Here is a 57,384-nt window from a genome sequence, read left to right on the forward strand (position 1 = left end):
CGCGTCCAGGCCTCAAATGTGTAAACGATGTCCCCGGTTTCAGATGTAAACGATGTCTACGGTTCTACACCCCGATGAAGTCGCCACGGTATTTCAGGTAAAACTCAGCAGCCGTAGCGCTTGCTCGCCTCGATCGCCAAACCACTGCCGATACTGCCGAAGATATTCCCCTCCACATGCCGGGCATTCGGCAGCATGGCCGAGATGCTGTGGCGCAGCGCCGGGATGCCGCTGGAACCGCCGGTGAAGAACACCGTGTCCACCTGGGCCACCTCCACGGAAGCCTCGGTGAGCAACTGCGTCACGCTGTTGCGCACGCGTTCCAGCAAGCCATCGATGGCCGACTCGAACAGTGCGCGGCTCAGGTCCACGCTCAACCCCGGCTCAACCCGGTCCAGCAGCACGTGGCGGTTGTCTTCGTGGGTGAGCTGGATCTTGGTCTCTTCCACTTCCATGGCCAGCCAGTGCCCGGCGCGCTGTTCGATCAGCTTGAACAGGCGGTCGATGCCGCCGGTGTCTTCGATGTCATAGCGCATGCTGCCCAGGGCCAACTGGGATTTTTGCGAGTACACCGAGTTGATGGTGTGCCAGGTCGCCAGGTTCATGTGGTGGCTGGTGGGCATGTAGGCGCCGCTTTTCATGCGGCTGCCATAGCCGAACAGCGGCATCATGCCGGCCAGGGACAGTTGCTTGTCGAAGTCGGTCCCGCCGATGTGCACGCCGCCGGTGGCGAGGATGTCGTCCTGGCGGTTGTCGTTGTGACGGCGCTCCGGGGACAGGCGCACCAGCGAGAAGTCGGACGTACCCCCGCCGATGTCGACGATCAGTACCAGCTCTTCCTTCTCGATGGTGGACTCGTAGTCGAACGCAGCGGCAATCGGTTCGTACTGGAACGAGATGTCCTTGAAACCGATCTTGCGCGCTACGTCGACCAGGGTGTTTTCGGCTTCCTGGTCGGCCATCGGGTCGTCATCGACGAAAAACACCGGGCGGCCCAGCACCACTTCTTCGAACTCGCGGCCGGCGGTGGTTTCGGCGCGGCTCTTGAGTTGGCCGATAAACAGCGCCAGCAGGTCGGTGAACGGCATCGCCGTGCCCAATACGCTGGTGTCGTGCTTGATCAACTTGGAACCCAGCAGGCTCTTGAGCGAGCGCATCAGCCGGCCTTCGTAGTTCTCCAGGTATTCGTGCAGGGCCAGGCGACCGTAGACCGGGCGGCGCTCCTCGAAGTTGAAGAACACCACCGACGGCAGGGTGATCTTGTCGTCCTCCAGCGCGATAAGCGTTTCCATGCCGGGGCGGATCCAGCCGACGGTGGAGTTGGACGTGCCGAAGTCGATACCGCAGGCACGGGCTGGGGATGGGTTTTTCATGTCTATCGGGTTCCGGTTGAAAAACGGCCGCGCAGTGTATGCCAGTCGAGGGCGGATGCGTAGGCCGACCATCCGTTAAATCGTGCTTGAAAGTTCGGCATTCGCCCCCACATCTGTTGCATACGGCAAGCGCCGATAACACTTTGACGCACCCCCAGGCCACAAGACTCAACAGGTGCAAACCAGCGCACGTTGTGCCCCGGGCTGTGCGATCTCGATTAAGGATGGTGAACCGCCGATGGATTTCAAAGACTACTACAAGATTCTGGGTGTCGAGCCGAGCGCCGATGACAAGGAAATCAAGGCTGCCTATCGCAAGCTCGCGCGCAAATATCACCCGGATGTGAGCAAGGAAAAAGACGCCGAAGCCAAGTTCAAGGACGCGTCCGAAGCCTATGAAGCGCTTAAAAGCGCCGACAAGCGCGCCGAATACGACGAACTGCGCAAATACGGCCAACATGGCCAACCGTTCCAGGGCCCGCCAGGCTGGCAGAGCCGTGGCGGGTTTGGCGGTGGCCAGGGCACCGAGGACTTTTCCGACTTCTTCAGCTCGATCTTTGGCGGGCGTGGCGATGCCTTCGGTGGCGGCCAGCGCCGTCCAACCGGGCGCAAGGGCCAGGACGTGGAGATGCAGCTGTCGGTGTTCCTCGAAGAGACACTGTCCACCGAGTCCAAGCAGATCAGCTTCCAGGTGCCGCAATACGACGCCTCGGGCCGGCATGTCAGCAACACCACCAAGAGCCTGAACGTGAAGATCCCCGCCGGTGTCGCCGACGGTGAGCGTATTCGCCTCAAAGGCCAGGGCGCACCGGGTGTTGGCGGCGGGGCCAACGGTGACCTGTACCTGATCGTCAAGTTTGCGCCGCACCCCAAGTTCGAAGTGGACGGCGAAAACCTGATCATCAACCTGCCGCTGGCACCATGGGAATTGGCGCTGGGCGCGGAAGTGGCCGTGCCGACCCTGACCGGCAAGATCAACCTCAAGGTGCCGGCCGGCAGCCAGAACGGCCAGCGCATGCGCGCCAAGGGCCATGGTTTGCTGAACAAGGCCGGGCAGCGTGGCTTCCTGTACGTGCAGCTCAAGGCGGTGATGCCGCCGGCAGGCACTGACGAGGTGAAAGCGTTGTGGCAGGAGCTGGCGCAGAAAGCCGCGTTCAATCCGCGCGAGCAGTTCTAAGGGGATTTGTGGTGAGGGCACAAGCTCCCTCACCACAGGTTTCAAGTCAGAACAGGAAATACCGCTGCGCCATCGGCAACACATCCGCCGGCTCACACCACAGCAGCACCCCGTCGGCCTTGACCTGATAGGTCTGTGGGTCCACCTCGATGTCCGGCAGGTAATCGTTGTGGATCAGGTCGGTTTTCTGCACATCGCGACACCCTTTCACCACCCCAATCTGTTTCTTCAGGCCCAGGGCTTGCGGCAAGCCTGCGTCCAGGGCTGCCTGGCTGATAAAGGTCAGGCTGGTGGCATGCAATGAGCTGCCGAAACTGGCGAACATCGGGCGATAGTGCACCGGCTGCGGGGTGGGGATCGATGCATTGGCATCGCCCATCAGGCTGGACGCAATCGCGCCGCCCTTGAGGATCAGGGTTGGCTTGATGCCGAAGAACGCCGGGCGCCACAGCACCAGGTCAGCCCACTTGCCCACTTCGATGGAACCGACGATATGGCTGATGCCGTGGGTGATCGCCGGGTTGATGGTGTACTTGGCGATGTAGCGCTTGGCGCGGAAGTTGTCGTTGCCCGGGCCGTCACCGGGCAGGGCGCCGCGCTGTTTCTTCATCTTGTCGGCGGTCTGCCAGGTGCGCGTGATCACTTCACCGACGCGGCCCATGGCCTGGCTGTCGGAGCTGATCATCGAGAACGCGCCGAGGTCGTGCAGGATGTCTTCGGCGGCGATGGTCTCGCGGCGGATGCGGCTTTCGGCGAAGGCCACGTCTTCGGCAATGCTCGGGTCCAGGTGATGGCAGACCATCAACATGTCCAGGTGCTCGTCGATGGTGTTGCGCGTGAACGGCCGCGTCGGGTTGGTGGAGCTGGGCAGCACATTGGGAAAGCCGCAGGCCTTGATGATGTCCGGCGCGTGGCCGCCGCCGGCACCTTCGGTGTGGTAGGTGTGGATGGTGCGGCCCTTGAGCGCGGCCAGGGTGGTTTCGACAAAGCCGGATTCGTTGAGGGTGTCGCTGTGGATCGCCACCTGTACGTCGTACTGGTCGGCGACGCTCAGGCAGTTGTCGATGCTGGCGGGGGTGGTGCCCCAGTCTTCGTGCAGCTTCAAGCCGATGGCGCCGGCCTTGACCTGCTCGATCAACGGCTCGGGCAAGCTGGCGTTGCCCTTGCCGGTCAACCCTATGTTCATCGGGAACGAGTCGCTGGCCTGCAGCATGCGCGCCAGGTGCCAGGGCCCGGAGGTGCAGGTGGTGGCGTTGGTGCCGGTGGCCGGCCCGGTGCCGCCGCCGATCATGGTGGTGACACCGCTGGTCAGCGCCTCTTCGATCTGCTGCGGGCAGATGAAATGCACGTGGGAGTCGATGCCGCCGGCGGTGAGGATCATGCCTTCGCCGGCGATCACTTCGGTGCTGGCGCCGATGGCCATGGTCACGCCGGGCTGGATATCCGGGTTACCGGCCTTGCCGATCGCGTGGATGCGGCCGTTCTTCAAGCCGACGTCGGCCTTGACGATGCCCCAGTGATCGATGATCAGCGCGTTGGTGATCAGGGTGTCGACGACTTCATGGGCGAGCAATTGGCTCTGGCCCTGGCCGTCGCGGATCACTTTGCCGCCGCCGAATTTCACTTCTTCGCCGTAGACGGTGAAGTCCTGCTCGACTTCGACGAACAGCTCGGTGTCGGCCAGGCGGACCTTGTCACCGACGGTGGGGCCGTACATGTCGGCGTAGGCTTGGCGGCTGATTTTCATGTGTGTGCCCTGAAATATTTGTGTTGAATGTGAAATCGCTATCGGGGGCAAGCCCCCTCCCACCTTTGGAATGCGTTCCCCTGTGGGAGGGGGCTTGCCCCCGATGAGGCCCTAAAGGTCGCCCATGATCCGCCCGGCAAACCCGAACACCCGCCGACCGCCGCTCAAATCCACCAGCTCGACCTCACGGCTCTGCCCCGGCTCGAACCGCACCGCCGTGCCCGCCGGTATATTCAGGCGCATGCCGCGGCTCAACGGGCGGTCAAATGTCAGCGCGTCATTGGTCTCGAAAAAATGGTAGTGCGAACCCACCTGGATCGGCCGGTCGCCGCTGTTGGCCACGCTGAGGGTGACGGTGCGTCGGCCGACGTTGAGTTCGATCTCGCCAGGCTGGATCTGATATTCGCCAGGAATCATGCAGGTTGCCCCAGGGTCTTGAAGTAGATGGCGGTCGGGCTGTAGCGCCCGTCCGGGCTTTGGCAGTAGTCGGGCAGTTCACCGATCTTGGTGTAGCGCAGCGACTGGTAGAAGGCTTCGGCAGGCGAGCCGGCTTCGGTGTCCAGGTACAGCAGGCCGCGCTTGTGCTGACGCGCGGCGAGTTCCAGGGTGTTCATCAATTGTTGGCCCAGGCCGTGGCGCCGCGCGTTGCTGTGCACCAGCAGCTTTTGCACTTCGGCGCGGTTCAGGCCGTTGGCTTTCTGGCACAGCGCCAACTGTACGCTGGCGATCACCTGCTCATCGCGCACCACCACCCACAGCAACAGGCTGGCGTCTTCAATGCTCGCCTGTACCCCGTCCAGATAGGCACGGGCCTGGGCCTCATCGAAGTCGGCCATGAAACCCACCGACGCACCGTGCTTGACCGCATCCAGCAACAGCTCGATCAGGCCCCGACGGTAGTGGGCAAAACTTTCAGCATTGACTCGACGCAGTTGCGCGGCGTTCATCGAACTCACTCCTTGGGCGGTTGCGCGCCCGGATTCAATGTCAGTTGCATAAAGGTCAGGTCCAGCCAGCGGCCGAACTTGATGCCCACTTGGGGCATTTGCCCGGTGGTGACGAAACCCAGGCGTTCATGCAGGCGGATCGAGGCCAGGTTGCCGCTTTCGATGGCCGCCACCATTACGTGTTTGCCGCCACTGCGGGCGCGCTCGATCAGGGTTTGCATCAGGCGTGGGCCGAGGCCCTTGCCGCGCTGGTCGTTGCGTACGTACACCGAGTGTTCGACGCTGTAGCGAAAGCCTTCGAACGGGCGCCAGTCGCCGAATGAGGCGTAGCCGGTGACTTCATCGTTCTCCACTGCGACCAGGATCGGATAGCCCTGGGCCTGGCGTGCACTGAACCAGGCCTGGCGGTTGCCGAGGTCCACCGGTTGTTCGTTCCAGATTGCCGTGGTGTTGAGTACCGCGTCGTTGTAGATGTCGCGGATCGCCGGCAGGTCTTGCTCGGTTGCATCACGAATCATGGCCGTGCCTCACGCGATGGGTTGGTGGACGGTCACCAGCTTGGTGCCATCGGGGAAGGTGGCTTCCACCTGGATATCCGGGATCATTTCCGGGATGCCTTCCATCACCTGTTCACGGCTGAGCAGGGTGGTGCCGTAGTGCATCAGGTCGGCCACGGTGCGGCCATCGCGGGCGCCTTCCATCAAGGCGGCGGAGATATAGGCGATGGTTTCCGGGTAGTTGAGCTTCACACCGCGCGCCAGGCGCCGTTCGGCGACTAAGCCGGCGGTGAAGATCAGCAGTTTGTCTTTTTCCCGTGGGGTCAGGTCCATGGTTCAAGGTCCTTCAAAGAATGCATTCTTAAATACAACAGAGATCAAGTGTGGGAGGGGGCTTGCCCCCGATGGGGGGTGTCAGGCAATACATCTTTCACTGACCCACCGCCATCGGGAGCAAGCCCCCTCCCACATTTTGATCTTCATGTGCTCCATATTCGTGGTGAGACTGCTTCCCGTCCTAGCACCGCCGGGCGTAACAGTTTCCATAAATCAATTAACCACCCCCGCGCCAGCAGCGCTTCACTGGCCAGGCAGCGGGCGACCAGCAAACCGGGCAGTTGGGTCAGGTCGCCGCGCACGGCGTGGGGCAGGGCGCGGCAGTGTTCGAGTAATTCGGGCTCGATATCGCCGGTCACCAGCAGCGTGGCGAACACCGGTTGGCCATCCAGGCCGATGGGCGAGTCGAGCAGGCCATCGGCGCCAACAATGCGCTGGCGCTCGTGCCAGAGCAACTGGCCGTCGCGGCGGATATCCAGGTGCGATTGAAAGTGGCCCAGGTCGAAGCGCTCGCCACTGGCCGGACGCCCCAGGGCGATCACGTCCCAGTAGAACAGCCGGGCATCGCCGTGCAGGTCGATGCGGGTGCTGAGTTCGGCCTGGGCGGCGCTGAACACGATGGTTTCCTGGGGCAGCCATTCCAGGGTCGCGCCGGCCTCCACCGTGAGATCAAGTTGCTGATACGCCGGGCCGCTGGCGCGATACCACTTCGCCGCGCCGGGGCTGGTCAATTGCGCCCAGGCACCCTCGGCGACATGGGCGCGGATGTCCAGGCGGTCGCCGCCGGCAATCCCGCCAGGCGGGTGCACGATGATGTGCTGGCACACCTCGGGGCCTTCGGCGTACAGGTGCTTTTGCACCCGCAGCGGGCCAAGGTGACGGCGCATCACCGGGCGCGTGGTGTCGCCGAAACGCGCGTAGCCGAGGTCCAGCTCGGCGTGCCAGCTGGGGGTGAACAGGGCAGGGGAAACGGGCAGGTTCATGGTTTCTTGTGCTTATCGTCAGGACGCTACAGGTTAGATGGTAACCAAACCGCGCACACCCTCAGTCTCCATATTTTCACCACGGCCCTGCTGCACGATTTCACCGCGCGACATCACCAGGTACTGGTCGGCCAGTTCGGCGGCAAAGTCGTAGAACTGCTCCACCAGCAGGATCGCCATATCGCCGCGCGCCGCGAGCTTCTTGATCACGGCGCCGATCTCCTTGATCACCGAGGGCTGGATGCCTTCGGTGGGCTCATCGAGGATCAACAGGCGCGGGCGGCTGGCCAGGGCGCGGCCGATGGCCAACTGTTGCTGCTGGCCGCCGGACAAATCGCCGCCGCGCCGGTGCTTCATTTGCAGCAAAACCGGGAACAGTTCATAGATAAACGCCGGCACTTCCTTGGCTTCGGCACCGGGAAAACGCGACAGCCCCATCAACAGGTTTTCTTCCACCGTCAGCCGCCCGAAAATCTCCCGGCCCTGGGGCACGTAGGCGATGCCGGCGTGCACGCGCTGGTGCGGCTTGAAGCCGGTGATGGCCTTGCCCTCCCAGTTCACCACGCCTTCCTTGGCCGGCAGCAACCCCATCAGGCATTTGAGCAGGGTGGTCTTGCCCACGCCGTTACGGCCGAGCAGGCAGGTGACTTCGCCGATCTTCACGTCGAAGGACAGCCCGCGCAGGATGTGGCTACCGCCGTAGTACTGGTGCAGCTTGTCGACTTGCAGCATGTTCAGTTCTCCTTAGCGACCGAGGTACACCTCGATCACCCGCTCATTTTCCTGCACCTGTTCCAGCGATCCCTCGGCCAGCACGCTGCCCTGGTGCAACACGGTGACGTGGTCGGCAATCGAGCCGACGAAGCCCATGTCGTGTTCCACCACCATCAACGAATGCTTGCCCGCCAGGCGCTTGAACAGTTCGGCGGTGAATTCGGTCTCGGCGTCGGTCATGCCCGCTACCGGTTCGTCCAGCAGCAACAGTTGCGGGTCTTGCATCAGCAGCATGCCGATCTCCAGGAACTGCTTCTGGCCGTGGGAGAGCAAGCCGGCGGGCCGATGCACGGAGGCGGTGAGGCGGATGGTGTCGAGCACTTCGTCGATTCCATCCTTTTGCTCGCCGCTCAGGCGCGCACGCAGGCTGGCCCACACCGACTTGTCGGTCTTCTGCGCCAGCTCCAGGTTTTCGAACACGCTCAGGGCTTCGAACACCGTGGGCTTCTGGAACTTGCGGCCGATGCCGGCCTGGGCGATCTGCACTTCGCTCATGCTGGTCAAGTCGAGGGTTTCGCCAAACCAGGCCTTGCCGTGGCTGGGCCGGGTCTTGCCGGTGATCACGTCCATCAGGGTGGTCTTGCCCGCGCCGTTGGGGCCGATGATGCAGCGCAATTCACCGACGCCGATGTACAGGTTCAAGTCGTTGAGCGCCTTGAACCCATCGAAGCTGACGCTGATATCTTCCAGGGTCAGGATGGTGCCGTGGCGGGTGTTCAGGCCGGTGCCTGCGGCCTGGCCGATGCCGATGGCATCGCGGCCGCTGCCCGCATCGAAAATAGGTTCGAGCATGACGTTCCTCATTTCTTCAACAGCCCGATAACGCCCTTGGGCAGGTACAGGGTGACGATGATGAACAGCGCCCCGAGGAAGAACAGCCAGTACTCCGGGAAGGCCACGGTGAACCAGCTCTTCATGCCGTTGACCACGCCGGCGCCGAGCAACGGCCCGATCAGCGTGCCACGCCCGCCCAGGGCCACCCACACGGCGGCTTCGATGGAGTTGGTCGGCGACATTTCACTCGGGTTGATGATGCCCACCTGCGGCACGTACAACGCGCCTGCCAGGCCGCACAGCACTGCGCTCAGCACCCACACGAACAGCTTGAAGCCACGCGGGTCGTAGCCGCAGAACATCAGGCGGTTCTCGGCATCGCGCAGGGCGGTCAGCACCCGGCCGAACTTGCTCCGGGCCAGGCGCCAGCCGATGTACAGGCTCGCCACCAGCAGCACCACCGTGGCCACGAACAGCACGGCCCGCGTGCCTGGTTCGGTGATGCCGAAACCGAGGATGCTGCGGAAGTTGGTGAAGCCGTTATTGCCGCCGAACCCGGTCTCGTTGCGAAAGAACAACAGCATCCCGGCAAAGGTCAGCGCCTGGGTCATGATCGAGAAATACACGCCCTTGATCCGCGAGCGGAAGGCGAAAAAACCGAACACCAGCGCCAGCACGCCCGGCGCCAGCACCACCAGGCACAGGGCCCACAGGAAGTGCTCGGTGCCGACCCAATACCAGGGCAATTCGGTCCACGACAAAAACGTCATGAACGCCGGCAGCTCACTGCCTGCGGCCTGGCGCATCAGGTACATGCCCATGGCATAACCGCCGAGGGCAAAGAACAGGCCGTGGCCCAGGGACAACATCCCCGCGTAGCCCCACACCAGGTCCAGGGCCAGGGCGACAATGGCGTAGCAAAGGATCTTGCCCACCAAGGTCAGGGTGTAGGCCGATACATGCAGCGGGTTTTCCGGCGACAGCAGCGAGCACAACGGCAGGGCCAGCAGCAGCAACAGCACCACCGCGCCGACTGCAATCGTCACCTGGGGGCCGGCCTTTTGCGTGGCCGTAAGCATCAATGGCTGGTTCATCAGTCGATCACCCGTCCTTTCAGTGCGAAGAGTCCCTGCGGGCGTTTCTGGATAAACAGAATGATCAGCGCGAGGATCAGGATCTTGCCGAGCACGGCACCGATCTGCGGTTCCAGGATCTTGTTGGCGATACCCAGGCCGAACCCTGCCATCACGCTGCCGGCCAACTGGCCGACGCCGCCGAGTACCACCACCAGGAACGAGTCGATGATATAGCTCTGGCCCAGGTCAGGGCCGACGTTGCCGATCTGGCTCAGCGCCACGCCGCCCAAGCCCGCGATACCGGAGCCCAGGCCAAACGCGAGCATGTCCACCCGCCCGGTGGGCACGCCGCAGCAGGCGGCCATGTTGCGGTTCTGGGTGACGGCGCGCACGTTGAGGCCCAGGCGCGTCTTGTTCAGCAGCAGCCAGGTGAGCACGACCACAAACAGCGCGAAGGCGATGATCACGATGCGGTTGTAGGGCAGCACCAGGTTGGGCAGCACCTGGATCCCGCCGGACAGCCACGCAGGGTTGGAGACCTCGACGTTCTGCGCACCGAACACCAGGCGCACCAGTTGGATCAGCATCAGGCTGATGCCCCAGGTGGCGAGCAGGGTTTCCAGCGGGCGTCCATACAGGTGACGAATCACCGTACGCTCCAGGGCCATGCCGATGGCGGCGGTGACGAAGAACGCCACCGGCAGTGCGATCAACGGGTAGAACTCGATGGCCTGGGGCACGTAGCGCTGCATCAGCAGCTGCACCACGTAGGTGGAGTAGGCGCCGAGCATCAGCATCTCGCCGTGGGCCATGTTGATCACGCCGAGCAGGCCGAAGGTGATCGCCAGGCCCAGGGCCGCCAGCAGCAGGATCGAGCCCAGGGACATGCCGCTGAAGGCCTGGCCGAGGATCTCACCCAGCATCAGTTTGCGTTTGACCTGGGCCAGGCTGGTCTCGGCGGCGGTGTGCACGGCGGCGTCGGTTTCCACCCCGGGCTCCAGCAGCGCTTCGAGGCGCGTGCGGGCCAGCGGGTCGCCGGTACTGCCGAGCAGACGCACGGCGGCGAGGCGCACGGCCGGGTCGGTGTCGACCAGTTGCAGGTTGGCCAGGGCCAGGCTGAGGGCGGAGTGCACGTCCTCGTTGGTCTCGGCGGCGACCTGCTGGTCGAGGAATTTGAGTTGCGCCGGTTGCGCGCTTTTTTGCAGGGTGCGTGCCGCGGCCAGGCGCACCTTGGGGTCGGCGGCGAGCAGTTGCTGGCTGGCCTGCACGTTGTCGATCAAGCCGCGCAGGCGGTTGTTCAGGCGTACGGTCCTGGTCTCGCCGTTGAGCGTGAGCTGGCCCTGTTGCAGGGCGTCCACCAACTCGATGCGCGCCGGGTCGGGCTGGGCGGCCCAGTCCTGGAGGAGCTTGGCTTGTTGCGTCGGGTTGGCGGCCAGGAAGTCTTCGGCGTCGCCGGCATGTACCGCCAAAGGCAGCAATAGCAGGGCCGTGAGGATGAAACGGTGCAGGGCAGTGGGCATACAAATTGTCCTGATCGTACGCGGTCAATTGTGGGAGGGGGCTTGCCCCCGATTGCGGTGCATCAGTCAGCACATGCAGTGCCTGACACTCAGCTATCGGGGGCAAGTCGAATCGTCGCACCGCCCCTCCCACATTTTTGATCTTTCGTGAGACTTAGTTGCTCTTCACCGCGTAGTCCGGCTTCTTGTCATTGCCAGGAATGTACGGGCTCCACGGCTGTGCCCGGATCGGCTCCTGGGTCTGCCACACCACCGAGAACTGCCCGTCGGACTGGATCTCGCCGATCATCACCGGCTTGTGCAGGTGGTGGTTGGTCTTGTCCATGGTCAGGGTAAAGCCCGATGGCGCGGCAAAGGTCTGGCCGGCCAGGGCTTCGCGCACTTTGTCGACGTCGGTGGACTTGGCTTTCTCCGCCGCCTGCGCCCACATGTGGATGCCCACGTAGGTGGCTTCCATCGGGTCGTTGGTCACCGCTTTGTCCGCGCCCGGCAGGTTGTGTTTCTTCGCGTAGGCTTTCCAGTCGGCGACAAACTTCTTGTTCACCGGGTTCTCCACTGACTGGAAGTAGTTCCAGGCCGCGAGGTTGCCCACCAGCGGCTTGGTGTCGATGCCGCGCAGTTCTTCCTCACCCACGGAGAAGGCCACCACCGGTACGTCGGTCGCTTTCAAACCCTGGTTGGCCAGCTCCTTGTAGAACGGCACGTTGGAGTCGCCGTTCACGGTGGAAATCACCGCTGTCTTGCCGCCGGCGGAGAACTTCTTGATGTTGGCAACGATGGTCTGGTAATCGGCGTGGCCGAATGGGGTGTAGACCTCTTCGATATCTTTATCCGCTACGCCTTTGGAATGCAGGAACGAACGCAGGATCTTGTTGGTGGTGCGCGGGTACACGTAGTCGGTGCCGAGCAGGAAGAAACGCTTGGCGCTGCCGCCTTCTTCGCTCATCAGGTATTCCACCGCCGGGATCGCCTGCTGGTTCGGCGCCGCACCGGTGTAGAACACGTTCGGCGACATCTCTTCACCCTCGTATTGCACCGGGTAGAACAGCAGGCCGTTGAGCTCTTCGAACACCGGCAATACCGATTTGCGCGACACCGAGGTCCAGCAGCCGAACACCACGGCGACCTTGTCCTGGGTCAGCAGCTGCCGGCCCTTTTCCGCGAACAGCGGCCAGTTCGACGCCGGGTCCACCACCACCGGCTCAAGCATCTTGCCGTTCACCCCGCCCTTGGCGTTGATCTCGTCGATGGTCATCAGCGCCATGTCTTTGAGGGACGTTTCGGAGATGGCCATGGTCCCGGACAACGAGTGCAGGATGCCGACCTTGATGGTCTCGGCGGCCTGCACGGTCCAGGTCAGGCCCATGGCGACAATGGAGGCGGACAGGGTGAAAGCCTTGATCAAGCTGCGACGCTTCATGGTGCGGTCTCCGTAAACGTTTAGTTTTTTTTGATAGGCCGATGTGAACGCTGAAGGGGTACTAGCAAGGGCTGTGCCCGATGGCCAAACGCCCGGTTTTGCGGGGGCTGGAGCCCGGTGCCTGGCGTTGACGCACCAATGCGGAGCGTGCAGGCGTTGGCGGTGCAGGGGATGCGCCTAAAGAGTGCCTGGGGGCCTCGATAACTATGCAGCGCCCTGCTGGCGGTTCAAGCGAGGACGCTTCTGCATGGCAAGCGTTGTGCGAGCCCGGTGCCCATGGGCACCGACGACGAACATGATCAAGGGAGTGTCATGCAAGAGCATTTATCCAGAGAGGAGCGCGCGGCAGCGAGGGGCCTTCGATACACCCTCAGCCCTGGGTTTATCAGTGCCGACGATGCTGCACGCTATGTGCACGAGCGCATTGGCGACAAGCGCGACCGCGAGTACGGCAGTGTCATTCTCCAGCGCCTGGCCGATAGCAAAGTGTTTGCCACCGAGCCGATTCCCGGCAAGGCGGCGACGTTCGACTTTTCGCTGTTGCTGGAGCGCGGGGCGCAGAACGAGTTCCTCGATCCTGCGGGCTACAAACTGGTGGGCGGGGTGCATTCTCACCCTGACCAGTTTGCCCAGATCAAGGCCCTCAACCCCGGTTATCGGGACCGCCAGGTGCGTATCTTCAACAGCTTTTTTTCCACCCGCGATGTGGTCTTCAACCACTACGAAGGGCGTGCGTTCGGCACCGCCTACTTGTCGGGCCCCCAGGGCGTATTGCTCAAGTACCAGCCGGGTTTTTCCGAGGCCGAGCGCAAGTTTGTCGACTGGATCGACGACGTCAGTACAGCCGTGCCCGCCGATGGTCACGATGGCACGCTCGAAGGCTTTATCAAAAAAGTGGCGTCGGTAGGCCGCCTGTCGTTGCTGGTCGCCAGCGATGACTGGGGCGGGGTGCCCGGTGTCATCGATCAGCACTGGCGGCCCTATCTGCCACTGAACAGCGGCCAGCCCACCATCGCCTGCGGGGCGGTGTATCCCGAGGTCACCCAGGCGCTCAACGCCGTGCAGGCGCGCATGCGGCGTATGCCCAATGTCAGCCAGATGGCCCTGCTGCTCAAGCATGAGCTGCGCGATGAGTTCGCCGCCACCCAGCCCTTCGTACTCAGCAGTGCCGAGCAGTTGCCCACCGACAACCACCTGCCTTTGCTGGCGGGCGGACCACCCTTGCCGGAGCGCTTTCACCTGCAGGGTTTCTTCTATCTGTCGCGGCCGGTGCCGGCGCAGTTTCCGACGGTGGAACCGTGGCTGTACCAGCAGTTCTTCAGCCCGCGAGAGCTGGCGGCCTACATCGCCAAGGCCCGCCGCTACATGCATACGGCGCCCTCCGTGCTGGGCATCTCGCTGTACCTGCGCACCAAGGACAATGCCTTGCTGCGCTACCGGTTCAGCGGCTCACCGGCGGAAACGCGATTGTTCACCACCGATGAGCCCGGCCTTCCCCTGGCCCTCGCGGCGAGAACCCTGACCCCGCGCCAGTTTGTGAAACAGGTGGCCGAAGCCGGTGAGTTGAGCGTCGAACAGACCAGCCCGCTGTGGGACGTGGAAGGCGTGGTCGAGAACAACTGGACGCCCTATGCACGCTTCCCCTTCAAGCAAGCCACCCTCGGCCAGGCGTTTTCGTCGGCCGACAAGGCCGCACAGTTTGCCCATGCGCAGGTGGGCGAGCGCCGTGACCGCGCCTATGTGGCGCTGATTCTGAAGCACCCCGACCAGCACTTTGTACTGACGCAATTGCTGCAGGCGGGCACCAACCCTTATGGGTTCCAGGGGTTCTATCCGTGGGACGCTTACAGCAAACAGTTGGCGTTGCCCGGTGGTTATCAACTGCACGCCTGGTTCGGCTCGCACATGGCGTTGTCATGGGGGAACCTCGATGCCGACTTCAAGACGAAGTGGGCCCGCGACGATGCCAGCGTCTACTTCCAGGGCTTTACTGATGTCGAGGCCCACAGGATTCATCAACTGCGCGTGCCGGGCTACCTCTCCGGCGCGGCAGACAGCCTGCTTGTGCTGGAGCCGGAAGGGGCGGACCAGGCCGCATTCACGCGATTGTTCGCGCCGGCGCCGGGCGGCAGCCTGATTGCCCGAGACCTGGCGGACGGTACCTATACGCCTGCCGAAGGCGTGCGCAAGTTGGCTGGGGTCAGTCGCCTGCGGGTGGTCCTGGGCAATGCGCTATGGGGGCCGCCTGGCGTGGTTGACAGGCACTGGCGAGCGTTTGCCGCCGCGTCGTCCCTGCCGAGCGCCGCGACCGCCGTGGTTTCCCTGCCGGCCTTGAGCCCGGCGTTTGTGTCTGCGGATGATGCGGCACTGTGGGCTCACCGGCGTATCGGGACGCGACGCGAGCGTGAGTTCGGTGGAGTCATCCTGAAAAAGCCTGGCGGGCATTTCTTTGCCACCGAGCCGCAAGTCAGCACCGGCGTGCGGTTCGACTTCCTCACCCTCCTGGGCACGGATGATCGCGCCCGGTTCATTGCTCCGCCCTCTTATGAATGCCAGGGCTTCTACCGTTCCTATCCGGCCGAGCCTGGCGAGGTGGAGCGCTACAACCCGGGCTTCAACCCGGACCAGGTTGCGCTGACCGGCAGCTTCTTCTCGAATGCCGATCAGGTGTTTGCCCTGTCCCACCGTGATTTCACCCCGGTGCATTATCTGTCCGGTCCTGACGGCGCATTGCTCAAGTACACGAGCAGCGGTTCCCAGGCCGAACAATCCCTGTTGCGGCAGTTGACGGGGATCGAGCCGGCGCAGCCTCTCACCGCGTTCGAGGGGGCGGTGTGGAACCTGGCGCAGGCCGGGGACTTGCGGGTCGTGGTGGGCAGCAAGGTCTGGGGTGGGGTGCGGGGGCGTGTGCTGCACGGCTGGACCCTGGGCAGCCCTGTCACCTCGGTGCAGGACCTGCCGTTTTTTACCCCGCTGCTGTCGATGGGGCACAGCGCGGTGCTGGTCGCCCTGAGCAGCGTCGACTTGCTGGGGCAGGGGGCGGTGGGCGTGGTGCTGAAACACCGTACCACCTCGAATTACATCGCTACGCTGCCGGCGCCGTTGGGGACGACCCTGGACAGTCTGTTTCCCGTGGGGGACCGCGGTGAGCCAAGGCTGGTGCCGAATTATCGCCTGGTGGGCCTCTACCACGCCCAGCCGGCCCAGGCGCCGGAGCGCCTTCCGCCCAAGGAGGCGTGGCTGTACAAGCGGTTTGCTACGCCGCCGTTGCTGGTGGACGCCATGAGGCAAGCGATCGCCAGCACCGGTATCCAGCTCGCTGAGCTTGGTCTCAAGCTGTATCTGCGCACCGCTGATAACGCTTTGCTGCACTGGCAGGTGCCGAGTGCCTCGTCTGCCAACGAGCTGTTTGTCGTCGACGGCCAAACCGTGACCGACAACGGCAATGAAGCGGCCTTGCTCGACGGCACGTTGTCGCCGCGGGACTTCGTGCGCCGAGTGATTCGCGCGGGCGCGTTGTCGGTGGTCCAGCAAGGCGGCCTGTGGAACACCCTCGGGCCGTTGTATGACAGCGAGCACTTGCCGCTCGGTTCAGGCGCGCTGCCCTTGAGCGGGATGTTCCTGACCGCGGACGACGCCGCGCGGCATGCCCATGAACGCATCGGCGTTCGCCGCGGCAACGCCTATGCCGGGTATGTCCTCAAGCGAGACGATGGGCGATTCGTGTTCACCGAACCCGTGGCCATTTCCGGCGACGGCTTCGCCTCCGACCTGCTGCGCCCTGCCAACGGCAGTGCTTATCTGGTGCCGCCTGCTGGCCATCAGCTCTATGCGCGCTACAGTTCGCATACCGCGTTATCCGTGGCTGACCTGGAGCGTCAACGGCGTCTTGGCTGGACGCTGGCCGATCTGGAAGTCAACGCCACGCTGTTCTCCGATGTGGAGATCCGTTCGGTGATCGAATCGCGGTTGCCGGCCTATCTGAGCGGTTCGCCGAATAACCTGATCAGCTATCGCCCCAGTGGTTCTGCCAATGAGCTGCTGGTACTGAGCAATACACAGCGCGAGCCCGGCCAGCATGGCTATTTCGAACGGTTGGAGAGCGGCCAGCTCAAACCGGTGGACATCGTCGCCCGGCTGGCCGATGCCGGCACCTTGAGCGTGCTGGTGCGCAGCGCGCTGTGGGGGCCGCGCGGCCGGGTCTACAACGACTGGACGCCCAACTTCGACTACGCCGAAGTCGATCTGCAGGCACCAGCGTTCGGTGCGATCTTCGACAGTCTCGATGCCGCGGCACTCAATGCCCATGTGCGCTGGTACGGCAGGAACCTGGATGCGCAACGCTGCACGGCGTACATCCTCAAGCATCCGCAGCGCGATGAGTTTGTGGTCAGTGAACTGCTGGCGATCACCTCCGGCGGGCGTTGGTTGAGTGACTCCTCCAGGGGCGTCGGTTATCTGGCCGGTGGCGAATTCGCCAAGGGGTTCGAGCTGGCCGGCCTGCTGTTTTCGCAGCAATGGGTGCCGGCGGGATTGCCCACCCCCGAGGCCTGGCTGGCACGGTTCTTCATCACCCCCGAGGTGCTGCTGCGCGCCGAACAGGATGCCCGGCATCTGCCGCGCCCGGCAGCCACTGCGATACTGCCGGTGTATGTGTCGACACACGATGGCGCCTTGTTGCGCTACCAACCTCCGGCATCCTCCCTGCTCAAGGAGGCCACCGACGGCACGGGCGTGATCATCGCCGGGATGAACCTGCACAACGGGACGCTGGACGTCCAGCGCTATGTGTCACAGGTCGCCCAGCCTGCGGACCTGCGGGTGCTCTACACCAGCCAGTGCTGGGACCGTCGGGGAGCGGTAGGCCAGGGTGGCGTCGCCTGGCGCCCCTACGCCAACTTCATCCGCCGTCGCCTGGGCCCGGCCTTTCATTCCCAGGACGATGCGGCCCGGCACGCCCGTTCGCTGCTGCAGGGCAATGGTCTGCTGGGCGGGTTGATTCTGCAGCGTCCCGATGGCCTGTTTGTCGCCACCGAACCGCTCAAGGTGCCCCAGGAAGACTTCGACCCCAAGTGGATTTTCCCGGATGAGGTGGTCAGTACCGGTGGCTTCCCGGCGGCCCATACGGTGGTTGCACGTTACCGTTCCAGCCCGGCCCGGGAGTTGCCCTTCGTACTCGAACTGGCGCAGGCCGGCCTCTATCGCAACATGCTGTCCACCCGCGTGATTTCATCGGCCCTCGCAGGCCAGGACGCCCGCCTGAACCGCGAGTACCTGCTGGGTTCCGATGGCTGTGTGGTGAGCTACACACGCAGCCACTCCGCGCTGGAGGAAGCGCTGAGAAAACAGCTTTTGCCCCTCGACGAGACACGACGCGATCGCCTGGAAAACCTGCTCGAACGTCAGATTCGCAACGCCGCGCTGGCGCCTGGCGAATTTGTCACGCGCCTGGCCAATGCGGGTGTCTTGCGGGTGGTGGAGGGCAGCCCAACGTGGGGCACGCCACGCCGGATCCTTGGCGCCTTCATCGTCAATAGCGACCGCCCCGCGCCATTGGCGATCCGGAACGCACTGGCAGACCCGGCGTTCAGCCCGCTGTTCACCCAGGAGCAGGACGCAGTGCGGTATGCCCATCAGCATCGTCGGCATGGCGAACACCTGCAGTTCGGCTACGTGTTCAAATCGCAGAAAAACGGGCACTACATGGTCAGCATGCCGCTGGTGCGCCAGAGTTATCGTGACTTTGCGCAAGTCTTTCCCGACGGTCTTTTCCCCCAGGGCTATGGGCTGGAAGGCTTCTACCTGTGTGCCAGCAGCGACAGCGTCACGCCGGCCACGGATCCGTTGCACCAGGCATTTTTTTCGCCCACGGACATGGACATCGGCATCCGCTTCTCGATTCACGGAATCAGGGGCAAGCAACTCACGTTTTACCTGTCATGCGCGGATGGTGCCCTGCTCAGGTATCAATACCTGGGCACGGATGCGCAGCTGGATTCGTGGGGCTCGCTGCTTGAAACACGGCAGCAGTTGCGCGCAGGCCGGATGACCCTGCTCAGTTACGTCCATCGCCTGCTCGACAAAGGGGTCCTGGATACGCTGGTCCGAGGCGAGGTCTGGACCACGCGCAATCGTGTCGATACGTTCTGGAAACCCGGTGTCGATGAGGTGTTTGTGCCGCCTTGGCGTGCGGCCTGCGGTCCGGTTTTTTCCGATGGGGATGATGCCGCGCGCTATCTCCGGCGCCAGCTTTCGCCGTATCAGGGCAAACAGTACCTCTCGGCGATACTCGCCAATGCGGCGGGCACGTCGTTCCTGGCTACCTTGCCGGTAGCGGCCGGGGCCGACCAGTCGCTGATTCTGCGCCTGTTCTACAGCGGGCCGCTGGGCCCTGTACAACCGGCGGTGCCGCCAGCGCCCCTGCCGGACTTTCCGCAGCCATATGCGGTTGCGGGTGTCCATCTGCTCTACAACAGCATGCCGGCCACCGACAGCCGGGCGCCGAAAGATATCGCCCTGACGCGTCATTTCGTGGCGCCGACCTTTCTGAGTTATTTCATCAGGGTGTTGCGCGGGCTGTCGCGGCCGTCGCCGGGTCTGTATCTGTCGAGCCAGGCCGGGGCGTTGTTGAAGTACCTGCCCAGTTATTCGGCGCAGGAAAGCCGGGTCCTGGTGGGCGGTCCCGACGTGTATCCCACCGTGTTCCTGAAGGGCGTGGCCAGGACCGGCAAGCTGTTCGTGCTGGACAAGGACGACTTCTGGATGAACGAGGGTCTACTGTCCGAGCAGCAAGTGGAGCGCTCCAATGGCCTGGAAGTCGCCGTGCCCGAGGTCGACGAACCGCTGAGCCTGCGCGACCGCGACGAGCTGTAAACGTCAGCGCTTGCGCATCAGGCCGATGAAGAACAGGCCGCCGATCGCCGCCGTGGCCACGCCGATCGGCAGGTCTTCGGGGGCGATCAAGGTGCGCGCCGCCACATCGACCCAGACCAGGAACAGGCTGCCCAGCAATGCACACACTGGCAGCAAGCGACGATGCTCGGCGCCCACCAGGCGCCGGGCGATGTGCGGCACCATCAGCCCGACAAAGCCGATGGAGCCGCTGATGGACACCAGCACGCCGGTCATCAACGAGGCGACCAGGAACACCTTCAGCCGTACATTGCGGGCGTTCAGGCCAAGGGTCACGGCGGTCTGTTCGCCGGCCATCAGCGCGTTCAACGGGCGGGCCATGCCCACCAGCACCAGCAGCCCGAGCACTACGCTGGCGCCCGGAATCGCCAGCAGTTCCCAGCGTGCCAGGCCTAGGCCGCCGAGCATCCAGAACATCACCGCCGAGGCGGCGCGATGGTCGCCCATGAACAGCAGCAGATTGGCCGCCGCCATCATCACGAACGACACTGCCACGCCGCACAGCAACAGGCGATCACTCTCCAGCCGGCCATTGCGACTGGCTACCGCGAGCACCACGATCATGCTCGACAGGGCGCCGATAAAGGCGGCGATGGGCAAGGTCAGCAGGCCGATGATCTCGCCTACATGCAGCACCACGATCACCGCGCCCAGGGTCGCGCCGGAAGTGACACCCAGCAGGTGCGGATCGGCCAGCGGATTACGCGTGACCGCCTGCAACACCGCACCGATCAACGCCAGCCCGGCCCCCACCAACGCCCCCAGCAGCATGCGCGGCACGCGGATCAGCCAGACGATAGGTGCCTGCCCGGCCGACCAACTCACTTCGCCGATGCCGAAGACCTTGTACAGCAGGATGCGCCACACCACGTCCGCCGGTACCCGCGCCGGGCCAAAGCCCAGGGATATCACACAGGACACCAGCAGCAATGCGCCCAGGACGGCAAGCAACAGGGGGTAACGACGGGTGATCATTCGCCGTGGAACCCCTTGGCCAGGGTTTCCACCGCCAGCACGTTATCGATGCCCGGCGTGGCTTGTACATACGGGATCACGATAAAGCGCTGGTTCCTGATCGCGTCCACCCCTTGCAGCGCCGGGTTGTTGAGCAGGAACTGCTGTTTTTGATCGGCGGTGACTTCGCTGTAGTCGACGATCACGATCACCTGTGGATTGCGCTCCACCACCGTCTCCCAGTTGACGCGGGTCCAACTGGCGTCGACGTCATCGAGGATGTTGCGCCCGCCGGCCGCGTCGATCAGCGCCTGGGGCATACCGAGGCGGCCGGAGGTCATGGCGCGGTCTTCACCGCTGTCGTAGAGGAACACGCGCGGCTTGTGGGCGGGCAGGTCTGTCTGCACCTCGGCGACCTGTGCCTGCATCTGCGCGATCAAGGCATTGGCGCGGTCCTGCACGTCGAAGATCCTGCCCAGGTTGCGCAGGTCGTTATAGGTGTCGTCCAGGGTCGCGGCCGGGCGCTTCATCACGAAGGCGCACGACTCGGTCAGCTCGTACACGTTGATCCCCAGGGGCAGCAGGGTGTTCGGCGTCAGGTCGCCGCCCACGCGCATGCCGTAGTCCCAGCCGGCAAAGAAGAAATCCACATTGGCATTGAGCAGGGTTTCCACTGACGGGTACTTGCTCGCCAGTTCCGGCAGGCCATCGAGAGTCCGGGCCATGTCCGGGGTGACCGACTTCCAGCCGGTGATGCCGCTGTAGCCGGCCATCCGCGGTTTGAGGCCCAGGGCGAGCATCATCTGGGTCATGTTGATGTCATGGCTCACCGCATGCTTCGGCGCTTCCTGGAAGGTCACGTCGCGGTTGCAGCTTTTGACGGTGACCGGGTAATGGGTGGCTTCAGCGAAGGCTGGTGAAGCACCGAACAGCAGGGCCACAAGGGCGAAGGCGCGCAGGATCATGGTGGGGTTATCCAGGTGATGCGGGGATGGTCGGCCAGGGGATGAGTGTCGATCAGCGCCTCGACGCCGAACACATCGCGCAGCAGTTCAGTGGTCAGCACCTGGTGAGGCGTGCCGCTGGCGACGATGCGCCCGTGGTCGATCACGTAGAGCCGATCACAAAAAGCGGCGGCCAGGTTGAGGTCGTGGATGCTGGCCAGGGTGCCGATACCCAGGCGCTTGACCAGCCTCAACAGCTCAAGCTGGTAGCGTGGATCGAGGTGGTTGGTCGGTTCGTCGAGGATCAGTAATTGCGGTTGCTGGGCCAGGGCGCGGGCGAGGATGACGCGTTGTTTTTCACCGCCCGAGAGGGTGGCGAAGGCATGCGCTTCAAAGCCCTGCATGCCCACCGATACCAGCGCCTGTTGCACCAGCTGTCGATCCTCCAGGGTGTCGCTGTCGAACAGGCCCTTGTGGGGCGTGCGGCCCATGGCGACCACTTCATCGACTCGCAGGCCAAAGGCATCCGGGAACTCCTGCAACACCACGGCGATACGTTGCGCACACCACTTGGCGCCTTGCTTCCACAGGTTCCGGTGGGCGAGCAATACGTCGCCGCGCTCCGGCTGGGTGAACCGATAGGCGCAGCGCAACAGGCTGGTCTTGCCGCTGCCGTTGGGGCCGATCAGCCCAACGAACTCCCCCGCAGCGACGTGAAGGCCTGCGTCACGCAGTTGGAACGGGTGTTGGCTGTGGTTCGCCGGGGCCCAGTTGATGCGGGTGAGGGTGAGTGAAGTCATCAAGTCTCTCAAGGCCTGCAGGGATCTAACTATGTTTGGGTCAGTTAGAAGGTGTAGTCCGCCGTGACGAAGAACGAGCGCGGTTCACCGAGGATCCATTGCTGGCCGTCGTTGTACTGGCTGACCGCGTAGGTGCGGTCGAACAGGTTGTTCAGTTGCAGGCCCAGGGTGGTGTTGCGCATCGCCTTCCACGACAGCGTGGCATCGACCACGGTGTAGCTCGGCAGCTCGTTCTGGTTGGCCATGTCGGCATACCGTGCATCGACATAGCGCACTCCGGCACCGGCGCGGATGTCGTCGCTCAGGGCCTTGCTCAGCCACAGGTTGGCGGTGCGGCGTGGCACGTCCACCGGGCGATTGCCGTCGCGGGACACTTGTACACCGCCGACATCCTGTTTGAAGTCGTCGTACTGCGCCCGCACGATGGCTGCGTTGGCTTGCAGCGCCCAGGCGTGCGGCAGTTGCAGGTCGAGGCTGGCTTCCAGGCCGCTGGAGGATTGCTGGCCGACTTGCTGCTTGAGGTCCGGATTGCCGGGGACGTCGGTGAGCAGTTTCTTCTTGACGATATGGTAGGCCGCCACTGTCCATTCGCCGCGTTGATCCCAGAAGGCCTGCTTGAGGCCGATCTCGGTTTGCCTGGCGGTGGAGAGGTCGAACTGCTGCTGGCCAGGGCTCAGGGAAATCAGGCCGCCGACCCCGTCGGTGCTGGTGGCGTACTGGCCGTAGACCGAGGTGTCGGGGGTGATTGCGTAGACCAGGCCGGCCTTCCAGTTATTACCGGTGAGGGTCTTGTCGCTTTGGCTGGCGTCACGCAAATCATCGCGCTCGACGTGGGCATAGTCGCGGCGGATGCCGGTGACCAGCGCCAGTTGGTCGGTGAGTTGCAGGCGGTTTTCGGCGAAACCGGCAACGGTTTTGGTGGTGGTGGCGAACAGCGGTTTGAACGGGTTCTGGCTGTCGAACCGAGCGGGCGCCGGATCGTTGATATCCACCGGCTGGCCGCCGGGCAGCACGTCGTTGAACGGTGAGTTGCTGGCCAGGCGGAAACGGATGCGGTTGTATTCCACGCCCGTCACGGTCTGGCTGTCGAGGCCGAACAGGCTGTGCTTGAAGGTGAAGGTCTGGCGATCGCCGACCTGTTCCTGGTTGTGCTTGATGCCGAAGTTGCCGCTGCGGGTCAGTTGCCCGTTGGTGACGTTGTAGTTCTCGGCGTTCTGCCAGCGGCGCTGGTTCTTCAGGTAGAACAGTTCATTGGTGGCACTGACGTTGTCATTGATCTGCCACTCGCTGGTCAGGCGCGTCCACTGGTCGTTGTAGTGCTGGGTGTCGTTGCTGACGTTGTAGTTCTTGTCGCGCAGGCCCTTGTGCAATTGGCCATTGATCAGCGGCGTGCCGAAGTAGTTCTGCGGGCGCTGGTCGCCGTAGTCGCTGGCCAGGGTGAAGCTCAGGTTGTCCGCCGCCTGCCAGCGCAGGGCGCCGCTGACGAAGTCGCTGCTGGAGTCGCCACGGTCGATAAAGCCGTGGCTGCGCAGACGGTTGAGGTTCAGGCGATAGCTCAGGGTGTCGGTCAGCGAGCCGCCGCTGTCCAGGGCTTGTTGCTGGCGATCGTAGGCGCCGTAGCCGAGGCGGAGGTGGTTTTCGATCTCGCCTTCGAAGGGTTTTTTCGGCACGGTATTGATCACCGCACCGGTGGCGCCTTCGCCGTACAGCACCGAGGCCGGGCCGCGCAAAACGTCTACGCGTTCCACCGCCCAGGTGTCCACCGGGAAGGTCGAGGTGCCCATGCCCATGTACATGCGGGTGCCGTCGTACAGTTGCATCACCGAGCCCTGGCCGGTAAAGCCACGGGCCGACAGCGAGGTGCCGCCATCGCCCGGTGTGCCGGTGCGGCTGATGCCGGTGGCACGGGAAATGGCGTCCTGCACGCTGGCGTCGCCACGTGCGCGGATCTGCGTGCCGGTCTGGCTTTCGACACTGCCCGGGGTTTGCAGCGCGCTGAGATTCAGGCGCGAGCCTGCGGTGGTCGGTGTGTTCAGGTCGACGTGTTGGTCATCCACGGCCGCTGCGGTCACCGGGCTGGCGGGCAGGGTCAGGGCCTGGGCGCTGTCATGCAGGGCGAGCAGGCACAGGCCGGACACTAGGTACTTGTTCATTGGGCGGAAAATCGCTTCTTCGAGGCGGTGCTCGCCGCTGGGCGCGGCGAGCTGAGGTATGCAGTGAGTGTTATAAGTTAACACTTCCTGCGTCTTTGGCGAAAGCCCGCGTAAGACTACCTAACGCCTCTATGTAGGGCATCTCGCCTACTTCATAGCGAACCTGAGGTGGATTCACGTTGGCTGAACAACCGCGACAACACCAGGCGATCCAGCGCCCAGACCGCGATCAACGAGGCGCCCACCAGCGGGAACAGGAGCGCCAGCCCGAGCATGATCACCATCGCGGTTTTCCACTTCGGCAGGTCATGACGCAACGGCGGAACTCCCAGGCCGCCCTGGGGCCGGCGCCTCCACCAGATCACCACGCCACTCACCGCGCTGAGCAGGATCATCAGGCAGATCAGCAGCACGATCAGCTGGTTCACCCAGCCGAACATCTTGCCCTCATGCAGCATCACGCCGGTCTCGGTGGCCCGCGCCACGGTGTTGTAGTGCGCCCAGCGCACATCGGCGAGGACCTTGCCGGTGTACTGGTCCACATGCAGGGTGGCGTCGTTGCGCGGGTCGTCGGCGAACACCGCGACGGTGAACACGCCTTCGGCGGTGGTGGGGAAGGTGATGCTGTAGCCGGGCTCGACCTTGCGTGCCGTGGCCAGGTCCACCACCTGTTGCAGGCGCACCGTGGGCGCGGCGGGAGCAGCGTGCATGGCGCCGTGGTTCATGTGTTCGGCATGGTCGCCGGACATCGGCATCGGCGTGTTTTCCATGGCCCAGGGCACGGTCTGTTGCGTTGCGGTATTGAGTACTCGCGCCTGCTGATCGGACTGCGGCACGTTGTTCCACATCGCCGCCGGGAAAGTGTTCCAGAGGTCGGCGTACTGCTTGCCCCAGAAGCCGGTCCAGGTCATGCCGCTGAGCAGCATCACCAGCAGAAACGCCGCGCCCCAGAAGCCGGCGACGGCATGCAGGTCACGCCAGAACACGCGGCCACGACTCGTGAAACGCGGCCATAACACCCCGGCCGACGTTTTGCCGCGCGGCCACCATAGGTACAGGCCGGACACCACCAGCATCACGCCCCAGCCGGCGGCGAGCTCCACCAGGCGATCGCCGACGGTGCCGATCATCAGCTCGCCGTGCAGGGCGCGGGCGATGGCTTGCAGGTTGTTTTTCGCATCCTGCTCACCGAGTACGGTGCCGCGATAGGGGTCGACGAACACCGTCACTTCGCGCCCGCCGTCGTGCATCACGAACTGCGCGCTGCTGGTGGCGTCGACGGGTGGCAGGTATTTGCTGATCTTGCCCTGAGGAAAGGCCGCCTGGGCGCGTTGCAACTGTTCGTCGGCGCTCAAGGCGTGCTCGGCGCTTTGCACCTTGAGCAGGTCGCCGTACATCAGCGGATCGAGCTGGGGTTTGAACAGGTAGATGATGCCGGTCAGGGCCAGCAGCACCATGAAAGGGGCGACGAAAAGGCCGGCGTAGAAGTGCCAGCGCCAGGCCAGGTTGTAGAAAGAAACTTTTTGAGTGGTCATCAGGGATGCTCCGCAAAGCTTGAATTTTTTGTCGTTGGTCAGACTGCTATCGGGGGCAAGCCCCCTCCCACATGTGGAATGCAATCCAACTGTGGGAGGGGCTTGCCCGCGATGCTTTTAGAAGCTCATGTCAACCTTGGTCCACAGGGTGCGCCCCGGCTCCTTGATGGCCTGCGGGTCGTTGGCCGGGTAGCCGAACCCGGCGTTGCCGGCCAGGTTCAGGTGCTCGGCGTAGGCTTTGCCGAACAGGTTGTCGACGCCGGTGCTGACCTTGAAATTCTTGTTGATGCGATACGCGCCATTGACCGAGAACACGCCAAAGCCGCCGCTCTTGTCGTAGTCCTTGCCGACCACATTGCCCTTGTTCTGGTCGATGCGGTTCTGCGCCGCCACTACCCGCCACAACGCGCCGGCACTCCAGTCGTCTTCGCTGTAGGTCAGGCCGAAGCGTGCATCCAACGGTGGCATTTGCGGCAGGGCCTTACCGTCGCTGCTGTTCTTGCCCCAGGCGTAGGCGAGGGTGGCATCGGCTTTCCAGTTCTGCGTCAGTTTGTAGGCCGCGCCGAGTTCACCTCCCATGATGCGCGCGTCCACATTGCGCGCCTGGGAGGTGGTGCCCATCATCCCCGCCCGGTAGTCGAACAGGATGAAGTCACGCACCTGGCCGACGTAGCCCGAAGCCCAGGCTTCGAGGTTGTCGGCTTTGTACTGCGCGCCGACGTCGAGCTGGGTGGTTTTCTCCGGCTTCACGCCGTCGAAGGCGTTGACCGAACCGACTGCGCCAGTGTTGGGCGAGAACAGCTCCCAGTAATCCGGGAAGCGCTCCGAGTGGCCCAGGCCGGCATAGAGGGTGGTCGGGCTGTCGGCCAGGTCGTGCTCATAACGCATAAAACCCGAGGGCAACGTATCGGCGCGGGTGTCGTCGGCGGTCGGGTTGGCGCGTGCACTCATCCCGGAGCCGGTGGTTTGCCGGAAGTCCTTGGCCGAGGCGCGGTCCAGGCGCGCGCCGCTGATCAGGCGGTCACGGTCGGCGGCGTACCAGGTCAGTTCGCCGAACACGCCGTAGTTGTGGAAGTTGGCGTCCTTGACCTTGGGCAAATCCTTGTAGGTGTCGATGCCCATGCTGCTGCGTTGGCGGTGTTCGTTGGTCTGCGCATCCAGGCCGCTGATCAGTTGCACATCGGTCCAGCGCCAGGTGGCCTTGATGCGCGCGCCGAGGGTGCGGCGGTCGACGTTGGAGGCCATGGGGCCGGCCATCATCCCGGTGCCCGAGGGTGTGCGCAGGCTGTAGTTGTCCATCACGTGGTCGGCGTAGTTGTAGTAGACCTGGGCTTCGACCTTATCCAGCACTTCGCCGATATTCGATTTCTCGAAGCGCAGGCCCAGGCTTTCGCGCAGGAACTGCGAACCGTCCATGCCGCGCCCGGCGTAACGCGCTTCGCCGTCGCCACGGCCGGCGGTGAGCTCCAGCAGGGTGTCGGCATCCGGGGTGAAGCCGACGGCGACGTCGCCATTCCATTTGTCGTAGCGCGAGGCGACGGTGTCGTTGTTGCCGTCCTTGTAGTCATCGGCATGGGCCTGGTTGCCGATCACCCGCACATAGCCCAGCGGCCCACCGGCGGCGGCATCGATGACCTTGTCGAAGCGCCCGTTGGAGCCGGCCAGCACACTCGCGTTGAGCCGCGTGCCCAACTCGCCGAACTGCTCCGGTTCGCGCTCGAACAGGATGGTGCCGGCCGACGCGCCCGGGCCCCAGAGTACGGTCTGCGGGCCTTTGATCACGGTGAGCTTGTCGTAGGTTTCCGGCGAAATGTACGAGGTCGGCGCATCCATCCTGCCGGGGCAGGCGCCGAGCATCATGCTGCCGTTGGTGAGGATGTTCAGGCGCGAGCCGAACATGCCGCGCAGTACCGGGTCGCCATTGGTGCCGCCGTTGCGTACCAGGGCGAAGCCGGGGATGGTCTTGAGGTAGTCGCCGCCGTCGCTGGCGGGCACCGGTTGGCGTGGGTCTTTGGGGTTGGTGACCACGGTCAGCGGCGAGCTGGGCGCAATGGCGGTGATCACCGTAGGCGTCAGCTCATGCTCGGCGTGTTCATCGGCCTGGGCGTGGGGAACGAGCAGGGCGCCGCATAGGGCAGCGAGCACAGAGGTGCTTCCCAAACGGGAGTCAGCAGTAAACCTGGACATGACAAATTCCATCAATCAATCGTAAACAACACGGCCAGCAGCCTGCGGCTGTCTGTCTAAAGTCGGCCGGGGTGAAGTAACGGTGGCAGGGGCTTACGAGGCGATGGGCGGGGCGCGGCTGCGGGCGCCAGGGAAGATGCTCTGCCGGGCATGGCCCAGGCGCGGTGCGGGGGTAAGGGCATTGGCCGGCGGCGGGGTACCGATGGCCACGAATGACACGCTGCCGGGCAGGGCCGGGCAACTGTAGAGCAAGTCGCAATAGCCGCACTTGGACCAGAGCGCGTGGTGTTCGTCAGGGGCTTTCTTGTGATGGGCGTCGCCGTGGTCGCCGGGCATGTCCATGGACATGTTCATCGACATACCGGCGTGATGATCCATCGGCATCGCTTGGGAAATCAGCGGACCGATAAAGATCATCAGCATGGCGAACAGGCTGATCCAACTGCCGCGCTTCACGCGGCGGTGTGGGGATAGCCTGGCGCGAGGGGCGCCCATCTGGAGTCAGTCTATTGAGGGGGCTTGTGCGCGTGGCCGGCCATCGGCGGTACTTTCTGTACCGACACTTCCACCTCGACCTTGCCGGCTTTTTCAAAGGTCAGGGTCAGCGGGAATTGCTTGCCATCGGCCAGCAGGCTGCGGTCCTTGAGGCCCAGCAACATGACGTGATACGCCATGGGCGCGAAGGTCAAGTCACCCTTGGCCGGTACGGCAACGCTGGGGACTTGCTGCATCTTCATCAAGTCGCCCTGCATCACATGCTCATGCAGCTCGGCCTTATCGGCCACTGGCGTGTCGACACTGAGCAGGCGATCCGGTGTCGCACCGGTGTTATGAATCACGAAATACGCGGCGACGGTGGGCGCGTTGGGCGGCAATTCCTGGGACCAGGGATCGCTGACCAGCAGGTCGCCGGCCTTGTAGTCTTCGGCATTGGCAGCACTGAACACCGGCAGCAGCAACGCAGCCAGAAGCAGGGAAGATTTAAGCATGGCAGTTCTCCAGAACGGTTCTAAACGCAGTTCACTTGCGAAGAAGATCAGACCGTCGGAGAGGCGCGGGGGTTGAGGCTCGGCCATTGCTGGCGCGGGGTGGGGGTTTGCAATGGCGTGTGTGGTTGACGCTGTGCCGTCTCGAATCGCGTGAGATACAACTGCGGCACATGCCCCGGCAACGCCACCAACGGCGCCGAGCCCGAGCAACACCAGCAATGCTGCATGGTGGAATGATCGTCCTGCTGCGGCGCCGGAATCTCCAGCTTGCCCAGGGCAATGGTCTTCAGGCTGGCGCCATTGGACGAACAGAAACTGCCCCACAGCAATTGCTGCACGGGGTCCTTGGACTGCTGCATCGCGCTGGCCATTGGCATGGCAAAGGCGTTGAACAGCACTGCAAGGCAGGCGATCCAGGCAATTGCAAAGCGTTGACGGGCCATGGCGGACAATCCGTAGGGTTAAACGATCAGGCGGGTATTTAGCCTGATCGGGGGGGATAAGTAAAAAGTGGTGGTGTGGTTTGGTGTCGCAGTGCTGGGTTTGAGGATAGACGGGGAATCGAGAGGATGCCGATCTTCAAGTCAACGGCCCTCCCACATTTTGGATTGTGTGTGGCTATTGCTTGGCGTTGAGCCTGCGAGTCGCGCGGGCAATGTCGGCTCGCGCCACCTTGATCAATGAGCCATCGCCTGGGTCTTCTTCGATACAGGCTTCAAGGAAAGCATCCATCTCTTCTTGTGTGTGGAGATGGTCAGCAGCGTCGAAAACTGTGAACGTCGTCTTTCTGTCAGATAGGTATTGGGCTTTTTCCAGCCATTGGTTTAATCGAGCTGCGACTTCGGGTTCATCCAATTTCAGTTCGTCGGCCTCAAGGCTTAGCGCGTGCGCGAACTCTGGGTTCGCGATTATGTGCTCGATAATTGTGCTTTCAGCAGGTCGAGTCAGGTGCTGCGTACGGGGTTTGTTAGTCATGTGAACCTCATGTTTACGCCGTAGGACAAAGCGTCGAGGATCATCGCCAAGGGTATGCGGTTCTAGGTAGTCAGCGGGTTCCGTTACGCATGTAGGTAAATTCTCCTTGATCCGCCGCGCAGCCCGAATATGAGGTCGTTCCACAGAAACTTCCGACAACTCTTTGAGGTTGTCGGTAGGAAACTCAATCTCTAGTCTTCGTACACCGCTGCAAATGCCGCGGACGGGCGTCGCGGCCCGACTTCCTAAGAGCAAAAGCGCTATCGTCTGCTTTCAGTTGATGCTTTTTTATCGTCTACTGTGCGGCGCTATGGCGGCTGTGCGCGGGATACCTTTGGGTATGCCGGGTTGCCTCGGGACCGGTCCGCGAACCTGCGTACAGCTGCCACCCTATCGCGTCGCGGCGAATCAGTGGCAGCTCCACATTCCTGAGGAGCTTCACAATGATCAAACCCACCCCCAATCCCCCCGTCCGGCTGTTCACCGTGGCCGATGGCATCAGCACCGAAGACCTGTTGGTCAACCTCAGCGAAACACTTGCCTCGGCCAACGCGCTGAGTTGCGACCTTGCCTTTAACCTGGAAGGCGCACCACGCGAGGAATTACTGGGCGTTGCGCAGTTGATCGAGCTGGCACAATTGCTCGCTGACAGGGTGCACGAAGGAGCAGGGCAGGCAACCGCCGCGAGTAGTTAACAAGTTCGATGAGCGATCGTTCCTGCGCATATGTGTGGGAATGATCGTGTGGCAGGTCTTAGACCTCCCAGCTGGCTTCCCGTATATGATTGAAGTTGACGACATCTACGCAGTGCTGATGAGCAAACCCAGCGACTCTGAGATCGTCAGTCAAAACCAGATAGTTATCTTTTGCTGCGGCAACAATGCCAACGTCGGTAAGGCCGTAGGGTGAAAGCTCATAATCGCGACTTATATCCAAGGCTGGATGATGGACCTCGATTATTGTTGATAGTGAGTTTTTTAACGTTGCATAAAAATCGCGCAGCTTGTTTCCATGAAGTCCATTTGTCAGGTTGCTGACTTCAGAGAGAATGTGAGGGGTTGAAACAAGTTTTTCGAACTGGTCAATCACTTTGAGCAAAAGTTGATAGTCTGCATCGCTGTAGCCGCGTGTTCTCTTGAACTCCACGATGCTGGACGTTCCTCCTATCAGTGCCAGAAGCAGCAAGTTAGTATCAACGATGATTCCTTTTCTTCGGTATTGCTTGATGTAGGCTTCGATCATACTTCGCGAATCTTCATGGAGCGGAACTCGCCAGTCTCCGAGTCGATGATGAATGTTTTGTATTTTCTTGCATGCATTTGTCCGGCTAAAGATGCGCCTAGCCTTTCATAGTTATTAGGGTTGGGGACATTGAAGCCCAGTGTTATTGCCCAGGTTTTATTGTCTGGGTCTAACTCTACTTCCTCAAGCATCAGGTCTTGTAGTGCTGTTTCTTGCCCGAGAAAGTCATTTGCGACCGCCTTGGCAACTTGTACGGCTTCTTTAACTTCTATCATGTCAGCTCCTGAATACCGTTGGGCCTGGCTTGAACTGTTCCTGGAGTTTAGCACTTCGTGTTGTGGGTTCATCGCCGTCCCTTGAGGTAGCAAATAGATTGGATAGAGGGTGGCGGATGATCCTGATCTATCGAATGAAATCTGCCAACGAATCGATTGTTTCTGCGGGCGACAAAAGCTCCCGATCCACCGCCGCCAACACCGGCCGCTTCAACACCAACACCGGCACCCCCCGTTCCCGCGCCACTTCCAGCTTCGGCTCGGTGGCGGTGCTGCCACTGTTCTTGCTGATCAGCACATCAATCCCACGCCGTTCAAACAACGCGCGTTCATCTTCGATCAGAAACGGTCCGCGCGCGCCGATCACTTCACAGCGATCATTCCCCGGATACACATCCAGCGCGCGCAACGTCCAGAACTGCTCGGCGGGGATTTCGTCGAGATGCTGCAATGGCTCGCGACCCAAGGTGAACAGCGGACGCTTGAAGGGTTTCAAGGCGTCGATCAACTCAGCCCAGTCACTGACCTCCCGCCAGTCATCGCCGGCCTGCGGCTGCCACGCCGGGCGACGCAATGCCCAACACGGCACACCGCCCAACCGTGCAGCCTCGGCGGCATTGCGGCTGATCTGCGCCGCATACGGATGGGTCGCGTCGAGGATCAGGCTGATCTGTTCATCGCGAACAAACTGCGCCAACCCTTCGGCGCCGCCATACCCGCCGACACGCACCTGGCAGGTGAGATCGGTCGGCACACGCCCCACACCCGCCAGGCTGTAGATATGCGCCGGCCCCAAGGTGCGCGCGATAGCCAGTGCTTCGGTCACACCGCCCAGCAGCAGGATGCGTTTCATCGCGGCTTGACCACTTCCAGCAGGGTGATTGGAAGCGCCTGGCGCCACGTATCGAACTCACCCAGTGGCTGGGCCTGAGCGACGTGGATGCGCGTCAGTTCGCCGCCATGCTCCGCGCGCCAGTTCATCAAGGTCATTTCGCTTTGCAGGGTGACGGCATTGGCCACCAACCGACCCCCGGGGCGCAGGTGTTGCCAGCAGGTGTCGAGCACACCGGCGCGGGTGACGCCGCCGCCGATGAAGATGGCGTCGGGAGCTGTAAGGCCGTGCAACGCTTCCGGGGCTTTGCCACGAACCAACTGCAAACCGGGCACGCCGAGGGCGTCGCGATTGTGTTCAATAAGGCCCTGTCGGCCTTCGTCTGCTTCAATTGCCAATGCTCGGCAGCTCGGATGGGCGCGCATCCATTCGATACCGATGGAGCCGCTGCCCGCACCCACGTCCCACAGCAGTTCGCCGGGCATCGGGGCGAGGCGGGCGAGGGTCATGGCGCGCACATCGCGTTTGGTCAGTTGGCCGTCGTGCCGGAAGGCGGAATCGGGCAAGCCAGCGAGGCGCGACAGACGTGGTGTGTCGCTGGAGGCCACGCAGTCGATGGCGACCAGGTTCAAATCGGCGACACAGGCGTGCTGCCAATCCTCAGCCAAACCGTCGATGCGCCGCTCATTTGCGCTGCCCAGGTGTTCAAATACTGTCAATCGGCTGGGCCCAAACCCGGATTCAGCCAACAACGAAGCAATCAACGCGGGACTGCCGCCGTCATTACTCAGTACCAGTAAACGCACACCTGTGGCCAGATGCGCATTGATCGCCGCCACCGGCCGGGCCACTACGGACAGCGTCACCACCTCCTGCAACGGCCAGCCCAGCCGCGCCGCCGCCAACGACACCGACGACGGCGCCGGCAAAATCAGCAGTTCCTCAGCCGCCACCTGTCGTGCCAGGCTGGCCCCCACCCCATAAAACATCGGGTCACCACTGGCCAGCACGCACACAGGCTCGCCACGCCGCGCCAGTACCGGTTCCAGGGAGAACGGGCTCGGCCACACCTGGCGCTCACCGCGAATACACACTGGCAACAGGTCCAACTGGCGCTGACCACCTATAATCCGCGAAGCGCGCAATAGGGCATGCCGGGCATTCCTGCCCAGCCCCTTGAAGCCGTCTTCACCGATGCCTACAACCGTCAGCCAGGGCGACATATCAATTCCTTGAGCGACATCCGACGGGCAGGCTTTTCATGCCGCCGGACAAAGCAGGCATAATACCGCGCCTTTACCCGTCAACCGGTAGCCCCATGAACCCAACGCCCGCTGTGAATACCTTGCGCCCCTCGGCTTGTCCGGGGTTGCTGCGTATCGTCCAGGCGCTGGATGGCGGCATCTGCCGGATCAAACTGGCCGGTGGCTCGATCAGCGCCGCCCAGGCCTGTGCCGTGGCGGACGCGGCCCAGGCCTATGCGGGCGGGGTGATCGAGGCGACCAACCGCGCCAACCTGCAGATACGTGGGATCGGTGCCGAGCAAGACGCCTTGATCGCCATGCTGCTGGCCGCCGATCTGGGCCCGAGTAACGCCGCTGGCGATGACGTGCGCAACCTGATGCTCAGCCCCAGCGCCGGTATCGACCCGCAGATGCTGTTCGACACCCGGCCGCTGGCCGAGCAGATCCTCGCCAGCCTGCAAAACCGTCCGCGTTTCCATGAGCTGTCGGCCAAGTTCGCCGTGCAACTGGATGGCGGCGAGGCCCTGGCGATGCTCGAGCATCATCATGATCTGTGGCTGTCGGCGTTCGTACGCAATGGCGAGACGCTCCTTGCGTTCGGCCTGGCGGGTTGTCCAGGGCGGGATGCACCGTTGGCCGCCGTGCCGTTGGCACAGGGTCATGGGTTGGTGGTGGCGGTGCTGGAGGCGTTTCTTGACCTCGCCACCCCAGAGCAAACCCGCATGCGCCATCTGGCTGTGGATAAGTTGTTGAGTCGCCTCAGCCTGCCGCTGCTGCCGGCCGATGGCTTCAAACGCCCGCCCAGCGGCGCTTTGCTGCATCTGGGGAGTTATCCACAGGCTCAAAGCAATCAATTCTACGTCGCGGCCATCGCACCCTTGGGGCGCCTGGATTCGACGATGCTCACAGGCGTGGCGCAGCTCGCCAGCGAATATGGCGACGGCACCGTGCGCTTCACTCCCTGGCAAGGTGTGTTACTGCCCAACGTCGAAAAACCTCACGCCGTGACCCAACGCCTGGCGCAACTGGGCTTCCTCTGCACCGTCGACCAACCCTTGGCGCGCGTGATCGCCTGTACCGGTTCCAGCGGTTGCGGCAAGGCCCTCGCCGACACCAAGGCCGACGCCGTGCACTTGGCCGCGCTGCACCCCGGCCATGACGTGCACCTGTCCGGCTGCCCACGTTCCTGCGCCGCCGCACATATCGCGCCGGTCACCTTGCTGGCGGTGAGCCCCGGCCACTACGACCTGTATTTTCGCGAGGCAGCCCATCCCGGTTTCGGCCGGCTGCACGCACGCACCCTTTCCATTGAAGCGGCGGGCGCCTTGCTGCGCGCTCACCCACGGAGCAACACCGATGATTGATTACATCCGCGACGGTCAGGAGATCTATCGCAACTCCTTCGCCATTATTCGCGCGGAAGCCAAGTTGGAGCGTATCCCGGCCGACCTGGAGAAACTCGCGGTGCGGGTGATCCATGCCTGCGGCATGGTCGAGGCCATCGACGGCCTGCAGTTCTCCGACGGCGCGGGTAAGGCCGGGCGCGATGCGCTGGCCGCTGGTGCGCCGATTCTGTGTGATGCGCGGATGGTCTCCGAAGGCGTGACCCGTGCGCGCCTGCCGGCCAACAACCCGGTGATCTGCACCCTGCGCGACGACAGCGTGCCGGAGTTGGCGCGGGAGCTGGGCAATACCCGTTCCGCTGCGGCCCTGGAGCTGTGGCGTCCGCACCTGGAAGGCAGCGTGGTGGTGATCGGCAATGCGCCGACGGCGTTGTTCTACCTGCTGGAAATGCTCGACGCGGGTGCACCAAAACCGGCGTTGATCCTCGGCTTCCCGGTCGGGTTTGTCGGCGCGGCCGAATCCAAGGCGATGCTGGCAGCGGACAGCCGCGGCGTACCGTTCGTGATCATGCAGGGCCGCCTGGGCGGCAGTGCCATGGCCGCCGCGGCGGTGAATGCGCTCGCCACGGAGGTCGAATAATGCCGGCACGCGGACGTTTGATCGGCCTGGGCGTCGGCCCCGGCGACCCGGAACTGATCACCCTCAAGGCCCTGCGCCTGCTGCGCGAATCGCCGGTGGTGGCCTATTTCGTGGCCAAGGGCAAGAAGGGTAACGCCTTCGGCATCATCGAAGACCACCTGGTGCCACAGCAAACCTTGATGCCGCTGGTGTACCCGGTGACCACCGAAGCGCTGCCGGCGCCATTGTCCTATGAACAAGTGATCAGCGACTTCTACGACACCGCCAGTGTCGAGGTGGCCGTGCACCTGGACGCCGGTCGCGACGTGGCGGTGATCTGTGAAGGCGACCCGTTCTTCTACGGCTCCTATATGTATTTGCATGACCGCTTGGCCGAGCGCTACGAAGCCCAGGTTATCCCCGGTGTGTGCTCGATGCTTGGCGGCGCCTCGGTGCTGGGCGCACCGTTGGTGTATCGCAACCAGAGCCTGTCGGTGCTGTCGGGCGTATTGCCCCACGAAGACCTCAAGCGCCGCCTGGCGGATGCCGACGCGGCGGTGATCATGAAGCTGGGGCGCAACTTCCCCAAGGTGCGCCAGGTACTCGAAGAACTCGGCCTGGCCGAGCGCGCGCTGTATGTGGAACGCGCGACCATGGCCAACCAGAAAATCGTGGCGCTGGACCAGGTGGAGCCGATGTCTTCGCCGTACTTCTCGCTGATCATCGTGCCGGGTGAACGGTGGCAAGGTTGATGAACCCGGCGATTGTCATTCTGGGCCAGGGCAGCCTGGCCACCGCGCGCAGGATCCAGCAGGTTTACCCTGGGGCACTGATCCACGGCCTGGCCGGGCGGGTTGAGGGGGCGGACCAGTCTTACAGCGAATTCGGCGCGACCCTGCATCAGTTGTACCAGCAGGGCACGCCGCTGATCGCCCTGTGTGCGGCCGGCATCGTGATCCGCACCCTGGCGCCGCTGCTGCTGGAGAAAGGTGAGGAACCCGCCGTGCTGGCCGTGGCGGAAGATGGCAGCGCCGTGGTGCCGTTGCTCGGTGGCCTTGGCGGGGTGAACGTCATGGCACGGGACATCGCGGCAGCACTGGGTGTCGCTGCGGCGATCACCACCAGTGGCGAGCTGCGTTTCGGCACCTGCCTGCTCAACCCGCCTGCGGGTTATGAGCTGGCGGACCTGGAACTGGGCAAGCGCTTCGTGTCCGACCTGCTGGCCGGCGAAAGCGTGCGCATCGAAGGCGCTGCGCCGTGGTTGGACCAGGCGAATTTGCCCCAGGACCAGCAGGCGCATCTAGCCATTCACGTGGGCAGTGCCGAGCGTGTGCCCGCCGCCAACGAGTTGCTGATCTATCCGAAGACGGTGTGCGTGACCTGCAAGCCGGGTGCGCAGTTGGCCGAGCGTGTGCGCGCGGCCTTGCACGAGGCGGGCATTGCCGTGCAATCCCTGGCGTGCCTGTTGGCCAGCGATACGCAGATGGCTGACCCGTCGTTGCACGAAGCCGCGTCGGCGTTGGGTGTACCGCTGCGCTTTGGGGGTGTTACCCAGGCTGCCGATATTGTCATCGAGGTGGCTGACCAACCGCTGGACCTGGCCCAGGTCGGCCGCCGCCGTGGCCGCCTTGCCGTGATCGGCCTGGGCCCTGGCGCCGCCGAGCTGATGGTGCCGGCGGTCAAGGCCGAGCTGGCACGCTGCACCGATGTGCTGGGCTATGAAACCTACGTGCGCATGGCCGGGCCGTTCCGTGACGATCAGGTACAGCATTGCACCGATAACCGCGAAGAGATGCAGCGCGCCCGCCACGCCTTCGAGCTGGCCGCCCAGGGGCGTTCGGTGGTGGTGGTGTCGTCCGGCGACCCGGGCGTCTTCGCCATGGCGGCGGCGGTGATCGAGGCGTTGCACGAGTCCGGCGATCCGGCGTGGCATCAGGTCGACCTGGAAATCCTGCCGGGGGTTTCGGCCTCCCTGGCCACCGCGGCCCAGGCCGGCGCGCCGTTGGGCCACGACTTTTGCGTGATGTCGCTGTCGGACAACCTCAAGCCCTGGTCGATCATCGAAAAGCGCCTGGACCTCGCGTCCCAGGCCGACCTGGCCCTGGCGTTCTACAACCCGATCTCGCGTTCGCGGCCTTGGCAGCTGGGGCGCGCCCTGGAAATCGTCGCGCAACACCGCACGCCTGAAACCCCGGTGGTGCTGGGTCGCGATATCGGTCGCCCCGGCCAGACCCTGCGCGTCACCACCCTCGGGCAACTCACGCCAGACCAGGTGGACATGCGCACCATGGTGCTGGTCGGCTCGTCCACTACCTGCACATTCCCTCGCGCTGGTGGCGGTGAATGGGTGTACACGCCGCGCTGGTACGGTGCAAAGCCCGCCTCCTGAAAACGCCTGGATGGCTGCACGAAAGCTCCGAATGACAATGGGTGATTGCCTATTGTCGCTCGGGGCTTTTTCTTTTTTTTACCGCGAAAACCGGAAGGGCTCGAGGAGTGCCCCGTCATTGCTGGGCAGGGGTTTTTGCCGTGTGCTGGCAAGCGATGTTTGTGGCATGGAAGAGCCGCCGGTGGCTGGACTAGTGTGGACACAAGCCCCGAGTCGGGGTGTTTGTGGAGAACTGAAAATGGAGCGACATCACAGAAGGATCAACAACACAAAACGGCGCAAGTTGATTGCTGCCTATACATTGCCGAGGGCGCCAGGCGCGCAGCCCTCATTGCCGCCGCTCGACGTGGAGGACGACAGCAACGCGGCGGTGGTCAACAACAGTGTGATTTCGTTTGCCGAGGGGCTGTCCGGGCTGAACCGGGAATACATCCGTAAAAGCTATCTGCTGGCCAGCAGCTACGTCAGCGATGTATTGAATATCCACCGAGGTACCGAGGCCTGGTACGACGAATTCATCAAGGTGATGGTCGGTTTGGGCTGGCTGCCGGTGCGCAGTCGATTCGAGCGGGTTTCAAGCTCCGGCAAGGGCCTGACGGTGCAACTTGCGGCGCTGAATATCATCGCCAGCCTGTTGGCGTCGACGTCACTGACCGGGCCGTTGCTCACTGTGCTGCCCAAACTGGCCGCCGATGCGCTGGAGGCCCTGAAGCAGCAGCCGGCATCCTTCGAGCTGTTCAAGCGCAATAGCAGCGTGCACGAGGGCGGTGATTTTGGCCTGGCGTCATGCGCCGAAACGGACGGCGAATTGACGATGGTGCTGGTGACTTACAGTACCCATGGCGTGAGCAAGCAGGTTGGGCTGCCATTTCTGGAATGGGACAGTACCCAGTTCGAGGCCTTCAGCGGACAAACCTGCCTGGTGCTGAATACCTCGGTGGTCAACGAAAAAACCATCCGACTGATGCGCGAGAGCGCGGGCGACAAGGTGCAGTCGGCGATTGCCAAATACCGGATCTAAGGCACCAGGTAGCCGCGCACCCCGGTAAAGATGATTTGCGCGGCGAGGGCACACACGAACAATCCCATCAACCGACTGACAATCTGCAAGCCCTGGTCACCGAGAATCCGTTCGATACGGTTGGACAGGTACAGCACCACGCCGACCGTGAGGCTGGCCAGGGCGATGCTGAGGATGGCCGTGATCTTGTCATCCCAGTGCGGTTGGCTGACGCCCATGACCAACAGCGCACCGATGGTGCCGGGGCCGACCGTGAGGGGGATGGTCAGCGGCACGATGGTCACGTCCTGCTGCACATTGTCGGTCTGCACGGCCGACTTGCCTTGGGCCATGCCCAGGGCGGAGATAAACAGCACACTGCCGGCGCCGATGCGAAAGGCATCCACGGTGATGCCGAACACGCTGAAGATCACCCGGCCGAATAGGTAGAGCAATACGCTGGACACCAGGGTCGCCAGCGCCACTTTCCAGGCCAGGCGCCGCCGCTCTTTGCTCGAATAACCACGGGTCAGGCTGATAAAGCAGGACAGCACGAAGAACGGGCTGTAGAGCACCAGCATCTTCAGGTAAACGCTGAATAACACGTGGAGCATGGGGGTGGCTCGCGGCAGGAAAAGTGTGGAGAGTCTAACAGGCGACACGGAGCAAATGTGGGAGGGGGCTTGCCCTGATGCCAGTCAGTTAAGGAGGAACACTGTAACTGTGGCAAGCCCGCTCGCCACAGGTACGGTGTTCGCTCTTGACTGAAGCAAGCCCCCACCCACAGTGGAATTACATTTCAAGTCAGGACGGGGCGTGTTCAGGCCGTTGTTGACGCTGCGCCACCCAGAACTCCACCAGCTCACGCAATTGCGATAACTCCACCGGCTTGGCCATGTGCCCGTCCATCCCCGCCTGGCGTGCGCGTTCTTTGTGCTCCGAAAGGATATGCGCCGTGAGCGCTACCACGGGTGTGCGAATGCGCTGGTGGCTGACTTCCCACGCCCGCAGTTGCTGGGTCGCCGAGAAACCATCGAGAACCGGCATCTCGCAGTCCATCAACACCAGGTCATAACGCTGGGCCTTCATCGCCTCGAGGGCTTCCTCGCCGTTGCTGGCGGTATCCGGGTTGAGGTTGAGCTTGCCGAGCATGCCGCGAATCACTTTGGTGGAGATGCTGTTGTCTTCGGCCACCAGGATCCTGAAATCGCTGGGCACGGTCACCGTCGCCGGGACGCTGAGGGGCGGACGGGGCTGCACGCCACCTTTGCTGCGCTGGGTCAACTCGTCGGCCAGGGTGGTCTTGAGGGTATAACCGGCAACCGGCTTGGCGAGGATGCGCTTGATCCCGCAGTTACGCGCGATGATCTTGCTCGGCGCATTGCTGATGCCGGTGAGCATGATCAGCAGGATGTCGTGGTTCAGGCTCGGGTCTTCCTTGATCTTCGCCGCCAGTTGCATGCCGGTCATGCCGGGCATGTTCTGGTCCAATAGCACCACATCGAAGTAGTCGCGCAGGTGCGCCTTGGTGCGCAGCAAGGCCAGGGCCTCTTTGCCGGACGGCACGGCGCTGACATTCAGGCCCCAGGCCGAGCATTGCTGCACCAGCACTTTGCGGCACGTATCGTTGTCGTCCACCACCAGCACGCGCGCGCCTTTGAGCGGGCCGTCGAGGTCGGAGGTGGGGTGTTCCAGGCGTTCCGGGTCCAGCGGCAGGGTCAGCCATAACGTGCTGCCCTGATGGCTGCCGCTCTTGATGCCGAATTCACCGTTCATCAACAGGATCAACTGGCGCGCGATCACCAGGCCCAGGTGGCCGCTCAAGCGGGTGGCCGAGAGGAAGTTCTTGCTGTGCAGTTCGCTGTGCAGCAGGGCCTCGCGTTCAGCGGCTTCCATCGGCAGGCCGCTGTCCTGCACGGCAATGCGCAGGCGCGGCTTGGTGCTGCGGTCATCCAGGGCGACGACGATCAGCACTTCGCCTTCGTCGGTTTTGTGCAGGGCGTTTTCCAGCAGGCTCAGCAGCGCCTGGCGCAGGCGGGTCGGATCGCCGCTGATGACGCGGGGCACCTGGGGCTGGATGAAGCTGATCAACTCGACGTTCTGCTGCTCGGCCTTGGCGCGGAAGATGCTCAGGCAGTCTTCGATCAGCGCATTGAGGTCGAATTGCACGTCATCCAGCTCGATCTGCCCGGATTCGAGCTTGGAGATGTCGAGGATCTCGTTGATCAATGTCAGCAGCTCGTTACCGGCGCTGTGGATGGTTTGTACGTAGTCGCGCTGCTTCACCGACAGTGGCGTGCCCAGCAGCAGTTCGGTCATGCCCAGCACGCCGTTCATGGGGGTGCGGATTTCGTGGCTGATCTTGGCCAGGAATTCGGCCTTGGCGGCGATCTCGGCATTGCTGGCGGCCAGGTCGCGGCTGAGGCTGAAGCGGGCCTCGACAATCGCACGCTGGCGCTCGCCCAGGGCCAGGCTCATCAACAGGCCGCTCAGGCAGATGAAGGCCAGCAATGTGACGATCAAACCCTGGGGCGACACCATCGTCAGCCCCAGCAACGCCGGGAGAATGATCAGCGTACCGATGTTGAACACCACCATGCCCGCCACGAACAAGCGCGCCGGGCGGTAGCCTTTCTGCCAGTGATACGCCGAGACAAACAGCATGCTCAGGCCCGCCAGGGCCACCAGCGCGTAGGTGATGATGTTCAGCGGCAGGGTACTGACGAACAACAGCAGCAGGCCGCACAGCACGATAAACAGGATGTCGGCCATCAACAGCTTGTTCAGCGGATGCGGCCCCAGGGGCATGAAGAAGCGATAGGCATACATCAGCCCGCACGGCGCGGTCAGCAGCAGGGCCAGGTAGGCGCCCGGGGTCTGGACCGCGTGCCAGTTCGGCAGCCATGGGCCTACCAGGTTGAGCAGCAGCGCCAGGCTGAGCATCAATAGCAGTTCGCAGGCCGCCAGCCACAGGCTGCTACGCGAGCGGTGGTAAGCGAAGCGCGTGAGGTTGTGCAGGATCAGCATCAGCAGGCAGCCGAACAGCAGGCCGTAGATCAATGTCTGGGTCTGGTCGGCGGCGGCCAGCACGGCCGACTCCAGGGTGATATAGGGGCGCAGTTCGTGCTCTGAAACCAGGCGCAGGTAGACGTCGAGGGTCTTTTGGCTCTGGGGCATCGGCAGCATGAAGTCGTTGCTGGGCAGCGGACGTTCCGCCTGGGGCTGGCGGTTACCGCTGCTTTGTTGCTCGATCAGGGTGTCGCCGTCCAGCACATAGAGGCTCAGGTGTGCCAGGTCCGGGGCGAATACCCGCAGCACCTGCTCGTGCTTGCCAGGTTGCAGCTTGAAACGTACCCACAACGCACCGTCCGGTTCCGCGGCGGTAATGCGGTCCAGTTCGATGGGGCTGAATTGATTGGTGTAGCGCGAGGAGCGGATGTCGCTCAGCTGCAGGTCGGCCTGTTCATCAAGCAATACTGCCCAGCCACTGCCTTGCGCGGCGGCCTGGGCCGGGAACAAGCAGAGCAGCGTCAGCAGACTGACAGTGAAACCTATGGCGATCCTGAGCCAGCGCACGGCGAAATCCCTTCGTAGGTTGATGCACGGTTAACTATGCGCGGGGAGGCCTGTATACGGCAAGGGCCAGAAGCCCTTGCCTAACCGAACGGATAGCTAGCGTTACTGGCTTTCGCCACGTTCACGGGCAATGGCGCGGTAGCCGATGTCCGTGCGGTAGAAGCAGCCTTTCCAGTCGATTTTTGCAGCCAGCTTGTACGCCTGTTGCTGTGCGGCGTCGACGCTGGCACCCATGGCGGTGGCGCACAGCACACGGCCTCCGGCGGTCACCACCTTGCCGTCCTTGAGCGCGGTGCCCGCATGGAACACCTTGCCTTCCAGGGTAGCAGCCGCGTCCAGGCCTTCAATCACATCGCCCTTGGCGTAGTCGGCCGGGTAACCACCGGCGGCCAGCACAATGCCTACGCTCGGACGTGGATCCCACTGCGCTTCAACCTTGTCCAGGGCCTGGGCGAGGGCGGCTTCCACCAGCAGCACCAGGCTCGATTGCAGGCGCAGCATCACCGGTTGGGTTTCCGGGTCGCCGAAGCGGCAGTTGAACTCGATGACTTTCGGGTTACCGGCTTTGTCGATCATCAGGCCGGCGTAGAGGAAACCGGTGTACACATTGCCTTCATCGGCCATGCCGCGCACGGTCGGCCAGATCACCAGGTCCATCACGCGCTGGTGCACGTCGGCGGTCACCACCGGGGCTGGGGAGTAGGCACCCATGCCGCCGGTGTTCGGGCCAGTGTCGGCGTCGCCGACGCGTTTGTGGTCCTGGCTGGTGGCCATCGGCAGCACGTTCTTGCCGTCGACCATCACGATAAAGCTGGCTTCTTCGCCGTCGAGGAATTCCTCGATGACGACGCGCGAACCCGCGTCACCAAAGGCGTTACCGGCGAGCATGTCACGCACGGCGTCTTCGGCTTCCTGCAGGGTCATGGCGACGATCACGCCTTTACCGGCGGCCAGGCCGTCGGCCTTGATCACGATCGGCGCACCTTTTTCACGCAGGTAGGCCAGGGCGGGCTCGATCTCGGTGAAGTTCTGGTAGTCGGCCGTCGGGATCTTGTGGCGCGCCAGGAAATCCTTGGTGAAGGCTTTCGAGCCTTCCAGCTGGGCCGCGCCGGCGGTTGGGCCGAAGCAATCCAGGCCGCGGCTGCGGAACAGGTCTACGACACCGGCAACCAATGGCACTTCCGGACCGACGATGGTCAGGGAGACGTTTTTCTCGGCGAAGTCGGCCAGTTGCTCAAGGGCCAGTACGTCGATGGCGACGTTTTCGCACTTGGCTTCGATGGCGGTACCGGCGTTGCCGGGGGCGACGAAGACTTTCTGGACCCGTGGGTCCTGGGCAACTTTCCAGGCCAGGGCGTGTTCACGGCCACCGCTGCCAATGATCAAAACATTCATTTCAAAAACCTCTGTGAAACGCTGTGCTTTCTGTAGGAGCGAGGGGGACGCCTAGTTCTTGCTCGCGAAGATCGTCAACGATAACGGGGGCATCTGACTCCCCGTGGCGTTCTCGGTTTTTTCGCGAGCAAGCTCGCTCCTACAGTAGGAAAGCAGTGGTGTTTAGTGACGGAAGTGGCGCATGCCGGTGAAGACCATGGCAATGCCGGCTTCATCGGCAGCGGCGATCACCTCGGCATCGCGCATCGAGCCGCCCGGTTGGATCACGGCAGTCACGCCGGCTTTCGCGGCGTTGTCCAGGCCATCACGGAACGGGAAGAATGCATCCGACGCCATCACCGAGCCGGCCACCTGCAAACCGGCATGCTCGGCCTTGATCGCGGCGATACGCGCCGAGTTCACGCGGCTCATCTGGCCAGCGCCGACACCGATGGTCTGGCGGTTCTTGGCGTAGACGATGGCGTTGGATTTAACGTACTTGGCCACTTTCCAGGCGAAGATCAGGTCGTTGATCTCTTGCTCGGTCGGGGCGCGCTTGGTCACTACCTTGAGGTCTGCGCTGCCGATCATGCCGATATCGCGGCTCTGTACCAGCAGGCCGCCGTTGACGCGCTTGTAGTCCCAGGCAGCGGCACGTTCAGCCGACCACTCGCCGCAGGCCAGCAGGCGCACGTTGGCTTTGGCCGCCACGATGGCGCGGGCTTCTTCGCTCACGGAAGGGGCGATGATCACTTCGACGAACTGACGCTCGACGATGGCCTTGGCCGTCTCTGCATCCAGTTCACGGTTGAACGCGATGATGCCGCCGAACGCGGATTCGGTGTCGGTGGCGTAGGCCAGTTCGTACGCCTGGCGAATGCCGCCTTCAGCGTCCGGGCTTACGGCCACGCCGCACGGGTTGGCGTGCTTGACGATCACGCAGGCCGGCTTGACGAAGCTCTTCACGCATTCCAGCGCGGCGTCGGTGTCGGCCACGTTGTTGTAGGACAGTTCTTTGCCTTGCAGTTGGGTCGCAGTGGCGATGCCCACTTCGGCAGGCTTGGCTTCCACGTAGAACGCCGCGCTCTGGTGCGGGTTCTCGCCGTAGCGCATTTCCTGGGCCTTGATGAACTGGCTGTTGAAGGTGCGCGGGAACTGGCTGCGGCCTTCTGTGCTCAGGGTGTCGGCGGCCTGGTTCACGGTGCCCATGTAGTTGGCGATCATACCGTCGTAGGCGGCGGTGTGTTCGAACGCCTTGAGCATCAGGTCGAAACGCTGGGCGTAGGTCAGGCCGCCGGCTTTCAGGCTTTCCAGCACCTGGGCGTAGTCGCCGGCGTTGACCACGATGGCCACGTCTTTGTGGTTCTTGGCCGCCGAGCGAACCATGGTCGGGCCGCCGATATCGATGTTTTCGATGGCGGTCGGCAGGTCGCAGCCTGGCTTGTTGATGGTGGCTTCGAACGGGTAGAGGTTGACGGCCACCAGGTCGATCGGCTTGATGCCGTGCTCGGTCATGATGGCGTCGTCGATGCCGCGACGGCCGAGGATGCCGCCGTGGATTTTCGGGTGCAGGGTCTTGACGCGACCGTCCATCATTTCTGCGAAACCGGTGTAGTCCGCCACTTCCACTGCGGCCACGCCGTTGTCCTGCAGCAGCTTGAAGGTCCCGCCCGTGGAGAGGATTTCCACGCCCAGGGCTTCCAGCTCCCGGGCAAATTCGAGGATCCCGGTCTTGTCGGAGACACTGATCAAGGCGCGGCGGATCGGCAGGCGGGTAGTCTGGTCGGTCATTTCAATTTCCATCAAAAGCAAAGGAGTCAGCAAAAAAGGCGACCGGTTTTACGCGGGCGCCTTTCTGGTTTGATTGAATGCTTACAGCAAATCGTATTGCTTGAGCTTTTTGCGCAAGGTGCCACGGTTGAGGCCCAGCAGCTCACTGGCTTTGGTCTGGTTGCCCTTGACGTAGTTCATCACGCTTTCGAGCAGGGGCGCCTCGACTTCGGAGAGCACCAGGTTGTACACGTCCGTGACGGAAGCGCCCTCAAGGTGGGCGAAATAATTATGCAGCGCCTTCTCGACACTCCCGCGAAGGGTCTGGCCTTCTTCGCTCGGCGTGTTGAGGTGCTGTTTCAAATTGACGTTGTCGCTCACGGGTGTTGTTCCACTCACTAAAGTCTCGGTCATCATCGTCATGCGGCCACCCATTCTCCGTCCCCTGCTCTCAGGCTCTTGTCTCGTTCGGCAAAAAACTCACGAACGGCGGTGACCTGTGCTTGCGTTTCATCCAAACGATTGAACCCGGCGCGAAACTCCCTGGCGCCTGGCAGGGTTGCGAGATACCAACCCACATGCTTGCGAGCAATACGCACGCCCATCACCTCTCCATAGAAGGTGTGAAGTGCAGCCAGATGCTCTAGCAGAATACGTTCCACCTCGACCAGTTCCGGCGCTGGCAGGACTTCACCCGTACGCAGGAAATGCTCGACCTCACGAAAAATCCACGGCCGCCCCTGGGCGGCCCGGCCAATCAACACACCATCGGCACCGGTGGCGTGCAGCACGCGCCGGGCTTTTTCGGCCGAGTCGATGTCGCCATTGGCAAATACCGGCATCGACACCGCCTGCTTGATCGCGGCGATGGTGTCGTACTCGGCTTCACCGGTGTAAAGGTCGGCGCGGGTGCGACCATGCACCGCCAGCGCTGTAATGCCTGCCTGTTCGGCGATCTTCGCCACCGTCAGGCCGTTCTTGTTGTCCCGGTCCCAACCGGTACGAATCTTCAGGGTCACCGGCACATCCACTGCGGCAACAACGGCCTGCAGGATCTCGGCAACCAACTGCTCATCTTTCAACAGCGCGGAACCGGCGGCCTTGTTGCAGACCTTCTTGGCCGGGCAGCCCATGTTGATATCGATGATCTGTGCGCCCAACTCCACGTTGGCCCGGGCCGCATCCGCCAGCATCTGCGCATCACCGCCGGCGATCTGGACCGAGCGGGGCTCGGGATCACCTTCGTGGATCATGCGCATCCGCGATTTGCGGGTGTTCCACAAGCTCATGTCGCTGGTGACCATTTCCGAGACTACTAGACCCGCGCCCAAACGCTTGCACAGCTGACGAAAGGGCTGGTCGGTGACGCCCGCCATCGGGGCGAGAATCAAGCCATTCTGCAATGTATATGGGCCGATGCGTACCGCCGACATAGGACTTCCCTGTTGTGGGGCCGGATCATTAGAGTTCGAAAAAGGGTTGGCATGATACCCGCTCTCGATGACTGGATAAAGGCTGAATTGGATAAAATCTGAACAGTTATTTCTTTATCGCCGCCGGTTTGGATGGGCGGTGACCAATCAATACTCCACCGTCAAGCGACGGTGCGTAGGCCGATTCACTCGGGCGAGTGGAAGCTCAGGCTGTAATTCACGGCTTTATTGCCCGGATCGAGGATATCCAGGGAGATATGGATCGGGGTTTGCGATGGCATTTCGCTCACCCCGGCCAACTCGCCGCTCAGGTATTCGGCGGGCTTGAAGCGACGACTGGCAATCAGGTTGCCGTTGAGGTCGGCGAAACGCAGTTCCAGCAGCGGAAAGGGCTGGGAGAACGTCGCGCGGTTATAGATGATCGCATCCACCACCAGCGCCCCGGCGAACTCAGGGTGGCTGCGTACCACCAGGTTGCTGCTCTTGATATGGGCGATATCGACCCGCGACGGCACTGTGCAGCCCAGTGTCGGGCACAGTTGCTGGAACCACGGGCGGTAAGCGTCCTGGCGGGCCAGGTCGTCGAATTGATAGGCAATGTACTGCGCGGCCAGGCCGGCGGCGGCGATCAGTACCAGCAGCATCCAGATCAGGCGACGGCCCAGGCCCTGCGGGCGTTTTTGCGCGTACAGGTGCAGAGGGTCGTCTTCCAGGTCCTGGAGCAGGTCGTCATGGACGCCGGCCTCGGGACGTGGGCGCTTGCGACGGGATTGCGCGCGCTCTTCGGGCTCCGCTTCATCCGCTGCCGCTGTCAGGGGCGTGAACGGCGGGTCGATGTGTTCATCTTCCGGGGGGGAGCGCAGCGCGGGCTCATCGTCGAGGTGTAACGACATGGAAGGCTCGGTGCGCTGCCGGGTCGCGGGGGCTTTGGTCGGTTCAGGTTCGTCTTCGGAAGCGTTAGCGCGTTCTTCAGGCGGTTCGCTGAACAGGCTGGCGGCCCATTTTTCTTCTTCGGCCTTGACGGTTTCGCGGCTGGCGCTGAGAGCGTCTTCTTTCTGCCGGCGGTCGGCACCGGGCTGGCGGCGTTCCGCGCCCACGGGCAGTGTGTGCTGAATCTCGCGGCGTTCCAGCTTGGCCAGTTCCTGGTCCAGGTCCAGGTTGTCCAGGTCCAGCTCTTCGGCGCTCCACTGCTTCTGGCTGATTGCCCGCTGTGGCTCAGGCGCGGCTTCGCGCACAGGCTTGATCGTGGCCGGCTGCTCCGGCGCAGGCGCCTGGGCGCGCTGCTCCAGCAGCTGGCGGGCAGCGTTGAAGACTTGCAGGCACGAGCCGCAGCGAACCACGCCGCGAGCCACGCTCAATTGGGCGTGGTTGACGCGAAAGCGGGTTTGGCAATGCGGGCACTGGGTGACGAAACTGTCGGTCATGCGGCCATCCGATTCAGGCAAGCGCTCATTCTAACGCCGACGTCCGCTGATGCGTACCCAGCCATCACGGTTAGCGATCGGGTCCAGCTCGAAATCCTTGGCGTAGGCGGCGGCGACATCTTCGCCCTGCTCGGCGAGGATGCCCGACAGCGCCAGGCGCCCGCCCGGCTTGACCAGGCTCGACAGTTGCGGCGCCAGGGACACCAGCGGGCCGGCGAGGATATTGGCGACCAGCACGTCGGCCTGCACCTGGGGCAAATCCTGCGGCAGGTAGAGCGGGAATTTGTCTTCAGGTACGTTGTTGCGCCCGGCGTTATCCCGGGACGCTTCCAGGGCCTGCACGTCGATGTCGGTGCCCACGGCCTCCTTGGCGCCCAGCAACAGGGCGGCGATCGCCAGGATCCCCGAGCCGCAGCCGAAATCCAGCACGTGGCTGTCGGTCAGGTCCTGGCCGTCCAGCCACTCCAGGCACAGCGCGGTGGTGGGGTGGGTGCCGGTGCCGAATGCCAGGCCCGGATCCAGCAGCAGGTTGACCGCGTTCGGCTCCGGGGCGGCATGCCAGCTCGGCACGATCCACAGGCGCTGGCCGAAGCGCATCGGCTGGAAGTTGTCCATCCAGCTGCGTTCCCAGTCCTGGTCTTCGATGATTTCGCTGTGATGCTCGGGCAACGGGCTGCCGGTGAGCAATTCCATATGGGCCAGCACGGCGGCGGCGTCGGTGCCGTCTTCGAACAGGGCCAGCAGATGGGTGTGGGACCACAGCGGGGTGGTATTCAGTTCGGGTTCGAAGATCGGCTGGTCTTCGGCGTCCATGAAGGTCACCGAGACGGCGCCCACTTCGAGGAACGCGTCTTCGTAGGTTTCGGCTTGTTCTGGGCTGATGGCGAGACGGACTTGCAGCCAAGGCATGGCGGGCACCTTTGAAAAAAATGAGTGTGCAGCGGGGTAGGCTGCGAAAGCGCGCAAGTTTACGCGAGCGAACAGCATAAGACGACATTACTGAGTGAATGCGAACCAAATGTGGGAGGGGGCTTGCTCCCGATTGCAGTGTGTCAGCCTCAGTATCTGTAACTGATCCACCGCTATCGGGAGCAAGCCCCCTCCCACATTTGGACTGTGTGCATCCTGGAAAACAGGTGTGCAGAAACAACAAAGCCGCCCGAAGGCGGCTTTGTTGGGTGGAGCACTTACTGGTTGGCCAGTTTGTGTTCCAGGTAGTGAATGTTCACACCACCTTCGCAGAAGCCTTCATCACGAACCAGGTCCCGGTGCAGCGGGATGTTGGTCTTGATGCCGTCGACCACGATTTCGTCCAGGGCATTGCGCATACGGGCCATGGCCTCGTCGCGGGTCGCGCCCCAGGTGATCAGCTTGCCGATCAGCGAGTCGTAGTTGGACGGAACCTTGTAGCCGCTGTACAGGTGCGAATCCACACGTACGCCGTTGCCGCCGGGCGCGTGGAAATGCTTGACCAGGCCAGGGCTTGGGATAAAGGTCTTCGGGTCTTCGGCGTTGATCCGGCACTCCAGGGAGTGACCGTGGATCTTCACGTCGTCCTGGGTGAAGGACAGCACGTTGCCGGCGGCGATGCTGAGCATCTCCTTGACGATGTCGATACCGGTGACCATCTCCGACACCGGGTGCTCTACCTGCACACGAGTGTTCATCTCGATGAAGTAGAAACGGCCGTTCTCGTAGAGGAACTCGAAGGTACCGGCGCCACGGTAGTTGATGTCGATGCACGCCTTGACGCAGCGAGCCAGGACTTCCTGACGCGCTTTTTCATCCAGGCCCGGTGCCGGGGCTTCTTCCAACACCTTCTGGTGACGACGTTGCAGCGAGCAATCGCGGTCGCCCAGGTGGATGGCGTGGCCCTGGCCGTCGGACAGTACCTGCACTTCCACGTGACGTGGGTTGGTCAGGTACTTCTCCAGGTAGACCATCGGGTTGCCGAACCAGGCAGCCGCTTCGGAGCGAGTCTGCTTGGCCGCTTCGATCAGTTCTTCTTCCTTGTGCACCACGCGCATGCCGCGACCACCACCGCCACCGGCGGCCTTGATGATCACCGGGTAGCCGACTTCGCGACCAATGCGCAGTGCGGTTTCCTCGTCTTCAGGCAGCGGGCCGTCGGAGCCAGGCACGGTTGGCACGCCGGCGGCGATCATGGCGTCCTTGGCCGAGACCTTGTCGCCCATCAGGCGAATGGTTTCGGCTTTCGGGCCGATGAAGGCAAACCCGGATTTTTCCACCTGTTCGGCGAAATCGGCGTTTTCCGCGAGGAAGCCGTAGCCTGGGTGGATGCCATCAGCGCCGGTCACTTCAGCGGCGGCGATGATGTTCGAGACTTTCAGGTACGAGTTCGTGGCCAGTGGCGGGCCGATGCAGATGCTCTCGTCCGCCAGTTTCACGTGCATCAATTCGGTATCGGCCGTCGAGTAAACAGCGACGGTCTTGATGCCCTCTTCCTTACAGGCGCGCAGGATACGCAGCGCGATCTCGCCGCGGTTGGCGATCAGGACTTTTTGCAGTTTCTTCGCAGGTTTCAACATCGAAGGCGCTCCGCGGTTCAAACGATGGTGAACAGCGGCTGGTCGTACTCAACCGGCTGACCGTTTTCTACCAGGATGGATTCGATGACACCGGCTTTTTCGGCCGTGATGTGGTTCATCATCTTCATCGCTTCAACGATGCAGATGGTGTCGCCCACTTTCACGGTCTTGCCCACTTCAACGAAGGCTGGCGAGGTCGGTGCCGGGGTGCGGTAGAACGTACCGACCATTGGCGACTTGACCACGAAACCGTTCAGCGCTGGGGCAGCCGGTGCGGCAGGTGCAGCGGCAGCAGCAGGCGCGGCGGCGGCCGGAGCAGCAGCTGGAGCCGGTGCTTGCATCTGGGGTGCGTAGAACTGTTGGGCCGGGGTCTTGCTGTGGCGGCTGATCCGTACGGACTCTTCGCCTTCCTTGATTTCCAGCTCGTCGATACCGGATTCTTCCAGCAGTTCGATCAGTTTCTTAACTTTACGGATATCCATGAATCATCAACTCCCAAGGGTCGGTCAGGGGCGCTTGGCCTGTTCTTCAAGCTGTTCCAGGGCGGCCTCCAGGGCCAGTCGGTAACCGCTGGCGCCAAGGCCGCAGATCACTCCTACCGCAACGTCGGAGAAGTAGGAGTGATGTCGGAAAGGTTCGCGTTTGTGCACGTTCGATAAATGCACTTCGATGAATGGGATGCTCACCGCCAGCAGCGCGTCACGTAATGCAACGCTTGTGTGCGTAAAAGCGGCGGGATTGATCAGGATAAAGTCCACGCCTTCGCTACGGGCGGCATGGATGCGATCAATCAATTCATACTCGGCATTGCTTTGCAGGTAGAGCAAATGGTGGCCGGCTTCACGTGCCCGTCGCTCCAGATCCAGGTTGATCTGATCGAGGGTCACTGCCCCGTAGACGCCCGGTTCACGGGTGCCGAGCAGGTTCAGGTTGGGTCCGTGAAGAACCAGTAAGGTCGCCATCGGCTGTTCCTTGTTATTGATGTGGGCAAGGCAGAACCCGGCGACTATGCCGCAAAGCCTTTGTGACTGTCCAGTTCTATGCAGTAGGCGGCACGATTAGCGAGGATTGCGCAAAATTTGTGACTGGTGGCTGGGATCCGGTCATTGGTAATACGCCCTTGAATACTGTGGAGATCAAATGTGGGAGGGGGCTTGCTCCCGATTGCAGTGTGTCAGTATCGACATCTGTAACTGATCCACCGCTATCGGGGTGTAGAACCCTCCCACATTTTGATCTTCATTTGATTTTGGATCTTCATGGGGCGGGTCAGACACGGAACGCCTGCACAGCCGTATTGAGCTGCCCACCCAGCACCAGCAAATGCTCACCCTGGCTGCGGCCCTGGCCGATGCGCAGCAAATTATCCTCACCCAACTGATGAATCCGCTCGCTGTTGTCGCGAATCTCACTCACGGCGCCACTTTGCTGCGCCGTTACATCGGCAATCCGCACGGCGGTGTCGGAAATGGTCTGGATCGCGCCGACGATTTCATCCAGCGCGCCATCCGCCGCCTGGGCTTGCTGGGCGGTAGCCTCGGCGTGTTCGACCTGGGCGCGCATGCCCTGCACCGATTGGTGCGCAGCGGTTTGCAGGCCGGTGATCAAACCCTGGATTTCGGCGGTGGCGCCAGCGGTGCGTTGGGCCAGGGTGCGCACTTCGTCGGCGACCACGGCAAAACCGCGTCCGGCTTCACCGGCGCGTGCGGCTTCGATGGCGGCGTTGAGCGCCAGCAAGTTGGTCTGGTCGGCAATCGAGCGAATCACGGTCAATACGCCGCCAATGGTGGCGGACTCCTCGGCAAGTTTCTCGATCATCTGCGCATTTTGCTGCACTTCACCCACCAGCGCGTGCAGGCCGGTCAGGCTCAGGCCGATCACGCGCTGGCCTTGCTCAACCGCCTGGCCCGCGCTGCGGCTGGCGCCGGCCGCCTGGCTGGCATCACCGGCGACTTGCTGGATGGTGGCTTCCAGTTCGCCCAGGGAATCACGAATCTGCGCAGTATCCCCGGCCTGGCGTTCGGCGCCGTCGTGCAGGCCACTGCTCAGCTCGGCCAGGGCGCGGCTGCTGCCGGCCACTTCTTCGGCATTGCCGCGGATGGTACCCACCAGATCCACCAGGTAGGCGCGTAGACGGTTGAGGGACGCTTCGATGTCGCGCAGTTCGCGGTTGGTCTTGCCCAAGGTGATCGGTTGGCTGAAGTTGCCCTCGCCCCAGGTCGACAAGGCCGGGGCCAGGTTGGTCAGCACCCGCGCCAGGCGCCGTTGCAGGGTGTCGATCAGCAGGGCGATCAGCAGAATCAGGCCGATCATCACGCCTTGCATTAGGCGCACTTCGCCCTGGATCTTGCCGTGTTGCGCACGCACCACCGGCTCCAGGCCGGCGATGGCCTGTTGAACGGCGGCGATTTTCAAGTGGGTGGCGGCGGCCAGGTCGGCACGCTGCTGGATCTGCGTGCGGGTGCGCTGGAGTTCGGCGGGGTAGCGGGCCAGCAGGCCGTTGAGTTCGCGCTTGAGGTCGACGCCAGTGTCCTGGGCTTCGGTTTTTGTGCTGTTTTCCAGGCCCATCAAGGCCGAAAAGTCATCGGTGTTGGATTCTGCGCTGGCCTTTACCCCGAGTAATGGCAGTTGCTCCAGCAGGTCGGCCTGGCTGCGCATATTGCCGACTTCGCGTTCCACATCGTCCGCCAGTTCCGCGCGGCCGCTGCTCACCAGTTTGTCGCGGGCCAGGGACAGCTTGCCCAGGTGCTGTGAGGCTGCCAGCAGCGGCGGCAGGTAGCGCTCGGCTTCGGGGCTGTTGACGCCCATGGCGTATTGGCTCAACTGCTCCAGGTTGGCGCCCAGCTCCCGCTCGGCTTGCAGCAACAGGGCCTGTGGGTCACCCGCCAACTTACCGGCCGCCAGCAGGTCGGTCTTGCTGAAGGCATCCAGGTCCGCGAGGCTGGGGCGCAGGTTCTGCGCGAGGTCGGCGGGCAGTTCATCCAGGTGCTGCAACAGGCTTTCCAGGCTCTGGCTGGCGCTGCTCAAGCGCAATGCATCACCGCTGCCCAGGTAGTCGTCGATATTGCGTGCGGCCTGGTTCTGGAAGGCCTGTGACAGGCCGAGGTAGCGTTCCATCAGCAAATAAGGCCGTTCCAGCGCCCGTTGCGACCACCACAGCGTCGCTCCAAGTGCCAGGCACACGGCCACCAGCAGGAGGGTATTGAGATTGGTCAGCAGCTTCAGGCGCATGCGGGGTATCAACCGACAGCAAAAGGTAAGTGCCTGAAGTTATTGCGTTTTCATTACAACGTTATGACGGAATCAGTGGATTCTGGTGAAAAGGTGGCACTTTGCTTTGACGTGCGCGCCGCTTGCACGCGGTTACGCCCGGCATCCTTGGCGCGGTACAGCGCCTCGTCGGCCTGGGCGGCCATCATCAGGCTGTCGGAGCCGTCACACAGCTCCACCACCCCGGCGCTGAAGGTGCACCACAAATCCTGCGGTTGTGCCGGGTAGTGAATCTCGGCAAAGCGCCCACGAATCTCATCCAGCACCTTGCAGGCCGAGTCCAGGTCGGTGTCGGGCATCACGATGGCGAATTCTTCACCGCCGTAGCGGCCGATGTAATCGGTCTTGCGCAGGCGTTGCTTGAGAAACAGCGCCAGGCTCTTGATCACGCGGTCGCCCATGGGGTGGCCATGGCTGTCATTGACCCGCTTGAAGTGATCGATGTCGAGCATGGCAAAGCTCAACGGCTTGTTCTCGCGGCGCGCGCGGAAGCTGCAGTCTTCGAGCAGTTGCAGGATATGGGTGTGGTTGTACAACCCGGTCAGGCTGTCGCGCACCATCCGCGCCTTGAGGTTGCGCGCACGGGCGGCGCGGTTGCGCACCGTGGTGATCAGGTGGCGCGGCTTGATCGGTTTGGTGAGGAAGTCGTCGCCGCCTTCGCTCATGGCGTCCAGCTGTTTGTCCAGGTCGTCTTCGGCCGACAGGTAGATGATTGGCACGCTGACATAACGGTCGTTGTGGCGAATCACCTTGGCCAGTTCGGTGCCGGTGCAGGCCGGCATGTACATGTCGAGGATGATCAGGTCGGGCTGGAAGTCTGCCAACTCGGCCATGGCCTGGATCGGCTCGATCAAGGTGCGGGTGACGATGCCGGCACTGTTGAGCAACCGCTCGGTGTGCAGCGCCTGGGCCCGTGAGTCATCAATGATCAGCACTTTGTACGGTTCGTACTGGGCGACGCAGGTCAGCACTTCGATCTTTTCCAGCAGGCTGGAGGCTTCCAGCGTGCCGGTGAGGAATTCCTGGCCGCCGGCGCGCACGGCGGCCAGACGGGTAGGGGTGTCGGTTTCGTGCAGGCTGAAAAACAACAGCGGCAGCTTATGCTCCAGGCCTTCCTGGGCTTCGGCGGCGAGCTTGAGGCCCAGGCCGGCGCCGCAGAAATCCACGTCCATCACGATCGCCGACGGCAGGCGCTCGGCCATGGACGCGCGAAACGCCGCGACGCTGTCCAGGGACTGGGCGCTCATGCCAAAGAATTCCAGCTGCTTGGCCAGGCGCTCGGCGCGGTCGTGATCGGCCAGCATCACGTAGATCGGCTTGCGCATCGGCGGCAGGAAGGTTTGTTCCAGCTGGTCGCCCTGGCGCAGGCCAGTGCGGGACAGGCGCTGCATCAAGCGGTTGAGCTCGGTGATCAACTGGCTGCTCAGGCGCCCGCGGTTTTCGTCCACGGCCTTGAGCGATTCGCCGATGTGCCGGGCCAGTTGGCCGTGCTCGGGTTGTTCGAAACGCTCGGCGAAGCGCTGCAGGCGCAGGTTGGCCTCGCTGAGTTCGGAGAGGTCGGCGCCTGACCATTCGCTGCGTTGCAGGCGCTGCCAGATCTCAAGAATTTGACGTGCCTGATGAATTACCCGCTGGGCAAAATGCTGCTTGAGACGCTCACGGCTGGGGTCTTCTGGCTCGGTCATATCCTGACTACTAGTGAGGGTGCATGCTGAGGTCGAACTGATGGCTCTATGCTAGCACCTCTTTTCAATGGGATGAGTGTCATATGTCAATTAACTGTGTGTCCCTGATATTCAGTTGGTGACCTGACGGTCGCGCAGCTTAAAAAGCGTGCATCCTTTATAGTCGAATGCCTGCCGTATGCACGTTTGCTGAAAAGCCCCGCATGGGCGGGCACGATGGGGTAGGGTTGTGGTCGGAGTGTTTGAACGCACGCCCTCAATTCAAGTGCATGAACTCAAGTGATTGAAAGGATATCGCCATGCTGGACTGGAAAAACCGTGCGGGCAGTGCCAAAGGCCCTGCCCCTGAGCCCAAGTCGGCCAACCGCAGCTATTTTCGTACCCTGCTGATGAGCCGAGCCGTGCTCAGCGTGCTCGGCCTGTATCTGTTGGTCACCTGCGCCCTGGGTTGGTACTGGAGCGAAGAGCCGGCGCTGTTCCCGGTCCAGCAGAACGCGCAGCTTGCTGCCGAGAAGGAAGGCAAGCAGATGGTGGTGGGCTATACCACCGTCGAAACCCTCAAGACCGTGGTCGGCACGTTGCTGAACAAGCCCGGTGGCTATATTTCCAACGACCGTTTCCCGCCGGGCCTGTGGATGGACAACATGCCCAGCTGGGAATACGGCGTGCTGGTGCAGGTGCGCGACCTGACCCGCGCCCTGCGTAAAGACTTCGCCCGCTCCCAGTCGCAGTCGGCCGAAGACGCCGATCTGGCCAAGGCCGAGCCGCGTTTCAACTTCGACAACAAGAGCTGGGTGCTGCCGTCCAGTGAGTCGGAGTACCAGGAAGGCATCAACTCCCTGAGTCGCTATGAAGCGCGCCTGTCCGACCCGAACCAGCGTGGCGCCTTGTTCTATGCCCGCGCCGACAACCTGAACAACTGGCTGGGCGATGTGGCCACCCGCCTGGGCTCGCTGTCGCAACGCCTGTCGGCCAGCGTGGGCCGGGTCAAATTGAACACCGCACTGAAAACCGAAGCCCTGGCGCCGGGTGAGGTGCCGCAGGTCGACGAAGAGGTGGTGGAAACCCCATGGATGCAGATCGATAACGTGTTCTACGAGGCCCGTGGCCAGGCCTGGGCGCTGTCCCACCTGTTGCGTGCCATCGAAGTCGACTTTGCCGACGTACTGGCCAAGAAAAACGCCACCGTCAGCGTGCGCCAGATCATTCGTGAGCTGGAGGCTTCGCAAGAGCCTGTCTGGAGCCCGATGATCCTCAACGGCAGCGGTTTCGGCGTGTTGGCTAAC

48 protein-coding genes (1 of these 48 only partly in view) are annotated in these 57,384 nt (G+C 62.9%); 9 read left to right on the top strand and 39 right to left on the bottom strand.

Annotated elements, in window-relative coordinates; translation table 11 throughout:
- Window positions 1–104: 104 nt before the first annotated feature.
- Window positions 105–1,373, bottom strand: a complete 1,269-nt coding sequence (locus AC07OP_RS26195) for an Hsp70 family protein (protein WP_495102650.1) — start codon at window positions 1,371–1,373, stop codon at window positions 105–107.
- Window positions 1,374–1,611: 238 nt separating this feature from the next.
- On the opposite strand from AC07OP_RS26195, the gene AC07OP_RS26200 reads away from it, so the two are divergent.
- Window positions 1,612–2,550, top strand: a complete 939-nt coding sequence (locus AC07OP_RS26200; RefSeq protein ID WP_253493084.1) for a DnaJ C-terminal domain-containing protein — start codon at window positions 1,612–1,614, stop codon at window positions 2,548–2,550.
- Window positions 2,551–2,596: 46 nt separating this feature from the next.
- Here AC07OP_RS26200 and ureC read toward each other — a convergent pair whose 3' ends face one another.
- From ureC to urtA, 11 genes are all read right to left on the bottom strand, one after another.
- Complete coding sequence (gene ureC, locus AC07OP_RS26205; protein ID WP_027607723.1) at window positions 2,597–4,297, bottom strand: urease subunit alpha; 1,701 nt, start codon at window positions 4,295–4,297, stop codon at window positions 2,597–2,599.
- Between the two features lie 111 nt (window positions 4,298–4,408).
- The gene (locus AC07OP_RS26210; protein WP_027607724.1) at window positions 4,409–4,714 is read right to left on the bottom strand and encodes an urease subunit beta; all 306 of its coding nucleotides are present in this window, start codon (window positions 4,712–4,714) and stop codon (window positions 4,409–4,411) included.
- Window positions 4,711–5,244 (bottom strand): GNAT family N-acetyltransferase, encoded by a 534-nt coding sequence (locus AC07OP_RS26215; protein WP_027607725.1) that lies wholly within the window; start codon window positions 5,242–5,244, stop codon window positions 4,711–4,713. Before AC07OP_RS26215 ends, AC07OP_RS26210 begins: the two co-directional genes overlap by 4 nt.
- A 5-nt stretch (window positions 5,245–5,249) precedes the next feature.
- The gene (locus AC07OP_RS26220; RefSeq protein WP_108573615.1) at window positions 5,250–5,762 is read right to left on the bottom strand and encodes a GNAT family N-acetyltransferase; all 513 of its coding nucleotides are present in this window, start codon (window positions 5,760–5,762) and stop codon (window positions 5,250–5,252) included.
- 9 nt (window positions 5,763–5,771) lie between these two features.
- Window positions 5,772–6,074 (bottom strand): urease subunit gamma, encoded by a 303-nt coding sequence (gene ureA, locus AC07OP_RS26225; RefSeq protein WP_003171437.1) that lies wholly within the window; start codon window positions 6,072–6,074, stop codon window positions 5,772–5,774.
- 146 nt (window positions 6,075–6,220) lie between these two features.
- Window positions 6,221–7,060, bottom strand: a complete 840-nt coding sequence (locus AC07OP_RS26230; RefSeq protein WP_027607727.1) for an urease accessory protein UreD — start codon at window positions 7,058–7,060, stop codon at window positions 6,221–6,223.
- 33 nt (window positions 7,061–7,093) lie between these two features.
- On the bottom strand, window positions 7,094–7,792 hold the full coding sequence (gene urtE / locus AC07OP_RS26235; protein ID WP_495102651.1) for an urea ABC transporter ATP-binding subunit UrtE: 699 nt from the start codon (window positions 7,790–7,792) through the stop codon (window positions 7,094–7,096).
- 12 nt (window positions 7,793–7,804) lie between these two features.
- A complete protein-coding gene (urtD, locus tag AC07OP_RS26240) occupies window positions 7,805–8,638 on the bottom strand; it encodes an urea ABC transporter ATP-binding protein UrtD (protein ID WP_174562753.1) in 834 nt (277 codons plus the stop codon).
- Window positions 8,635–9,702, bottom strand: coding sequence for an urea ABC transporter permease subunit UrtC (gene urtC / locus AC07OP_RS26245; RefSeq protein ID WP_065940909.1), 1,068 nt, complete (start codon window positions 9,700–9,702; stop codon window positions 8,635–8,637). Before urtC ends, urtD begins: the two co-directional genes overlap by 4 nt.
- Window positions 9,702–11,204 carry an urea ABC transporter permease subunit UrtB gene (gene urtB, locus AC07OP_RS26250; RefSeq protein ID WP_027607731.1) on the bottom strand — a complete coding sequence of 501 codons (1,503 nt, stop codon included), beginning with the start codon at window positions 11,202–11,204 and terminating at the stop codon, window positions 9,702–9,704. The genes urtC and urtB overlap by 1 nt, the downstream gene beginning before the upstream one ends.
- 154 nt (window positions 11,205–11,358) lie before the next feature.
- Window positions 11,359–12,624 (bottom strand): urea ABC transporter substrate-binding protein, encoded by a 1,266-nt coding sequence (gene urtA, locus AC07OP_RS26255; RefSeq protein ID WP_027607732.1) that lies wholly within the window; start codon window positions 12,622–12,624, stop codon window positions 11,359–11,361.
- 312 nt (window positions 12,625–12,936) lie between these two features.
- Here urtA and AC07OP_RS26260 point away from each other — a divergent pair, with 312 nt between their 5' ends.
- A complete protein-coding gene (locus AC07OP_RS26260) occupies window positions 12,937–19,497 on the top strand; it encodes a hypothetical protein (RefSeq protein WP_495102652.1) in 6,561 nt (2,186 codons plus the stop codon).
- A 3-nt stretch (window positions 19,498–19,500) separates the two neighbouring features.
- On the opposite strand, the gene AC07OP_RS26265 is transcribed toward AC07OP_RS26260, so the two are convergent.
- From AC07OP_RS26265 to AC07OP_RS26310, 10 genes are all read right to left on the bottom strand, one after another.
- Window positions 19,501–20,511: a FecCD family ABC transporter permease gene (locus AC07OP_RS26265; RefSeq protein ID WP_368963931.1), complete on the bottom strand. Its 1,011-nt coding sequence runs from the start codon at window positions 20,509–20,511 to the stop codon at window positions 19,501–19,503.
- Complete coding sequence (locus AC07OP_RS26270) at window positions 20,508–21,455, bottom strand: ABC transporter substrate-binding protein (RefSeq protein ID WP_495102653.1); 948 nt, start codon at window positions 21,453–21,455, stop codon at window positions 20,508–20,510. The genes AC07OP_RS26265 and AC07OP_RS26270 overlap by 4 nt, the downstream gene beginning before the upstream one ends.
- On the bottom strand, window positions 21,452–22,234 hold the full coding sequence (locus AC07OP_RS26275; protein WP_108573611.1) for an ABC transporter ATP-binding protein: 783 nt from the start codon (window positions 22,232–22,234) through the stop codon (window positions 21,452–21,454). Before AC07OP_RS26275 ends, AC07OP_RS26270 begins: the two co-directional genes overlap by 4 nt.
- A gap of 44 nt (window positions 22,235–22,278) precedes the next feature.
- The gene (locus AC07OP_RS26280; RefSeq protein WP_495102654.1) at window positions 22,279–24,387 is read right to left on the bottom strand and encodes a TonB-dependent receptor; all 2,109 of its coding nucleotides are present in this window, start codon (window positions 24,385–24,387) and stop codon (window positions 22,279–22,281) included.
- Window positions 24,388–24,539: 152 nt separating this feature from the next.
- The gene (locus AC07OP_RS26285; RefSeq protein ID WP_495102655.1) at window positions 24,540–25,922 is read right to left on the bottom strand and encodes a PepSY-associated TM helix domain-containing protein; all 1,383 of its coding nucleotides are present in this window, start codon (window positions 25,920–25,922) and stop codon (window positions 24,540–24,542) included.
- 117 nt (window positions 25,923–26,039) lie between these two features.
- Window positions 26,040–28,109, bottom strand: coding sequence for a TonB-dependent copper receptor (locus tag AC07OP_RS26290; protein WP_495102656.1), 2,070 nt, complete (start codon window positions 28,107–28,109; stop codon window positions 26,040–26,042).
- 93 nt (window positions 28,110–28,202) lie between these two features.
- Entirely contained in the window at window positions 28,203–28,604 is a 402-nt protein-coding gene (locus AC07OP_RS26295; protein WP_065940918.1) for a DUF2946 domain-containing protein, read from the bottom strand.
- 11 nt (window positions 28,605–28,615) lie between these two features.
- On the bottom strand, window positions 28,616–29,098 hold the full coding sequence (locus AC07OP_RS26300; protein ID WP_495102657.1) for a copper chaperone PCu(A)C: 483 nt from the start codon (window positions 29,096–29,098) through the stop codon (window positions 28,616–28,618).
- Between the two features lie 47 nt (window positions 29,099–29,145).
- On the bottom strand, window positions 29,146–29,541 hold the full coding sequence (locus AC07OP_RS26305) for a DUF2946 domain-containing protein (protein WP_495102658.1): 396 nt from the start codon (window positions 29,539–29,541) through the stop codon (window positions 29,146–29,148).
- A 175-nt stretch (window positions 29,542–29,716) separates the two neighbouring features.
- Window positions 29,717–30,073 (bottom strand): helix-turn-helix domain-containing transcriptional regulator, encoded by a 357-nt coding sequence (locus tag AC07OP_RS26310; RefSeq protein ID WP_043293782.1) that lies wholly within the window; start codon window positions 30,071–30,073, stop codon window positions 29,717–29,719.
- A 443-nt stretch (window positions 30,074–30,516) separates the two neighbouring features.
- Here AC07OP_RS26310 and AC07OP_RS26315 point away from each other — a divergent pair, with 443 nt between their 5' ends.
- Entirely contained in the window at window positions 30,517–30,768 is a 252-nt protein-coding gene (locus tag AC07OP_RS26315; RefSeq protein ID WP_027607743.1) for a DUF6124 family protein, read from the top strand.
- A 58-nt stretch (window positions 30,769–30,826) separates the two neighbouring features.
- On the opposite strand, the gene AC07OP_RS26320 is transcribed toward AC07OP_RS26315, so the two are convergent.
- From AC07OP_RS26320 to cbiE, 4 genes are all read right to left on the bottom strand, one after another.
- Window positions 30,827–31,315, bottom strand: coding sequence for a PIN domain-containing protein (locus AC07OP_RS26320; RefSeq protein WP_495102659.1), 489 nt, complete (start codon window positions 31,313–31,315; stop codon window positions 30,827–30,829).
- Window positions 31,312–31,590 carry a hypothetical protein gene (locus tag AC07OP_RS26325; protein ID WP_065925573.1) on the bottom strand — a complete coding sequence of 93 codons (279 nt, stop codon included), beginning with the start codon at window positions 31,588–31,590 and terminating at the stop codon, window positions 31,312–31,314. The genes AC07OP_RS26320 and AC07OP_RS26325 overlap by 4 nt, the downstream gene beginning before the upstream one ends.
- 127 nt (window positions 31,591–31,717) lie before the next feature.
- Window positions 31,718–32,443, bottom strand: coding sequence for a cobalt-precorrin-6A reductase (locus tag AC07OP_RS26330; protein WP_108573608.1), 726 nt, complete (start codon window positions 32,441–32,443; stop codon window positions 31,718–31,720).
- Window positions 32,440–33,645: a precorrin-6y C5,15-methyltransferase (decarboxylating) subunit CbiE gene (gene cbiE, locus AC07OP_RS26335; RefSeq protein ID WP_495102660.1), complete on the bottom strand. Its 1,206-nt coding sequence runs from the start codon at window positions 33,643–33,645 to the stop codon at window positions 32,440–32,442. The genes AC07OP_RS26330 and cbiE overlap by 4 nt, the downstream gene beginning before the upstream one ends.
- A 38-nt stretch (window positions 33,646–33,683) precedes the next feature.
- On the opposite strand from cbiE, the gene cobG reads away from it, so the two are divergent.
- The 5 genes from cobG to AC07OP_RS26360 all read left to right on the top strand — a co-directional run bounded on the left by cobG (window position 33,684) and on the right by AC07OP_RS26360 (window position 39,038).
- On the top strand, window positions 33,684–35,030 hold the full coding sequence (gene cobG, locus AC07OP_RS26340; RefSeq protein WP_495102661.1) for a precorrin-3B synthase: 1,347 nt from the start codon (window positions 33,684–33,686) through the stop codon (window positions 35,028–35,030).
- Window positions 35,023–35,649, top strand: a complete 627-nt coding sequence (locus tag AC07OP_RS26345) for a precorrin-8X methylmutase (RefSeq protein WP_098480452.1) — start codon at window positions 35,023–35,025, stop codon at window positions 35,647–35,649. The genes cobG and AC07OP_RS26345 overlap by 8 nt, the downstream gene beginning before the upstream one ends.
- Window positions 35,649–36,380, top strand: a complete 732-nt coding sequence (locus tag AC07OP_RS26350) for a precorrin-2 C(20)-methyltransferase (protein ID WP_065925568.1) — start codon at window positions 35,649–35,651, stop codon at window positions 36,378–36,380. The genes AC07OP_RS26345 and AC07OP_RS26350 overlap by 1 nt, the downstream gene beginning before the upstream one ends.
- Window positions 36,380–38,017, top strand: a complete 1,638-nt coding sequence (gene cobJ, locus AC07OP_RS26355; RefSeq protein ID WP_495102662.1) for a precorrin-3B C(17)-methyltransferase — start codon at window positions 36,380–36,382, stop codon at window positions 38,015–38,017. The genes AC07OP_RS26350 and cobJ overlap by 1 nt, the downstream gene beginning before the upstream one ends.
- A gap of 238 nt (window positions 38,018–38,255) precedes the next feature.
- The gene (locus tag AC07OP_RS26360) at window positions 38,256–39,038 is read left to right on the top strand and encodes a hypothetical protein (protein ID WP_495102663.1); all 783 of its coding nucleotides are present in this window, start codon (window positions 38,256–38,258) and stop codon (window positions 39,036–39,038) included.
- Here the strand turns inward: AC07OP_RS26360 and AC07OP_RS26365 are convergent.
- The 13 genes from AC07OP_RS26365 to AC07OP_RS26425 form a co-directional block, all read right to left on the bottom strand.
- Window positions 39,035–39,631: a MarC family protein gene (locus AC07OP_RS26365; protein WP_003217330.1), complete on the bottom strand. Its 597-nt coding sequence runs from the start codon at window positions 39,629–39,631 to the stop codon at window positions 39,035–39,037. The genes AC07OP_RS26360 and AC07OP_RS26365 overlap by 4 nt on opposite strands.
- Before the next feature lie 190 nt (window positions 39,632–39,821).
- Complete coding sequence (locus AC07OP_RS26370; protein WP_065940931.1) at window positions 39,822–42,593, bottom strand: hybrid sensor histidine kinase/response regulator; 2,772 nt, start codon at window positions 42,591–42,593, stop codon at window positions 39,822–39,824.
- A gap of 102 nt (window positions 42,594–42,695) precedes the next feature.
- Window positions 42,696–43,988, bottom strand: a complete 1,293-nt coding sequence (gene purD / locus AC07OP_RS26375; protein ID WP_065940932.1) for a phosphoribosylamine--glycine ligase — start codon at window positions 43,986–43,988, stop codon at window positions 42,696–42,698.
- A 162-nt stretch (window positions 43,989–44,150) separates the two neighbouring features.
- The gene (gene purH / locus AC07OP_RS26380) at window positions 44,151–45,758 is read right to left on the bottom strand and encodes a bifunctional phosphoribosylaminoimidazolecarboxamide formyltransferase/IMP cyclohydrolase (RefSeq protein WP_115486356.1); all 1,608 of its coding nucleotides are present in this window, start codon (window positions 45,756–45,758) and stop codon (window positions 44,151–44,153) included.
- A gap of 81 nt (window positions 45,759–45,839) precedes the next feature.
- The gene (gene fis / locus AC07OP_RS26385; protein WP_002555375.1) at window positions 45,840–46,160 is read right to left on the bottom strand and encodes a DNA-binding transcriptional regulator Fis; all 321 of its coding nucleotides are present in this window, start codon (window positions 46,158–46,160) and stop codon (window positions 45,840–45,842) included.
- On the bottom strand, window positions 46,157–47,170 hold the full coding sequence (dusB, locus tag AC07OP_RS26390) for a tRNA dihydrouridine synthase DusB (RefSeq protein ID WP_027607756.1): 1,014 nt from the start codon (window positions 47,168–47,170) through the stop codon (window positions 46,157–46,159). The genes fis and dusB overlap by 4 nt, the downstream gene beginning before the upstream one ends.
- Window positions 47,171–47,355: 185 nt before the next feature.
- Complete coding sequence (locus tag AC07OP_RS26395) at window positions 47,356–48,594, bottom strand: DUF3426 domain-containing protein (RefSeq protein ID WP_495102664.1); 1,239 nt, start codon at window positions 48,592–48,594, stop codon at window positions 47,356–47,358.
- A gap of 30 nt (window positions 48,595–48,624) precedes the next feature.
- On the bottom strand, window positions 48,625–49,503 hold the full coding sequence (gene prmA, locus AC07OP_RS26400) for a 50S ribosomal protein L11 methyltransferase (protein WP_065940935.1): 879 nt from the start codon (window positions 49,501–49,503) through the stop codon (window positions 48,625–48,627).
- Between the two features lie 278 nt (window positions 49,504–49,781).
- Window positions 49,782–51,143 carry an acetyl-CoA carboxylase biotin carboxylase subunit gene (gene accC / locus AC07OP_RS26405; RefSeq protein WP_027607998.1) on the bottom strand — a complete coding sequence of 454 codons (1,362 nt, stop codon included), beginning with the start codon at window positions 51,141–51,143 and terminating at the stop codon, window positions 49,782–49,784.
- Between the two features lie 17 nt (window positions 51,144–51,160).
- Complete coding sequence (accB, locus tag AC07OP_RS26410; protein ID WP_065940937.1) at window positions 51,161–51,625, bottom strand: acetyl-CoA carboxylase biotin carboxyl carrier protein; 465 nt, start codon at window positions 51,623–51,625, stop codon at window positions 51,161–51,163.
- Window positions 51,626–51,649: 24 nt separating this feature from the next.
- Window positions 51,650–52,105 carry a type II 3-dehydroquinate dehydratase gene (gene aroQ, locus AC07OP_RS26415; protein WP_065925560.1) on the bottom strand — a complete coding sequence of 152 codons (456 nt, stop codon included), beginning with the start codon at window positions 52,103–52,105 and terminating at the stop codon, window positions 51,650–51,652.
- A 307-nt stretch (window positions 52,106–52,412) separates the two neighbouring features.
- Complete coding sequence (locus AC07OP_RS26420; RefSeq protein ID WP_495102665.1) at window positions 52,413–54,374, bottom strand: methyl-accepting chemotaxis protein; 1,962 nt, start codon at window positions 54,372–54,374, stop codon at window positions 52,413–52,415.
- Between the two features lie 53 nt (window positions 54,375–54,427).
- Window positions 54,428–56,098, bottom strand: a complete 1,671-nt coding sequence (locus AC07OP_RS26425; protein WP_115486350.1) for a response regulator — start codon at window positions 56,096–56,098, stop codon at window positions 54,428–54,430.
- Between the two features lie 389 nt (window positions 56,099–56,487).
- Here AC07OP_RS26425 and AC07OP_RS26430 point away from each other — a divergent pair, with 389 nt between their 5' ends.
- Window positions 56,488–57,384 carry the 5' portion of a DUF2333 family protein gene (locus AC07OP_RS26430; protein WP_495102696.1) on the top strand. The gene runs 81 nt beyond the window's last position, so the window shows 897 of its 978 coding nt (coding positions 1–897); the start codon lies at window positions 56,488–56,490; its stop codon lies beyond the right edge, outside the window.

Source organism: Pseudomonas sp. GW821-FHT09D08 (assembly GCF_059416305.1).

Bases quoted from the DNA above. Each gene is read 5' to 3' on its own strand.
- AC07OP_RS26195 (WP_495102650.1), bottom strand. From the start codon at position 1,373: ATGAAAAACCCATCCCCAGCCCGTGCCTGCGGTATCGACTTCGGCACG.
- AC07OP_RS26200 (WP_253493084.1), top strand. From the start codon at position 1,612: ATGGATTTCAAAGACTACTACAAGATTCTGGGTGTCGAGCCGAGCGCC.
- ureC (WP_027607723.1), bottom strand. From the start codon at position 4,297: ATGAAAATCAGCCGCCAAGCCTACGCCGACATGTACGGCCCCACCGTC.
- AC07OP_RS26210 (WP_027607724.1), bottom strand. From the start codon at position 4,714: ATGATTCCTGGCGAATATCAGATCCAGCCTGGCGAGATCGAACTCAAC.
- AC07OP_RS26215 (WP_027607725.1), bottom strand. From the start codon at position 5,244: ATGAACGCCGCGCAACTGCGTCGAGTCAATGCTGAAAGTTTTGCCCAC.
- AC07OP_RS26220 (WP_108573615.1), bottom strand. From the start codon at position 5,762: ATGATTCGTGATGCAACCGAGCAAGACCTGCCGGCGATCCGCGACATC.
- ureA (WP_003171437.1), bottom strand. From the start codon at position 6,074: ATGGACCTGACCCCACGGGAAAAAGACAAACTGCTGATCTTCACCGCC.
- AC07OP_RS26230 (WP_027607727.1), bottom strand. From the start codon at position 7,060: ATGAACCTGCCCGTTTCCCCTGCCCTGTTCACCCCCAGCTGGCACGCC.
- urtE (WP_495102651.1), bottom strand. From the start codon at position 7,792: ATGCTGCAAGTCGACAAGCTGCACCAGTACTACGGCGGTAGCCACATC.
- urtD (WP_174562753.1), bottom strand. From the start codon at position 8,638: ATGAGGAACGTCATGCTCGAACCTATTTTCGATGCGGGCAGCGGCCGC.
- urtC (WP_065940909.1), bottom strand. From the start codon at position 9,702: ATGAACCAGCCATTGATGCTTACGGCCACGCAAAAGGCCGGCCCCCAG.
- urtB (WP_027607731.1), bottom strand. From the start codon at position 11,204: ATGCCCACTGCCCTGCACCGTTTCATCCTCACGGCCCTGCTATTGCTG.
- urtA (WP_027607732.1), bottom strand. From the start codon at position 12,624: ATGAAGCGTCGCAGCTTGATCAAGGCTTTCACCCTGTCCGCCTCCATT.
- AC07OP_RS26260 (WP_495102652.1), top strand. From the start codon at position 12,937: ATGCAAGAGCATTTATCCAGAGAGGAGCGCGCGGCAGCGAGGGGCCTT.
- AC07OP_RS26265 (WP_368963931.1), bottom strand. From the start codon at position 20,511: ATGATCACCCGTCGTTACCCCCTGTTGCTTGCCGTCCTGGGCGCATTG.
- AC07OP_RS26270 (WP_495102653.1), bottom strand. From the start codon at position 21,455: ATGATCCTGCGCGCCTTCGCCCTTGTGGCCCTGCTGTTCGGTGCTTCA.
- AC07OP_RS26275 (WP_108573611.1), bottom strand. From the start codon at position 22,234: ATGACTTCACTCACCCTCACCCGCATCAACTGGGCCCCGGCGAACCAC.
- AC07OP_RS26280 (WP_495102654.1), bottom strand. From the start codon at position 24,387: ATGAACAAGTACCTAGTGTCCGGCCTGTGCCTGCTCGCCCTGCATGAC.
- AC07OP_RS26285 (WP_495102655.1), bottom strand. From the start codon at position 25,922: ATGACCACTCAAAAAGTTTCTTTCTACAACCTGGCCTGGCGCTGGCAC.
- AC07OP_RS26290 (WP_495102656.1), bottom strand. From the start codon at position 28,109: ATGTCCAGGTTTACTGCTGACTCCCGTTTGGGAAGCACCTCTGTGCTC.
- AC07OP_RS26295 (WP_065940918.1), bottom strand. From the start codon at position 28,604: ATGGGCGCCCCTCGCGCCAGGCTATCCCCACACCGCCGCGTGAAGCGC.
- AC07OP_RS26300 (WP_495102657.1), bottom strand. From the start codon at position 29,098: ATGCTTAAATCTTCCCTGCTTCTGGCTGCGTTGCTGCTGCCGGTGTTC.
- AC07OP_RS26305 (WP_495102658.1), bottom strand. From the start codon at position 29,541: ATGGCCCGTCAACGCTTTGCAATTGCCTGGATCGCCTGCCTTGCAGTG.
- AC07OP_RS26310 (WP_043293782.1), bottom strand. From the start codon at position 30,073: ATGACTAACAAACCCCGTACGCAGCACCTGACTCGACCTGCTGAAAGC.
- AC07OP_RS26315 (WP_027607743.1), top strand. From the start codon at position 30,517: ATGATCAAACCCACCCCCAATCCCCCCGTCCGGCTGTTCACCGTGGCC.
- AC07OP_RS26320 (WP_495102659.1), bottom strand. From the start codon at position 31,315: ATGATCGAAGCCTACATCAAGCAATACCGAAGAAAAGGAATCATCGTT.
- AC07OP_RS26325 (WP_065925573.1), bottom strand. From the start codon at position 31,590: ATGATAGAAGTTAAAGAAGCCGTACAAGTTGCCAAGGCGGTCGCAAAT.
- AC07OP_RS26330 (WP_108573608.1), bottom strand. From the start codon at position 32,443: ATGAAACGCATCCTGCTGCTGGGCGGTGTGACCGAAGCACTGGCTATC.
- cbiE (WP_495102660.1), bottom strand. From the start codon at position 33,645: ATGTCGCCCTGGCTGACGGTTGTAGGCATCGGTGAAGACGGCTTCAAG.
- cobG (WP_495102661.1), top strand. From the start codon at position 33,684: ATGCCGCCGGACAAAGCAGGCATAATACCGCGCCTTTACCCGTCAACC.
- AC07OP_RS26345 (WP_098480452.1), top strand. From the start codon at position 35,023: ATGATTGATTACATCCGCGACGGTCAGGAGATCTATCGCAACTCCTTC.
- AC07OP_RS26350 (WP_065925568.1), top strand. From the start codon at position 35,649: ATGCCGGCACGCGGACGTTTGATCGGCCTGGGCGTCGGCCCCGGCGAC.
- cobJ (WP_495102662.1), top strand. From the start codon at position 36,380: ATGAACCCGGCGATTGTCATTCTGGGCCAGGGCAGCCTGGCCACCGCG.
- AC07OP_RS26360 (WP_495102663.1), top strand. From the start codon at position 38,256: ATGGAGCGACATCACAGAAGGATCAACAACACAAAACGGCGCAAGTTG.
- AC07OP_RS26365 (WP_003217330.1), bottom strand. From the start codon at position 39,631: ATGCTCCACGTGTTATTCAGCGTTTACCTGAAGATGCTGGTGCTCTAC.
- purD (WP_065940932.1), bottom strand. From the start codon at position 43,988: ATGAATGTTTTGATCATTGGCAGCGGTGGCCGTGAACACGCCCTGGCC.
- purH (WP_115486356.1), bottom strand. From the start codon at position 45,758: ATGACCGACCAGACTACCCGCCTGCCGATCCGCCGCGCCTTGATCAGT.
- fis (WP_002555375.1), bottom strand. From the start codon at position 46,160: ATGACGATGATGACCGAGACTTTAGTGAGTGGAACAACACCCGTGAGC.
- dusB (WP_027607756.1), bottom strand. From the start codon at position 47,170: ATGTCGGCGGTACGCATCGGCCCATATACATTGCAGAATGGCTTGATT.
- AC07OP_RS26395 (WP_495102664.1), bottom strand. From the start codon at position 48,594: ATGACCGACAGTTTCGTCACCCAGTGCCCGCATTGCCAAACCCGCTTT.
- prmA (WP_065940935.1), bottom strand. From the start codon at position 49,503: ATGCCTTGGCTGCAAGTCCGTCTCGCCATCAGCCCAGAACAAGCCGAA.
- accC (WP_027607998.1), bottom strand. From the start codon at position 51,143: ATGTTGAAACCTGCGAAGAAACTGCAAAAAGTCCTGATCGCCAACCGC.
- accB (WP_065940937.1), bottom strand. From the start codon at position 51,625: ATGGATATCCGTAAAGTTAAGAAACTGATCGAACTGCTGGAAGAATCC.
- aroQ (WP_065925560.1), bottom strand. From the start codon at position 52,105: ATGGCGACCTTACTGGTTCTTCACGGACCCAACCTGAACCTGCTCGGC.
- AC07OP_RS26420 (WP_495102665.1), bottom strand. From the start codon at position 54,374: ATGCGCCTGAAGCTGCTGACCAATCTCAATACCCTCCTGCTGGTGGCC.
- AC07OP_RS26425 (WP_115486350.1), bottom strand. From the start codon at position 56,098: ATGACCGAGCCAGAAGACCCCAGCCGTGAGCGTCTCAAGCAGCATTTT.